Origin of the sequence: Thalassotalea sp. G20_0, assembly GCF_017744175.1 — a bacterium.
GTDB lineage: Bacteria > Pseudomonadota > Gammaproteobacteria > Pseudomonadales > Endozoicomonadaceae > Endozoicomonas.
This window is the reverse complement of the sequence record NZ_JAGHQV010000040.1, coordinates 1-51,382: the sequence shown is the minus strand read 5'-3', so window position 1 is coordinate 51,382 and position 51,382 is coordinate 1. Positions and strand designations below refer to the sequence as shown.

At 48.1% G+C, this 51,382-nt stretch carries 44 protein-coding genes, 3 pseudogenes and 1 CRISPR repeat array; of the genes and pseudogenes, 34 read left to right on the top strand and 13 right to left on the bottom strand.

The features are described from left to right. Window positions 1–499: hypothetical protein (locus J7438_RS19530; protein ID WP_209277874.1), on the bottom strand; the 499-nt coding region annotated here is incomplete at its 3' end. Between the two features lie 269 nt (window positions 500–768). On the opposite strand from J7438_RS19530, the gene J7438_RS19525 reads away from it, so the two are divergent. From J7438_RS19525 to J7438_RS19500, 7 genes and pseudogenes are all read left to right on the top strand, one after another. Then, window positions 769–948: a hypothetical protein gene (locus tag J7438_RS19525; protein ID WP_209277873.1), complete on the top strand. Its 180-nt coding sequence runs from the start codon at window positions 769–771 to the stop codon at window positions 946–948. Between the two features lie 66 nt (window positions 949–1,014). Continuing rightward, window positions 1,015–1,191, top strand: coding sequence for a hypothetical protein (locus J7438_RS19520; RefSeq protein ID WP_163370786.1), 177 nt, complete (start codon window positions 1,015–1,017; stop codon window positions 1,189–1,191). 2,290 nt (window positions 1,192–3,481) lie between these two features. Beyond that, window positions 3,482–3,682: pseudogene (locus tag J7438_RS28680) on the top strand (histidine kinase dimerization/phospho-acceptor domain-containing protein); the annotation flags it as partial. After that, a complete protein-coding gene (locus J7438_RS28675) occupies window positions 3,668–4,300 on the top strand; it encodes a sensor histidine kinase (protein ID WP_503003919.1) in 633 nt (210 codons plus the stop codon). The pseudogene J7438_RS28680 and the gene J7438_RS28675, both read left to right, overlap by 15 nt. Then, a complete protein-coding gene (locus J7438_RS19510) occupies window positions 4,297–5,670 on the top strand; it encodes a sigma-54-dependent transcriptional regulator (RefSeq protein WP_209203461.1) in 1,374 nt (457 codons plus the stop codon). The genes J7438_RS28675 and J7438_RS19510 overlap by 4 nt, the downstream gene beginning before the upstream one ends. A 597-nt stretch (window positions 5,671–6,267) precedes the next feature. Further along, window positions 6,268–6,750, top strand: a complete 483-nt coding sequence (locus tag J7438_RS19505; RefSeq protein WP_209277871.1) for a hypothetical protein — start codon at window positions 6,268–6,270, stop codon at window positions 6,748–6,750. A 222-nt stretch (window positions 6,751–6,972) separates the two neighbouring features. Then, a complete protein-coding gene (locus J7438_RS19500) occupies window positions 6,973–7,314 on the top strand; it encodes a hypothetical protein (protein WP_209277870.1) in 342 nt (113 codons plus the stop codon). A gap of 92 nt (window positions 7,315–7,406) precedes the next feature. Here J7438_RS19500 and J7438_RS19495 read toward each other — a convergent pair whose 3' ends face one another. Then, entirely contained in the window at window positions 7,407–8,762 is a 1,356-nt protein-coding gene (locus tag J7438_RS19495) for an MFS transporter (RefSeq protein WP_209277869.1), read from the bottom strand. 309 nt (window positions 8,763–9,071) lie between these two features. On the opposite strand from J7438_RS19495, the gene J7438_RS19490 reads away from it, so the two are divergent. Continuing rightward, window positions 9,072–9,260 carry a hypothetical protein gene (locus J7438_RS19490; protein ID WP_209277868.1) on the top strand — a complete coding sequence of 63 codons (189 nt, stop codon included), beginning with the start codon at window positions 9,072–9,074 and terminating at the stop codon, window positions 9,258–9,260. Between the two features lie 427 nt (window positions 9,261–9,687). On the opposite strand, the gene J7438_RS19485 is transcribed toward J7438_RS19490, so the two are convergent. From J7438_RS19485 to J7438_RS19475, 4 genes are all read right to left on the bottom strand, one after another. After that, window positions 9,688–10,341, bottom strand: coding sequence for a hypothetical protein (locus tag J7438_RS19485; RefSeq protein WP_209203456.1), 654 nt, complete (start codon window positions 10,339–10,341; stop codon window positions 9,688–9,690). A gap of 152 nt (window positions 10,342–10,493) precedes the next feature. Next, complete coding sequence (locus J7438_RS19480) at window positions 10,494–10,799, bottom strand: ADP-ribosylglycohydrolase family protein (RefSeq protein ID WP_209277867.1); 306 nt, start codon at window positions 10,797–10,799, stop codon at window positions 10,494–10,496. 75 nt (window positions 10,800–10,874) lie between these two features. Beyond that, on the bottom strand, window positions 10,875–11,003 hold the full coding sequence (locus tag J7438_RS27890; protein ID WP_286196729.1) for a hypothetical protein: 129 nt from the start codon (window positions 11,001–11,003) through the stop codon (window positions 10,875–10,877). A gap of 36 nt (window positions 11,004–11,039) precedes the next feature. Continuing rightward, window positions 11,040–11,249, bottom strand: coding sequence for an ADP-ribosylglycohydrolase family protein (locus tag J7438_RS19475; protein WP_209203454.1), 210 nt, complete (start codon window positions 11,247–11,249; stop codon window positions 11,040–11,042). 403 nt (window positions 11,250–11,652) lie between these two features. Here J7438_RS19475 and J7438_RS19470 point away from each other — a divergent pair, with 403 nt between their 5' ends. The 9 genes from J7438_RS19470 (at window position 11,653) to J7438_RS19430 (ending at window position 21,088) form a co-directional block, all read left to right on the top strand. Beyond that, complete coding sequence (locus J7438_RS19470; protein ID WP_209277866.1) at window positions 11,653–12,444, top strand: hypothetical protein; 792 nt, start codon at window positions 11,653–11,655, stop codon at window positions 12,442–12,444. Window positions 12,445–12,550: 106 nt separating this feature from the next. Further along, window positions 12,551–13,501 carry a tRNA (adenosine(37)-N6)-dimethylallyltransferase MiaA gene (miaA, locus tag J7438_RS19465; protein ID WP_209277865.1) on the top strand — a complete coding sequence of 317 codons (951 nt, stop codon included), beginning with the start codon at window positions 12,551–12,553 and terminating at the stop codon, window positions 13,499–13,501. A 330-nt stretch (window positions 13,502–13,831) separates the two neighbouring features. Further along, complete coding sequence (hfq, locus tag J7438_RS19460) at window positions 13,832–14,077, top strand: RNA chaperone Hfq (protein WP_101745449.1); 246 nt, start codon at window positions 13,832–13,834, stop codon at window positions 14,075–14,077. A 146-nt stretch (window positions 14,078–14,223) separates the two neighbouring features. Next, entirely contained in the window at window positions 14,224–15,516 is a 1,293-nt protein-coding gene (gene hflX / locus J7438_RS19455) for a ribosome rescue GTPase HflX (RefSeq protein WP_209203451.1), read from the top strand. A 598-nt stretch (window positions 15,517–16,114) separates the two neighbouring features. After that, on the top strand, window positions 16,115–17,287 hold the full coding sequence (hflK, locus tag J7438_RS19450; RefSeq protein ID WP_209277864.1) for an FtsH protease activity modulator HflK: 1,173 nt from the start codon (window positions 16,115–16,117) through the stop codon (window positions 17,285–17,287). Beyond that, window positions 17,284–18,159 carry a protease modulator HflC gene (gene hflC, locus J7438_RS19445; protein ID WP_209277863.1) on the top strand — a complete coding sequence of 292 codons (876 nt, stop codon included), beginning with the start codon at window positions 17,284–17,286 and terminating at the stop codon, window positions 18,157–18,159. The genes hflK and hflC overlap by 4 nt, the downstream gene beginning before the upstream one ends. Before the next feature lie 127 nt (window positions 18,160–18,286). Next, a complete protein-coding gene (locus J7438_RS19440) occupies window positions 18,287–18,481 on the top strand; it encodes a DUF2065 domain-containing protein (RefSeq protein ID WP_209203448.1) in 195 nt (64 codons plus the stop codon). Window positions 18,482–18,567: 86 nt separating this feature from the next. Then, the gene (locus J7438_RS19435; RefSeq protein WP_209277862.1) at window positions 18,568–19,767 is read left to right on the top strand and encodes an ATP phosphoribosyltransferase regulatory subunit; all 1,200 of its coding nucleotides are present in this window, start codon (window positions 18,568–18,570) and stop codon (window positions 19,765–19,767) included. Window positions 19,768–19,795: 28 nt separating this feature from the next. Then, entirely contained in the window at window positions 19,796–21,088 is a 1,293-nt protein-coding gene (locus tag J7438_RS19430; RefSeq protein WP_209277861.1) for an adenylosuccinate synthase, read from the top strand. Window positions 21,089–21,585: 497 nt separating this feature from the next. Here J7438_RS19430 and J7438_RS19425 read toward each other — a convergent pair whose 3' ends face one another. Beyond that, window positions 21,586–22,377 carry a hypothetical protein gene (locus J7438_RS19425; RefSeq protein ID WP_209277860.1) on the bottom strand — a complete coding sequence of 264 codons (792 nt, stop codon included), beginning with the start codon at window positions 22,375–22,377 and terminating at the stop codon, window positions 21,586–21,588. An 800-nt stretch (window positions 22,378–23,177) separates the two neighbouring features. On the opposite strand from J7438_RS19425, the gene rnr reads away from it, so the two are divergent. The 12 genes and pseudogenes from rnr to rlmB all read left to right on the top strand — a co-directional run bounded on the left by rnr (window position 23,178) and on the right by rlmB (window position 35,290). Beyond that, entirely contained in the window at window positions 23,178–25,859 is a 2,682-nt protein-coding gene (gene rnr / locus J7438_RS19420; RefSeq protein WP_209277859.1) for a ribonuclease R, read from the top strand. Window positions 25,860–26,017: 158 nt separating this feature from the next. Continuing rightward, entirely contained in the window at window positions 26,018–26,155 is a 138-nt protein-coding gene (tnpA, locus tag J7438_RS19415; protein WP_209277876.1) for an IS66 family insertion sequence element accessory protein TnpA, read from the top strand. Then, window positions 26,110–26,717: pseudogene (locus tag J7438_RS28425) on the top strand (IS66 family transposase); the annotation flags it as partial. The gene tnpA and the pseudogene J7438_RS28425, both read left to right, overlap by 46 nt. A gap of 12 nt (window positions 26,718–26,729) precedes the next feature. Further along, complete coding sequence (locus J7438_RS27885) at window positions 26,730–26,963, top strand: transposase domain-containing protein (RefSeq protein ID WP_353620165.1); 234 nt, start codon at window positions 26,730–26,732, stop codon at window positions 26,961–26,963. Window positions 26,964–27,152: 189 nt separating this feature from the next. Next, window positions 27,153–28,943, top strand: a complete 1,791-nt coding sequence (locus tag J7438_RS19405) for a hypothetical protein (protein ID WP_209203441.1) — start codon at window positions 27,153–27,155, stop codon at window positions 28,941–28,943. Between the two features lie 159 nt (window positions 28,944–29,102). Then, window positions 29,103–30,881: a hypothetical protein gene (locus J7438_RS19400; RefSeq protein WP_209277857.1), complete on the top strand. Its 1,779-nt coding sequence runs from the start codon at window positions 29,103–29,105 to the stop codon at window positions 30,879–30,881. A gap of 66 nt (window positions 30,882–30,947) precedes the next feature. After that, window positions 30,948–31,316, top strand: coding sequence for a group II intron maturase-specific domain-containing protein (locus tag J7438_RS19395; protein ID WP_286196727.1), 369 nt, complete (start codon window positions 30,948–30,950; stop codon window positions 31,314–31,316). Between the two features lie 272 nt (window positions 31,317–31,588). Next, window positions 31,589–31,798, top strand: a complete 210-nt coding sequence (locus tag J7438_RS19385) for a hypothetical protein (RefSeq protein ID WP_209277856.1) — start codon at window positions 31,589–31,591, stop codon at window positions 31,796–31,798. Between the two features lie 279 nt (window positions 31,799–32,077). Next, window positions 32,078–32,650 (top strand): RING finger domain-containing protein, encoded by a 573-nt coding sequence (locus tag J7438_RS19380; RefSeq protein ID WP_209277855.1) that lies wholly within the window; start codon window positions 32,078–32,080, stop codon window positions 32,648–32,650. 140 nt (window positions 32,651–32,790) lie between these two features. Next, window positions 32,791–33,144 carry a hypothetical protein gene (locus J7438_RS19375; RefSeq protein ID WP_209277854.1) on the top strand — a complete coding sequence of 118 codons (354 nt, stop codon included), beginning with the start codon at window positions 32,791–32,793 and terminating at the stop codon, window positions 33,142–33,144. A 644-nt stretch (window positions 33,145–33,788) separates the two neighbouring features. After that, entirely contained in the window at window positions 33,789–34,169 is a 381-nt protein-coding gene (locus J7438_RS19370; protein ID WP_209277853.1) for a hypothetical protein, read from the top strand. A gap of 386 nt (window positions 34,170–34,555) precedes the next feature. Then, window positions 34,556–35,290, top strand: a complete 735-nt coding sequence (gene rlmB / locus J7438_RS19365) for a 23S rRNA (guanosine(2251)-2'-O)-methyltransferase RlmB (RefSeq protein ID WP_209203434.1) — start codon at window positions 34,556–34,558, stop codon at window positions 35,288–35,290. Between the two features lie 63 nt (window positions 35,291–35,353). Here the strand turns inward: rlmB and J7438_RS19360 are convergent, their stop codons facing one another. The 4 genes from J7438_RS19360 to tamA all read right to left on the bottom strand — a co-directional run bounded on the left by J7438_RS19360 (window position 35,354) and on the right by tamA (window position 44,298). Further along, the gene (locus J7438_RS19360; RefSeq protein WP_209277852.1) at window positions 35,354–37,300 is read right to left on the bottom strand and encodes an AarF/UbiB family protein; all 1,947 of its coding nucleotides are present in this window, start codon (window positions 37,298–37,300) and stop codon (window positions 35,354–35,356) included. Window positions 37,301–37,559: 259 nt separating this feature from the next. Continuing rightward, window positions 37,560–38,465 carry a hypothetical protein gene (locus J7438_RS19355; RefSeq protein WP_209277851.1) on the bottom strand — a complete coding sequence of 302 codons (906 nt, stop codon included), beginning with the start codon at window positions 38,463–38,465 and terminating at the stop codon, window positions 37,560–37,562. A gap of 221 nt (window positions 38,466–38,686) precedes the next feature. After that, the gene (gene tamB / locus J7438_RS19350) at window positions 38,687–42,529 is read right to left on the bottom strand and encodes an autotransporter assembly complex protein TamB (RefSeq protein ID WP_209277850.1); all 3,843 of its coding nucleotides are present in this window, start codon (window positions 42,527–42,529) and stop codon (window positions 38,687–38,689) included. Beyond that, window positions 42,526–44,298, bottom strand: a complete 1,773-nt coding sequence (tamA, locus tag J7438_RS19345) for an autotransporter assembly complex protein TamA (RefSeq protein ID WP_209277849.1) — start codon at window positions 44,296–44,298, stop codon at window positions 42,526–42,528. The genes tamB and tamA overlap by 4 nt, the downstream gene beginning before the upstream one ends. 606 nt (window positions 44,299–44,904) lie before the next feature. Between tamA and rpsF the strand changes: the two genes are divergently transcribed. The 4 genes from rpsF (at window position 44,905) to rplI (ending at window position 46,999) form a co-directional block, all read left to right on the top strand. Further along, the gene (rpsF, locus tag J7438_RS19340) at window positions 44,905–45,321 is read left to right on the top strand and encodes a 30S ribosomal protein S6 (RefSeq protein ID WP_101745436.1); all 417 of its coding nucleotides are present in this window, start codon (window positions 44,905–44,907) and stop codon (window positions 45,319–45,321) included. An 87-nt stretch (window positions 45,322–45,408) separates the two neighbouring features. Then, complete coding sequence (rpsR, locus tag J7438_RS19335; protein WP_020584246.1) at window positions 45,409–45,633, top strand: 30S ribosomal protein S18; 225 nt, start codon at window positions 45,409–45,411, stop codon at window positions 45,631–45,633. 21 nt (window positions 45,634–45,654) lie between these two features. Next, window positions 45,655–46,527: a hypothetical protein gene (locus J7438_RS19330; RefSeq protein WP_209203429.1), complete on the top strand. Its 873-nt coding sequence runs from the start codon at window positions 45,655–45,657 to the stop codon at window positions 46,525–46,527. A gap of 25 nt (window positions 46,528–46,552) precedes the next feature. Continuing rightward, entirely contained in the window at window positions 46,553–46,999 is a 447-nt protein-coding gene (rplI, locus tag J7438_RS19325) for a 50S ribosomal protein L9 (protein ID WP_209203428.1), read from the top strand. Between the two features lie 67 nt (window positions 47,000–47,066). Here rplI and J7438_RS19320 read toward each other — a convergent pair whose 3' ends face one another. Further along, window positions 47,067–49,598, bottom strand: coding sequence for a hypothetical protein (locus J7438_RS19320; protein WP_209277848.1), 2,532 nt, complete (start codon window positions 49,596–49,598; stop codon window positions 47,067–47,069). Between the two features lie 228 nt (window positions 49,599–49,826). Here J7438_RS19320 and J7438_RS19315 point away from each other — a divergent pair, with 228 nt between their 5' ends. Beyond that, window positions 49,827–49,979 (top strand): DnaB-like helicase N-terminal domain-containing protein, encoded by a 153-nt coding sequence (locus J7438_RS19315; protein ID WP_209277875.1) that lies wholly within the window; start codon window positions 49,827–49,829, stop codon window positions 49,977–49,979. A 20-nt stretch (window positions 49,980–49,999) separates the two neighbouring features. Then, window positions 50,000–50,821: a CRISPR direct-repeat array (repeat unit 29 nt; unit sequence CGGTTCATCCCTGCAGGCGCAGGGAACAC). A gap of 153 nt (window positions 50,822–50,974) precedes the next feature. Here the strand turns inward: J7438_RS19315 and J7438_RS19310 are convergent. After that, window positions 50,975–51,382: pseudogene (locus J7438_RS19310) on the bottom strand (hypothetical protein); the annotation flags it as partial.

Sequence of the window (51,382 nt, the reverse complement as noted above, 5' to 3'; positions counted from 1 at the left end):
CATTTTGCTGGCTTACAGAAAATTCTGAAATTGATGTTTCACTGTTAATTTCTGTAGTGAGCGGTACATCCTCCATTGGTACTGGCATATCCTGCACCATCTCTGAGGTATGCTCATTGCCAGTTAATGGCCTGTTGTCGCTGTCTGTTGGTAGATTTATTGCTATGCCCGGAAGCGTGGAAGCTGCGTCAGCAGGCATGGCCGAGTCAGTCTCCATTGGCTCCGGATTACCCTGAACCGAAGTCGAAGAAGAGCGCTCAATACACGAGTTATTGCCAGTAACACGTCTGAGCTTTATGGGGGGAATGGTCCCGGATTCAGGTTGCTGTTGATGCGGTGGAAATGCTCCTGTGCCCGTTGTGGTCTGTTCAATCTGGCGACCTGCCATGCTCCGCTTTCTTTTGCGTTTGCGGCTGGTTGACGGCTCGTCTCTTCCAGCTTCAGTGGATGTTAACTGGGATAGAGTATCTGCGGTTGCTGAGGAGGAAGGTGACTGCATGGTTTGTTTGGAGGTCCTCCCTGTTTCCAATTGGAAAATTGTTTGGGAATGACAACAATAGAGTACGACCTTGTCAGCCCAGTAAAGTTCCGGGCAACCGGTATCAGGGAAAGCTGAATTCCAGTGCAATTGCTGTCGTTGCCAAACCTCGCTTACCAGCAACACCATCTTTGACTCAACAAAGCTCCCTTTGCCGTGAAAAATATTTTGCGTAACCATTTTTCATCCCTGAGGGTGGCGCAAAATATTTTCACGCGCCATGGGCATTTGTGGCCGCAGTTCAGACAGATGCTGATAACCCCCCTATCTACATGAAGTTCAATGCCGTTGATAACTTCCAGCGAAAAACCATTCGGGAGTGGGCAGAACATGCCCTGAAAAAGGGAGTCCGGGCCGTCAGCGGTGGTTTGTCCTGTTTCCGGGGCATCGAAGATGCAGGATGCCAGTAATCTTTTGCGGTTTATCCATATAACCATTACCATGTCCGTCCAACGGCAAAACTGTACAGACGTAATATGTATATCTACCGCCTGGTTCTGCTTCTGGTGATCGGTATTTACCTTTTTTCTCCAGCCATCATGGGCTGGTGGATTACGTTTGGTGAACAGTGGTATCAACCCTGGATACTCTGGTTCATCCTGATTGTCGCGGGCTTTACCCTTCAGATCAGGGGTAACAGCGATGAGCTTTGAACTGGAGTATATCGTTCTGGCCAGTGTTGCCTATCTGGCGGTTCTTTTTCTCTGCGCCTGGGCGACGGATCGAGGCATCATCCCACGCAAAGTGGTTCATCACCCGGCAACCTATGTTCTGTCCCTGGGCATCTATGCCAGTAGCTGGGCCTACTATGGCAGTATCGGGGTTGCCCACGACGATGGTTATGTTTTTCTCGGTTTTTACTTTGGCCTGAGCGGCGCATTTTTATTAGCGCCTGTTCTGCTGGTACCAATCTTAAGAATTACCTCCACCTATCAACTCAGTTCTCTGGCCGATGTGCTGGCCTTCCGTTTCCGGAGCCCCGTGGCGGGTACGCTAAGTACCCTGCTGCTGCTGTTTATCACCTTTCCCCTGCTGGCCCTGCAGATACAGGCCGTGGCAGACGGCGTTTATCTGCTCAGTGATGACACCTCCCCTGACAAGCTGGCCTTCGGTTTTTGTATTATGGTCACGTTACTGACCATGATGTTTGGCACCCGGCACCTGGCCAGCCGCCGCCAGCATGATGGTCTGGTGGTTGCGATTGCCTTTGAGTCGCTGCTGAAACTGCTGATCATGGCGCTGCTTGGCGGCGTCGTCATCGTCGAAGTGTTTGGTGGCTTTTCCGGATTAAACCACTGGCTTGAAGCAAACTCCGAAGTCATTATCGGGATGAACTCTCATCTGGAAGATGGTCCCTGGCGAACAACACTGTTGATGTTTTTTGCCTCTGCTGTGGTTATGCCCCATATGTTTCATATGACCTTTGCCGAAAACCGCGACATAAAAATGTTATTCACAGCCAGCTGGGGCCTGCCTTTCTTTTTATTACTGTTGAGTATTTCCACCCCTCTGATTCTCTGGGCGGGTCTCAAAATCGGGAGTCCTTATCCGCCCGAGTACTTTCCACTGGCTATTGGTTATGCCGTGGATAGTCAATGGTTGACCATCATCGCCTATATAGGCGGACTTTCTGCGGCCAGTGGCCTGTTTATGGTGACCTCACTGTCCCTGTCCTCCATGCTGCTCAACCACGTCATACTGCCGCTTTATCAGACCTTCTATCAGACCGGCGAGTCAGCCCAGGTCCAGACGAACATCTACCGCTGGCTGACCAACGTAAAACGCCTGATTATCGCTACCCTGATCCTCGCCTGTTATGGATTTTACCGGCTGTTGCATAACGAGGTGGACATGTACAGCCTGAGCATCGTCGCCTATGTGGGAGCCCTGCAACTACTGCCCGGCACCCTGTCTACGCTCTATTGGGGCAGGGCAAACCATAAGGGGCTGATTCTCGGGATTCTGTCCGGAACCACAGTCTGGTTCTTCACCCTGATGCTGCCTTTAACCATGGGACTTGAGATGTTCCCAATCCGTAGCGTCAACTTCGGCACCATCACTAACGATGGCTGGTATATTGCTGCCGTCTCATCACTGGTGGTAAATGTGCTGGTGTTCTACCTGGTCTCCAGCTTTACCAGGATGCCTGATGAAGAGCGCAGCGCGGCGGCCGCCTGCCTGGTTCGTGAGGTGCGTCAGCAGCCCTACAAAATCCCCAAGGCACGCTCTTCCTACGAATTCCAGGAGATGCTCAGCGCCCCTCTGGGGCCGGTAGCGGCGCAGACGGAAATCAATAAAGCCCTGACCGATCTCAATATGAGACCGGACGACAACCGTCCGCACTCCCTGAGACGCCTCAGGGAGCGTATTGAGAATAATCTATCCGGGCTTATGGGACCCACCATTGCCCATGAAATCGTTAACTCCTTTTTACCGCTGGATGTAGACAATGATTACGTCCCCAAAGATATCCATTTTATGGAATCCCGTCTGGAAGCGTATCACTCAAAACTGACCGGTCTGGCAGGTGAGCTTGATAGCCTGAGACGTTATCACCGGGACACATTGAACAGCCTGCCCATGGCCGTCTGCTCCATTGACGCTGCCATGGAGAGCACGTCGGTTGATCACCCGGAATCGCAGCCATCGAACAACACCGGCGAAGTGATGCTCTGGAATCAGGCAATGGCAGAATTGACCGGCATTCCTGCCGATGCTGTTCTGGGGATGCCCCTGAAGACCATTCCTGCTCCCTGGAACCAGATCCTCAATGATTTTATGCAACTCCCCGACAATCACCTGAACAAGCACTGTGTTGAAATGGAGGGCCGCACCCGCTATTTCAGCCTGCACAAAGCCGCTGTTCAGGCACCGGTTTCCGGTACCGGCGGTAATCAGGTCATGTTGCTGGAGGACCAGACAGAAACCCAAATGCTGGAAGAACAGCTTTTTCACAGTGAACGACTGGCGTCGATCGGGCAGCTGGCCGCCGGTGTTGCCCATGAGATTGGCAACCCGATTACCGGTATAGACTGCCTTGCCCAGGAAATGAGCGCACTATCATCGGACCCGGATATACAACAGAGTTCCCGGCAAATACTGGAACAAACCCAAAGGGTCAGTCGCATTGTGCAAACACTGGTGTCTTATGCTCACTCCGGTCAGAAAGGGGGAGAGCAAAACGGGCATAACGGTGATTCTCCATCGGTAGCCGAACCCGTAGAAGTGTTCAGCACCATTCAGGAAGCCATTAGCCTGTTGCAATTAAGCCATAAGAACAGCAATATCGTATTCCGAAATTTATGCATCGATGGCCTCTGCGTTAGCGGTAACAGCCAAAAATTACAACAGGTGTTTATCAATCTGCTGAAAAATGCCGCCGATGCCTCAGAGGAAGGCTCTGACATTGTGGATACTGTGGACACGGAGAGAGTTGTTTCCGTCAGCACCACAGCCAACCAGCACACGGTCACCCTTCGTTTTGAAGACCAGGGGCATGGCATTCCCAAAGCCGTTCAGGAAAGGCTGTTTGAGCCATTTTTCACCACCAAAGAAGCGGGTAAAGGGACTGGCCTGGGCCTTGCTCTAACCTGGAATATTATCGAAGAACATTTTGGCAGTATTCAGGTGGTGAGTCCGCTGGACCCGCTCACAGGGCGGGGATCCTGCTTCATCATTTCGCTTCCACGCTACGAGACTGAGTCAGTGATGACTTCAGACACAGGGGAGCAGCCGTTGGAATTTCATGGGGACATGGCATGAGTCAGGACCAGATACTGATTGTTGAAGATGAAGAAATTATCCGATCGTCACTGCGTCGTCTTCTTGAACGACAAGGATATGGTATTACTGAGGCTGGCTCGGTTCATGAAGCGGAAGACTTTCTGAAACAACAGTCGTTCTCACTGATCATCAGCGATCTGAGGCTTCCCGGTAAGCCCGGTACTGAAATGATTAACCTGGCCAATGGCATTCCGGTACTGATCATGACCAGCTATGCCAGCCTGAACTCGGCAGTCTCAACCATGAAGCAGGGTGCCGTCGATTATATTGCCAAGCCCTTTGATCATGCAGAGATGATTCAGCGCGTGGCTGAAGCTATTGAAAAGCAGGCAGCTCAGAGTACTGACTCCACACCTGACCAGGGTGTTAATGAAGCGACATTCTCCGGCGATGGCTTTAATGGCATTCTGGGACAGTGTGATGCCATGCAGCTATTGTTCCGGCAAATACAGAAGGTGGCTCCAACCGATGCCACGGTATTAATTCAGGGTGAATCAGGCACCGGTAAAGAGCTGGTTGCCCGGGCCATCCATGAAAACAGTAAACGCATTAATGGCCCGATGATTTCTGTTAACTGTGCCGCCATTCCGGAAACACTGATTGAATCAGAGCTTTTTGGTCATGAAAAAGGGTCATTTACCGGGGCTACAGCCGCCAGAACCGGTCTGATCGAAGCGGCCAATGGTGGCACACTGTTTCTTGATGAAATCGGTGAGCTGCCACTGGAAGCCCAGGCCAGGCTACTTCGCGTTCTTCAGGAAGGTGAAATTCGTCGTGTCGGTTCAGTACAGTCACAGTCTGTTGATGTTCGACTGATTGCCGCTACTCACCGGAATCTCCGCCAGCTCTCTGCACAGAATGAGTTTCGTGAAGACCTTTACTATCGATTGAAAGTGGTGGAACTGCGCATTCCGCCACTCAGGGAGAGAGGCAATGATATCCTGATGCTGGCGGAAAAACTGCTGGCCAAAACCTGTGAAAAAATGGGTCTGGAAGTCTTCTCAATGGCTCCCGAAACCATGGCCGCCATTTCTCAATATCAGTGGCCCGGGAATGTTCGCGAAATGGAGCATGCCATCGAACGGGGTGTCATTCTTTCCGAAGACAATATCATCACTCCGGAAAATCTGGACATTGACGTTCGTGTGAAACAGACCCTGTTCCGTCAGGATGCCGAAGAGCTGCAGGATGGCCTGACACTGGAAGACTACTTCCAGCGTTTTGTGCTTGAGCACCAGGACCAGATGACCGAAACCGATCTTGCGCAGAAGCTGGGTATCAGTAGAAAAACACTCTGGGAGCGGCGCCAGCGCCTGGGTATTCCAAGAAAGAAAACAGTGGCAACATAGGAGGCTGTCCGAGAATAGCGCCCGTCTAGGCCCGTAGCGAGGACGGCAGAAAATTGAGGATAAAAATTCGGTTTTGTGAGGTGAATAGCGGGGCTATTTGCCGAACAAAAGCGGATTTTTAGACCAATTTGCTGTCGCCGCATGGATGCAGGAGTTAGAGCAACGCAGGAGCAGTTGCCGTGTAGGGCAGCCTATTCTCGGACAGCCTCCTGGTACATGGTTTCAATGTAATTGATGGGTTCCTTCTATCAATGACTCCCGGGCTCCGTTCGTCCTGAGCGGAGTCGAAGGGCGTAAATACCATACCCTGAATAAAGACTGTGCCAATCACCCTTCGTCCGTGCATCCTGAGCCGAAGGGCGCTCAGGGTGAACGGAGATTGTACACATCAAACTCATCGAAATGATGTACTGGATAAGCATGTGTGACAAACAGATTACTTGTACTTTAGTACCGTTAACAAGGTGCTATTTTTTATCCCTTTTACCCGAAAAAGATAAATGAATACATTTTATTGAATCTTTTCAGAAATAAGAGGTCATATATAAGTACGAATAATAATATCAATCCCTGTTTGACGGGATTCAGGAGGTTTATATGCGCGTTGAGAGTACCGAAACAGGTTTCTTCTCGGGTGTTTGGAAAGCAGCAAGTGATGATATCCAACCTGATCAGTGTGAACTCTGTTTCAGTTTTAGTTATAGATTGGTGAAAGCATGTGTAGTGGCCGCTTGCTGCCTAAAACCATCGGAAGATTACCCGGCAGGCTTGAGAAAGCGACTTCTGCCTGGCACTGGTCAAGGCGCTGTGGCCAAACAACCAGATCTGAACTACATGTCAGAATCGGGTTCAAATTCGAATACATATGATTTTGTGGGGAGGCATGAAGCTGAGGTAGTAGGGGCTGTCCCTTTCCAGTCTTTTCAGGAAGGCGTACCTTTAGCCGATCCACAAGTCCTTAAAAAGTTTTTTCAGGAAGGCGTACCTTTACCCGATTCACAAGTCCCTGAAAAGTTTTTGGCGGACTTGTCCAAACCCGATGTAATAGTCTCTAACGAGCAGTTAAGGGTAGAAAAATAAAAACGGTTTTCATATGGTCATTGTCTGGAGCCATTGATTCAGTGTCAGGGCAACAAAAAGCTGATTCTAAATTGAATAAGATGACCGAAGTTTCTTAACTATAGCCAAGACAGCAATAGGAGGTCTTTGGCTTATTAACTTGAAAAGGTACACACACACTCAAGCCAATATCTGTGGCGGACAATTGAGACTGACTGCCATTCTCAGCCAGAAAACTCTGGTTTGTTACCAGACTATATTTTTGCGACAAGCCTGTATTTGTCGAAAAACCCGATAAAGCAACAGGTTGTGTTTCAGGTGAAACCCCAAGTCACTAAGGTAATCAATAAAGGGAATAACTGCGGCTCTAAAGACTTCATCTTTATTGGAGCTGTCTCTAAGCCTGTTTTTCAATGCCGCTTTGGAAAGCAAACTCAGAAGGCTAAAAATAAACTTATCTTCGGATATCATTTGTTCAGCCTTCCCCGAAAATTCATAGTTGGATTGCAACATTCGGTAGATATCACGGCAAACTTCCCTGATAGTCAGCCTATCGGTATATCTGTGAACACTAAACTCAGATGACTGTTGCTGGATATCAAAAATATCACGCTAATTATGAATAAACTCTCTGGAGCTTTGATGGATTTCTCCTGCCAGTTGAACTGTTCCAGAAATCAAGCGGGTTGTCCGCTCAAGTCAGCGTCACTTTCACTGGCTGATTTGATCTTGGATTCATCCCACATCACAAAGTAGATAAGCGCACATATAAACAGCGCCACAGCAGGCAAGAGGAACATTAGTGCATCGATGCCGAGCAATACTGAGGCTGGCTGTGTTTCCAGTTCTGCCTGGTAGCCGATAAAAGATAACCCCGTACCCGCGATGAAACCTGCCAGTGCCTGCCCCATCTTACGGGCAAATGAATAGCTGGAATAGATGACACCTTCCTGACGCTGACCAGATAAGTAAGAGTTGTAGTCAATACTGTCAGATACATTTGCCCAGATCAGCAAATTAGGAAGTAGCATCAGTGGAATGCCCACAAAGAGCCACAGGAACATGACATAAATAGAGTCAGGCAGTAAAAAGCAAACGGTCGCTGTAATACCGGCCAACAAAAATCCGGTAATCATAATTTTCCTGGTACCGAACTTTAAGGCGAGCTTTCCGATAAACGATGAAATGATAAGGATAGCAAGAACACTGACCGCTGAGCTTAAGGATATGAACCACAGTTGGCCATCCAGGTTCTCAGTCAGGTAATAGTAGGTAATGGCACTCTGGGCCATAAATGCTGCCAGCATAAATGCGGAAGATATACTCACACAGAGAAATAAAGAGTTTTTCCGCAGAGAGGTGATGCCCTGAAAAATGTTAATGTTTTCGGTTGAAGGCTCGTGTCGTATATGTTCAGCAGTATGCCGATAGGATATAAGATAGGCGATCATGGCAAAAGTGCTGACGAATACAGCAGAGTACAAATAACCTTTGGCAAAGTCATCAGCGAAAATCGACAGGAAAAGTGGTACGACAATGTTGCCTACGACATTGCCAGCCATGCTACCGACACCTCTGGCGGCGGAAAGAGAGGCTCGCTCACCTTTATCGTTGGTCATTACCGTCGCCAGTGAACCATAGGGAATATTGATAAAGGTATATGCCATGCCCCAGACAATGTAGGTGGCGTAAGCCCAAATCAGTTTTTGTGAGTCACTCAGGCCCTGTGGTGCCCAAAACACAAAAATGGCTGCCACGGCAACAGGCCAGCTGCCTTTCACCAGAAAGCTGCGAAACTTGTCCCCGGTATGCTTGCGGGTGAAGAGTTTGTCGCAGATAGCACCCATGATCGGGTCATTCACCGCATCCCAGATTCTGGCAACGAGAAACAGCGTCCCCGCTGCAGCGGCAGTAATACCCAGTACATCCGTATAATAAGCCAGCAAGAAAGTGGACATCATACCGAAGGTCAGTGTGTTGCCCAGGTCCCCCATGGCATAGCCAACTCGATTGAGTTTGGTAATAGTCTTCATTGTGTCGCCTTTTTTAATTGTTTTTGTTCTATAAATTTTTTTGGCTTGCCTCAAGAGCTCGAGTTCAGAGTTCGTAATGTACGACAGTACATTACAATGAGCAAATAAGGGGCTCTTACTGGAACTGCTCTGGGATACCGGTGTATCCATCTCAGTAGCCTGTTAATCAAAGGCTATTGCCTTCCATGCTGAAAAAGATGAATTGCTGGCCATAGGATCCCGTTATCTGCAGACAGACGACACCGGAGCAAGACTCTGGCTCAATATCTTGATGTTCACTTTCTGAGCCGGGAGTCGAGGGAAGAGTTTATGAAAGATATTGGCCTTGATGGTCCGAGGTTACAGCAAAAAGCCACCGAAAGCGTATTGTACGGCAGCCTGATTCATCATGGATTCAATCGTCAGACCGTCGCATTCAGCAAGGGTGCTCAGCAATTTGATGTATACGACCATGCCCAGTGCTGGCTGCATGCAGGAAGACCACTTGGGATTATCTGACAGACAGGCTAACTGGTACTCTTAGGGTAGACATTAAACGCCTGCTCCCCCGCTTGGGTAAGTTAAAGATCGAACCACGAAGAGCACAAATGCCCATGGTGAGTGAAAATATGTTCATAGTTTTTTCGGGCGGTCGTCATGTTATTTTACTGGTTACTGGTTACTGGGTATATGTGCTTAATGCCCTTAAAAGGCTCCTGAGGAAAAATGGATGGTGTGGCCGATTAGTTAATTTTTTGGGTGTCCTTTATTTTGTTTTAAACTCACGCAGGTTTGTCGAGGTCAGCCTTTTTGCCCGTAAGTTGAACGATAAAATCTGGGGTCTTTCTTTTTGAAAAACAAATTAGTCAAATTTTTAGGTGTCCTTTATTTTCTCATAAACAAAAATTTGTCAGGGCTGCGTAGTGTCCGGAAAATACTTGCCATATCAAGCTTTGCTGGACTGTATTTCTCTAAGCTTGGCTTTTGCATTGTCAATATTGATAAGTAGTCCATCAAGTTTTTCTAAACGCCTTTTATCCAACAATGTCTTCAACGTATCTTTTTGCATAAGCACGACAGCTTCCTTCATTACTTTGAAAACATCTTCTACTTTACTTTTGACATCAACTGGAGAAATAACGGCACCATTGTCCAGATCTTCAACGATTCTGTGTAGATTTTTCAGGTCATTAACTTTGTTAACTAACTGTCTGACATTAAAACGTTGTTCAGCGGTTTGATTATCCCGCTCTTGCAAAAATACTGATAATCCGTCGATTTTTTGCTCTGCTGCCATCAGATCAGTTGAGAGAGCCTTAATTTTCGCAATTTTTAATTCGTTCTGCTCTGACGTAGGTGCGGAAGTAGATGTGCTTACAGTTGGTTCTGACACACTGTCAACTGAACGTTCGCTGACACATGTTTCATTAGGCACCTCGCTTTGGTTCTCAGGTTTAGATGACCCAAAAAGATACGTTTTAACGGAAGAAAGTACTGAAACTGTTCGATTAAATGCCCATCGAAAGGGGTAAGTGACACAATCAAACACTGTTTTAAAGGCGCTGCCTATGGATGAAGCGATATCTGATATAGAACTCATTGTTATCTTCCTCTACTTAAATAATTTCAATTTCTACGTTTAGATGCATAATTGATACAAAAGTTCAATTTTGGGTTATCGCCCTATTTATTAAGTACTTACCTCGACCTTGTCCTGAAGCATCTGCCGGAACAGTTGATTCACGTTCCACTTCAGCCCCGGGTCATTGGCAAACAAGGCCAGATAACTCTGGGGCTGCTGCATGTAGAATCAGAGTCACCACTACGGTTCACGGCAATAATGAGTGCATCTTCCAGGCTCGAACTCACGAGCACCGAGTAAACCCCAATAGCCAGAGCCTCTTCCGCAAGCCAGCCTTCACCGAGTTGTGAGATTGCCACGGGAATGGTGACTTCAGAATGAGCCAACTGCTCCGGTTGTTCCAACGCCGGCAGTGTTTCCTCATGAAATGAGTAAAGGCCGAGTTCCGCTTTAACTAATTGCAGTGTAGTCTCCAAGAGACTGCATATTTTTCAATCTACTAATGCAGGTATTTCCGGGAGCTCGTCTTGAGAACAAGGCAGGGAAAGTCATTAGCCAGCCATCGCCAACCAGCCGTCGCCAAATTGTGGTTCCATTCGTTCCATTGCAGGGCTGGTTTCTCCCTGAGTTTTTAACCAGCGTTGGTAAGCATGACAAACAACCGCTTCTACAGAACACATTCCTTTACTTTCAGCTCTAACGACAGCTCTAAGCGATCACTCACCAGTAAAAAGCATCATTTGGGTGTCGTCTGTAATCGCCCCAACACGTCCATAAGCAGTTGCATACCGTTGAATGCCATCAACACCAAACTGGGCAATGATGTCTTCACGACGCATAAACTCTATCGGTGCACCTAAAGCATCTCTCACGGAACCTGCCAACAGGCACCCGGAAAATCGGTCAATTTGTTCGATAGTTTGCACACTTTTTTTAATCGTTTTTGTTCTATAAATTTTTCGGCTTGCCTAAAGGGGGCGAGTTCAGAGTTCGTAATGTATGACGGTGCATAACAATGAGCAAATAAGGGGCCCCTACTGTAGAGCCGATAAATGTCAATAAATGAACAAAGCGGCAGCATTTCCAGAAAAATTTCTGGCAAATTTTGAATTTCCTACCATCATAGAGTGTCAATTATCTGCCTTTGATTCATGAATTAAAATATAAGACTGCTCTGTACCGTTTTCTCCCTGGTTCAGATACGGATCAGATATTACGTTGGTGTTTTAGCCAACCGTCAATCGCTGGATTAACGATGCTCTGCTGGACACTTTTTTATGGCAATTTCAGACGGAAAAAGGTTGTCGGGTCAAGAAGAGGGGTAATATTATGGATCTTGCATCATTGTCTAATACATTAAACTCGTTATCCATTACGAATACCACCAATCAAAGTAAAGTGGATACAGAGGAGCCATCGGACACAGGTAATCTAAAAATAATGGATGCCAAGGTAGTTAAGAATGAATTACCACTGAAAGAAGATGTTTATTCTCAGGTATTAAATAATCAAGACATCAGTGAACGATTAATTCAATACCTTGGACTTGATGACCTTCGCCGATTGGGTGCTTCATTAGTAAGCAGTTCAGAATGCAGGCCTTTATTTTTCAGCACTAAAGAGGAGGTGAGAAATATTGTGTTTACTCCGGTGGAAATTGACGGCTCGTTCTGGGAGGGTGATTATGCATGGTCTTCTTATTTATCTGATTTGGGTTCCTGGGAAACCCGGGGGACACCACAGCCCGGTATGGTCGAATACACAACTGAGTGCAGGGAGATTGACAAAGTCTTCTCATATCATGAGGGTGAAAATGAAGGAGAAAACTGGATCATGTTTGGCGAATTAAAGGATGGTAGTGTTTATAAGTTCGAGGGGGGGTGTGATAATACAGGATTTGATTGTATAGGTGGCGGGGAGTTGATATTGGCACCTGGCTGGAGAAATTTATTTGATCATCTTACTGCTTATGAAATTGGTAGTTTTATCGATAATTTGAACCAGGGGGCAGTAGAATTAAAACAAGCCTTGAATGATATTTCTGATTCTAAAGACCTGAATGAAGTATTAGCGCAGTTGTTTTCCGATAAAATTATCCCGGACTGTTTGCAACTAAGGTAGATCAGTCTGGCTTTTGAAAAAATAAAATATCTGGTCTCCCTGCATTGCAAAAAAAGACCTTCCCTATAGAATCACATTTTTATTATTTTCAGGTACACATTCTCCTATGTCCGCGCATGAGGAAAAGCGGCTTCCTCCCGCTGTATTTTTGATGGGTCCTACCGCTTCAGGCAAAACTGACCTTGCGGTAGCGCTCAGCAAAGAGCTGCCTTTTGAGATCATCAGTGTTGACTCGGCACTTATTTATAAAGGGATGGATATTGGCACTGCCAAGCCGGAACCTGAGGTTCTGGTGGAAGCGCCTCATCACCTGATCGACATTCTTGATCCGGCGGAATCTTATTCAGCCGCCGATTTTCGACGGGATGCCCTGGCGTTGATGGCCGATATCACCGCCCGTGGGAGAATACCTCTGCTGGTTGGTGGTACGATGATGTACTTTAAGGTGCTCAGGGACGGTATGGCGACCATGCCCGCTGCCGATGCCGGAGTTCGTCAACGGCTGCTGGATAGCGCACGGGCGCAGGGTTGGGCATTTTTACACCAGCAGCTCTCAGGCGTTGATCCGGAAGCGGCACTGAGAATCAAACCATCGGATACCCAGCGCTTGCAGCGCGCCCTGGAGGTTTATGAGCTGACAGGTAAACCGCTTTCTCAATGGCACAGGGAGCAGAAAGAGCAACGTTTACCCTATGGTATTGTCAGCCTGGCGATGGCTCCAGAAGATCGTTCTGTGCTCCATGAACGCATTGCAATGCGTTTCAGAATGATGCTGGAGAAAGGTTTTCTGGAGGAAGCAGCCCGGCTTTATCAGCGTGGGGACCTGAATGTTGCCATGCCTTCTGTCCGTTCCGTTGGTTATCGTCAGGCCTGGTCGTACCTGGCTGGGGAACTAAGCTACGATGAGATGGTCGAAAGAGGTATTATTGCGACCCGACAACTGGCTAAAAGACAGTTAACCTGGCTCAGAAGCTGGCCTGATATTCACTGGCTTGATACGTTTTCCAACAACCTGCCGGGTGATGCCTTGAAAGTTTTGGAGGGTGCCCTTAAATAGCATCAATGTATTTTATAGTCATGAGGTAAAGTGCATAGCCCTGAGGAATGCCCGGGGTGTAAATGTAACTTTCTTCCATAAACCATTGGCTGTTAAGACTTATTGCTTAATAAAGTAGTACCTTAGAACCTCTAATTGTTCCGGCAGGACTGGTGGGAGTAGCTAGTATTACTTATTGAGTGCGGTGTTGGGTTAGCTTAATGTGAGTCGGCATTTCATAGGCTGTACATATATTGAACAATGAGTACTGGCACAGCCGGTCCAGCGAATAGTCCTCCCCAAAGTGATAAAAGGCTATTCAAAAACCCGAGAATTAAAAGGAGTACAGAAATGTCAAAAGGGCATTCTCTACAAGACCCTTACCTGAATGTGCTGCGTAAAGAACGCGTGCCGGTTTCTATCTACCTGGTTAATGGTATTAAGCTTCAGGGGCAGATTGAGTCTTTCGATCAGTTCGTTATTCTTCTCAAGAATACAGTGAGCCAGATGGTTTACAAGCACGCTGTATCAACTGTCGTTCCCAGCCGTCCGGTTCGTTTGCCGATGCAGGGTACTGATCAGCCTGAGAATGAGTAATTCTGTTGATGCATCTTGAAGGCACCTGAGGTGCCTTTGGGTGTTTATATTTATTTTAAAAATGAGCCATGTGGCGCAGTCTTGTTTTCAGGTTTCTGTTAGCTGGTTCCCAGCTCCTGCGGTTCGTGGCTGTTTAGGAGATCTATTTGTTTTTTGACCGCCATGAGGGTGGTGAAACCGCAGTTCTTGTTCATCTGGAATTGAACGATGAGCGTGAGCGGGAAGACCCCCAGGAATTTATGGAGCTGGTACGCTCCGCTGGCGTTGAGTCTGCCGCATTTATTACCGCAGGCTGCAAACATCCCAATCCCCGTTTCTTTGTCGGTCCCGGCAAGGTTGAAGAAATCCGTCAGCTGGTTGTCCTGCACGATGTCGATGTTGTGCTGTTTAATCATGCCCTCTCTCCAAGCCAGGAACGTAATCTGGAAAAAGAGCTGAAATGCCGGGTTATTGATCGTACGGGACTGATTCTGGATATTTTTGCCCAGCGTGCCAGAACCTTTGAAGGTAAACTTCAGGTTGAGCTGGCTCAGTTGCAACACATGAGTACACGACTGGTTCGCGGCTGGACTCACCTTGAACGACAAAAGGGTGGTATCGGCCTGAGAGGACCGGGTGAAACCCAGCTGGAAACCGACCGTCGTCTTCTCAGGGCGCGTATCAAAAGCATTAGCCGCCGTTTGGAAAAGGTACGCAGGCAGCGGGAGCAGGGGCGACGTTCCAGACAGCGGGCAGAGGTTCCCCAAGTATCACTGGTTGGCTATACGAATGCTGGCAAGTCGACACTGTTTAACCGCGTGACCGAGTCTGTGGTTTATGCGGCTGATCAATTGTTTGCCACCCTTGACCCAACGCTGCGGCGAATTGATTTGCCGGATATCGGGCCTGTCGTACTTGCTGATACGGTGGGTTTCATACGTCACCTGCCTCATAAGCTGGTGGAGGCATTTCGGGCAACGCTTGAGGAAACCCGTCAGGCTGATCTTCTGCTGCATGTTATTGACAGCCATGATCCGGAGCGTCTGGAAAACATGGATCAGGTTCATTCAGTACTGAAAGAGATCAATGCGGATGAAGTGCCACAGTTGGAGGTCTATAATAAAATTGACCTGTTACAGGGGGTAGAGCCGAAAATCCAGCGCAATGATGAAGGGCGTCCTGTGCGAGTCTGGGTTTCCGCAGTGACCGGTGCGGGTGCAGACCTGCTGCAGGACGCCATCAAAGAGTTGCTTTCCGATGATATGCTGCAGGGACAGTTAACCCTGAAACCTGCCCAGGGACGCATTCGTGCCCGTCTCTATAAACTCGGCGCTATCCAATCTGAAGCCTACTCCGATAGTGGTGATGTGGTACTGGATATTCGCCTGCCAAAGTCTGACTTTGAGCGCCTTTCCAAGCAGGAAGGTCTGAGCGAGAGTTGCTTTAATTCCATGCTTTAAGCTCCTGTGGTTTGTACGTGTTGATTCAGGTCGGTACGTACGACGTCTTTTATCTTCATTATTACTCTCTTGCTGCCTCTGCTGGCTGTGTGCCAGTAACAGTATTTTATGTGGTCAAACGTTGTAGCCGCCAATTTATAAAAAGCGTTCCTGGCTGGACAAAATATTTCATCAGGACAGATGGATGAAATTTGGGCGAAACAGCTCTGATTTTGTCTTTGTAAAGAAAATCCGTTGCGGTCTTTACCAATTCGGCTTGCGCTATTCGCTATCCAAACTCTACAATCTGGCTCAGGAACTATCTTTACCGGGTACGTCTTATTGAGTGCCTGTAAAGGCTGGTCAGGATTCCGGACGGTACGGATACATTGCATTTTTTACGCTCCTGTGTTGCAGTGAAGGGCGAAGTGGAAGTTGATGACTGCTCTGGAAATTTATCCTGCGACGTCATGTCATACCTGGGACTCTCAAGGTCTGTAGGTAACTATGGTATGCACATCCTCTGATGGACCGGCAATGGATTTAATCGCCTGTTGTCCCCAGTAACAGGGATGCTCAAACCAAAATTCAATCTGATGCTGACTCTACGGAGACATATATGGCCTGGAACGAGCCGGGTGGAAACAACCAGGATCCATGGGGCGGTGGTAACAAAGGCGATAAGCAAGGACCACCGGACCTGGATGATGCTTTTCGCAAATTTCAGGAAAAACTGAATTCCATGTTTGGGGGAGGCCGCAAAGGCGGTAGTGGCTCCGGTGGTGGTGCTCAGGCAGGCTCCTCTTCCGGTATTTTTATTGGCATCCTGATACTCGCTGTTGCTGCCTACATCTGGAATGCGGTCTATACCGTTGATGAAAAAGAGCAGGCTGTCATCCTGCGCTTTGGTGAGTATGCAGAGACGGTCGGCCCTGGCCTGCATATGTACTTCCCTCCCATTGAAACCAAGTTTCAGGAACGGGTGACTGAACTTCGGACCTATAACCTTCTGCAGCAAATGTTGACCGAAGACGAGAACATCGTCGAGGTGGCCATGTCGGTTCAGTACAACATTGATGATATCAAGCACTATGTTCTTAACGTTGCCAAGCCGCTGGTCAGTCTGGAAGAAGCGACACAGAGTGCATTGCGTCATGTTGTCGGTGGCTCCGAGATGTACCAGGTGTTGACCGAAGGTCGTGAGGTGATGGGTATCGAAGTGCGTGATCGCCTTCAGGCTTATCTGGATAGCTACGGTACCGGTCTTAATGTTGCCAAGGTAAACATTGAGAGCGCCCATCCTCCTAAAGAAGTGCAGGCAGCGTTTGACGACGTTATCCGCGCCCGTGAGGATGAAGAAAGGGCCAAGAACAAGGCCCAGGTGTATGCCAACAAGATCATTCCGGAAGCCCGTGGTCAGGCTCAGCGTATTATTGAGAGTGCCAACGGTTACCGTGATGAGGTAGTCGCCAGGTCAGAGGGTGAAGCGGATCGTTTCGTGAAACTGTTGGGTGAGTACCAGCAGGCACCTGAAGTAACCCGCGAGCGTCTGTATATTGAGGCGATTGAAGACGTGTTCAGTAAATCCAGCAAGGTACTGGTGGATGTTGAAGGTGGCAACAACATGATGTATCTGCCGCTGGATAAACTGACACAGTCCCATGGTAGCAGCAAAGTGCCATCCAGACAGTTATCTGCCCAGGAATTAAACGAGATTACCACCCGGGTGACAGAAGAATTGAATAAACGCGTCAATAGCTCGCGAGTCAGTGGGGGGAGGGTAAGTCGATGAGTCAGAAAGCCTTCACTGGACTGATTATTTCTCTGGTTGTTGTAATACTGGCGTGGGGAAGTTTATTCGTTATCTCCGAGCGGGAGAGGGCGGTGCAACTTCGTTTTGGTCAGGTAGTACGTGACAGTATTCCTCCGGGCCTGCATGTGAAAATCCCGCTGGTTGACAAGGTTAAGGTGTTCGATGGTCGTCTGCAGACTCTGGATGTGCCATCCGAGCGCTTCCTGACCCTTGAGCAGAAGGCCGTGATTGTGGATTCCTACATCAAGTGGCGCATTCACAACGTCTACGACTTCTACCGTGCAACGGCAGGCGATGTATTCCGTGCCAGCAACCTGCTTGCCCAGCGTGCTGAGTCCAGCATGCGGAACCAGTTTGGTAGCCTCACTCTGAACGAAGTGGTGTCCGGCCAGCGTGATGAGATGATGGAAGAGCTGACCACTACGCTGAATGAAGTTGCCCAGGATGAGCTGGGGGTTAGTGTTATGGATGTACGTATCAAGCGGATTGACCTGCCTCCCCAGGTCAGTGACTCGGTATTTGAGCGGATGTCATCCGAGCGTGAGAAAGAGGCTCAGGACTATCGTTCCCGCGGTCAGGAGATGGCAGAAGGTATCATGGCCAATGCCGACCGTGAAAAGCAGGTGGTTCTGGCCGATGCCTACCGTCAGTCTGAAATGATCCGCGGTGACGGGGATGCCAGGTCAGCTGAGATTTATGCCAAAGCGTATCAGCAGGATCGGGAATTCTATGCCTTCTATCGTAGCCTTCAGGCCTACAAAGATAGTTTCGGAGAGACGGGTAATGTCATGCTGATAGAACCAAAAGGTGATTTCTTCCGCTATTTTAATCACGATAAGCAAGGCAAATAATGAACTCTTGCTGTCAGCGTTAAAAAACCGTGGTAATATTATCAAAACCGGGCTTCGCCCGGTTTTTTCGTGTGTGGGTTCATTGAACGTGTGGCCACGTCGGGATCTAAACAGCGGAGAATGGACAATGGACTTTGCGCAGCAGTTGTTGATTGCTTTCAGCCTGATGCTGGTGCTTGAGGGCGTTGTGCCATTTCTTTACCCACAGCGTTGGCGACAGTTAGTGCGTCGGCTGGCTGACATTGCTGACCGGCAACTTAGAATGGCCGGTCTGATCAGCATGCTGGTGGGTGTGGCTTTACTGTATCTGATCAATAGTTAGCCACTTCGCTCTGGACACTTGCCAAGCACCGGGTGTGGGCAGGTAGCGAAGAAAAAACTTCCACAGTAACAATAAGAGAGGCTGTTATGACCGTCGCTGATCGCTGGCTGCTGCCCGATGGAATTGAGGAAATTCTGCCCGGCAGGGCCCGTTGTGCTGAAAAGTTAAGGCGCGACATACTCGACCTGTTTGACCTCTGGGGTTACCAACTGGTGATTCCTCCCCATCTGGAATTTATTGAGTCACTGACGGCAGGTGTCGGTCATGACCTGGATCTGCAAACCTTCAAGGTAACCGATCAGCTGACTGGTAGAACCATGGGATTAAGGGCAGATACAACACCGGCGGTAGCCAGAATTGATGCCCATACCCTGAAAGTGGATGGGCCGGTAAGACTTTGTTATTCAGGCAGTGTCTTTCATACCCGCCCCGCTTCCCTCGGGGCTTCAAGGTCACCCATCCAGATCGGTGCAGAGCTGTATGGTCACTCTGGCGTTGCAAGTGACCTGGAAGTGATTTCCCTGATGCTGGAAACCCTGGCTCAGGTGGAGGCCGACTCAGTCAGTCTGGATCTTGGGCATGTGCAGATTTACCGTTTGCTGGCATCTCAGGCCGGACTATCCGGTGATCAGGAGCTGGCGCTTTTTGATGCCTTGCAGCGCAAGGCGATCTCTGAGGTTGAACAGCTGGTCAATCAGTGGGATATCAGTGTAGGGTCTGCCCGAATGCTGAAAAGCCTGCCCAATCTGGCCGGTGGTCCGGAAATACTGGAACGGGCCAGGGGTGAGCTGGCTGATGGTCCTGAGGGCGTCGCCACTGCTCTGGATGAACTCGGGTTGATTGCCAGAGAGATTACCAGTCTCTATCCGGGTGCTGACTTCTATTTCGACCTGGGCGAACTCAGGGGCTACAACTATCATACAGGTGTCGTTTTTGCGGCTTATCTGCCCGGTCAGGGGCAGGCAATCGCCAAAGGCGGGCGCTATGATGGGATCGGTGAAGTCTTCGGCCGATCACGCCCTGCGACCGGTTTCAGCACTGACCTCAAGACGCTTATGGAGCTTAAGGCGTTGCTGGAACTGAAAACAGAAAGTACAGATGACTGTACCGAAGGCAAGACCATTTTTGCGCCTGTTGGTGCAGATGCTGCCTTGGTGCAGTCCCTGCGTCGGCAGGGGGAACGGGTAGTTCGCCAGCTGCCCGGGCAAGCGACAGAAGCAGCGGGCATGGGGTGCAACCATCAGCTGATCTGCCGTGACGGCGAATGGTTGGTTGAACCGTTATAAATTGCATTGAAACTAAGAGACCGATTCCATGGGTAAGACTGTTGTCGTACTTGGCACCCAGTGGGGTGATGAAGGTAAAGGCAAGATTGTCGACCTGCTGACCGAGCAGGCGGAAGCTGTAGTTCGCTTCCAGGGCGGCCATAATGCCGGACACACCCTTGTTATTAATGGTGAGAAAACCGTTCTGCACCTGATTCCATCCGGAATCCTGCGGGAAGATGTGGTTTGTTACATCGGTAACGGTGTTGTGCTCTCTCCTGAAGCGTTGCTGAAAGAGATGAAGCAGTTGGAAGAAACCGGTGTTCCTGTGCGTGAGCGCCTGAAACTCAGTCCCGCCTGTCCTCTGATTCTGCCTTACCATGTGGCGCTGGATCAGGCCCGTGAGCTGGCCCGTGGCGAAGCCAAAATCGGTACGACGGGTCGTGGTATCGGTCCTGCCTACGAAGACAAGGTAGCTCGCCGAGGTTTACGTGTTGCTGATCTGCTGCACCCTGAACGTTTTGCCAGAAAGCTGAAAGAAGTGATGGATTATCACAACTTTGCCCTGCAGCACTACTACAAGACAGAAGTCGTAGATTACCAGACTGTTCTGGATGACACACTGGCCATGGCCAGGGAACTGATTCCGATGATTGATCGTGTATCAGACCGCCTGCATGAGCATCATGGGCGTGGTGACCACATTCTGTTTGAAGGTGCCCAGGGTTCTCTGCTGGATATCGACCACGGCACATACCCGTTTGTCACGTCATCCAACACCACCGCAGGTGGTACCTCTACGGGAACTGGTTTTGGTCCGCTGTACCTGGATTATGTACTGGGTATTACCAAGGCTTACACCACCCGTGTGGGTTCAGGTCCCTTCCCGACAGAGTTGGATGACGAAAATGGCCGCCATCTGGCCAAAGTCGGTAATGAGTTCGGTGCTACGACCGGTCGTCCACGCCGTTGTGGCTGGTTTGATGCCGTAGCCCTGAGACAGGCTATTCAGATCAACTCGGTCAGTGGCCTCTGCCTGACCAAACTGGATGTGCTTGACGGTCTGGAAGCAATCCGCATTTGCGTGGATTACAAGAACGCTGATGGTGAGTCCATTACCACGCCTGTTGATGTTGAAGAGTACGAGTCGGTTCAGCCAGTCTATGAAGAGATGCCGGGCTGGAGTGAGTCAACGTTTGGTGTGAAGAGCCTTGATGAGCTGCCTGCCAATGCGCTGGCTTATATCAAGCGTCTTGAAGAAGTAACTGGTGCACCGATTGATATTATTTCCACCGGACCGGACCGTGTAGAAACTATCGTTCTGCGTCAGCCGTTTGCCTGATCATCAGGATTGGCCTCTGTGAAAAAATCGCCGGTTTATCATTGGATAAATCGGCTCTTAGGTAAAATATTGGCAGTAGTTGTGGTTTTGACTTGAACTTCTGCACTGCTGGAAGCCCGCTCCAAAACGGTATTTCAGTGAACCTTTCCGGGTTAACCTTGTCTAATTGATCAATGAACTTTGCTTTGGCTGTTAATTCAGCAAAACACAGTAATCATTATCTCAAAGTGGCTTGATTTAATTGGTGAAGCTGAAACACATAAAGTTCTGATCGTTAACTGCAAAAAAAATCCTGGTTTTGGGGCTGGCACCGGGTCTCATTAGAGATGACTCGAAGCGACTGGCAGATCGTCAAAATAGTGCAGCTGTTCAAAAATGAGTGGAGTGTAACTGCTCAAAAAGACTCTCAAACCTTACAAAAATCTACCGGATGGAAGTTCTGTTGGGTGTCATATTTCAGCCATTGCTGAATAAATCAAGCATCAGGCTTAACGTTTTTAAGAGTCATAACCCGGTGGTGGATTTGGATAAAGACGGTGATAATCGGGCGGAGCTTCGTAAGATATGTTCAAAAATAAGTCCAGGATTTTATCGTTTAGTTGATCGCAGTTAAGATGTTGAAAATCAGCAGGTGATAGGTCATACCTGTCTTGGTGCCTGATAGCAAACAGTGTGAGAAATTGTTGTTTGAACAGCTTGTTTTCACTTGCCAAAACTTGGTTGCGAAAGGCATTAGAGTTGGCAATTTTGTCCCTCAGAGCGTTGAGTAAAATATCAAAACGCTGGTTTAATTTGTGAAAACATCCTTTAGAGTATTTGTCCATAAAAATAATCAGCAGGTTTTCAGCGGCTCCAGTGCCAATAGGTAAGCCGGGGTCCAGAGTCTGGTCTGTAAGCAGATGCTCAGCCAGGCCGAAGTTATCAAACATCAGGGTCTGGCCAAGAAAATTTACGTGTATGAAAGTGCTTCGTGGATGTTGATAAAAACTCTGATTATCTACTTTGCTGGATAGAGCGAACGCACCCGTTTGGTAAAAAGATATCTCCGTGTTCACATCGACCTGATCGTGACTGACAAGCATTTTACAGATTTCTTCCCTGTTCTTATTGCCAGGGTTGCTGTTTATTAATTCCTTTGGAGTAAAATGAAGATAATGGCCCTCGGTATCCCCAAGCCTGATGGTGACTTCAGGGAAAATATGAACATTATTAAGCAATATTCTAACTATTTCTGGTGTCAGTTTTTCTGTAACATGATGCTGGCGATGGCCTCCCCGCTCATCAAACATTCTTTTTGGGGGGATCAGCAAATTTTCACCCGCTAAGGCATTATTCGGAAAGGCCCCAAACTCAAGCAATAATTCCAGTGCTTCTGCCTTGCCGTGTGCCGCCGCTTTGGCTGCCGCATCTTCCAGCTCTACCCCAACAGTATTACTGGAAACTATATGGTGGTGGCGAACAAGGCGTCTGATCAGTGGCACATCACCGGTTGCCGCAGCCCTTAACAATATCGTTTCTCGACTCTTGAATTTCAGAGAAATCAAGTTAATGGCTTGATGGCAACGGAGGGTGAGCCTCTGACGAAAAGTCCGCCGGGTTGCTTGATACGGTGGTGCATCAGTGGCATTTGACGATTGATTGCCAGTCCGGATGGGGGAGGGGGCAGGGCTGCTACTGTGTATCATGCTTCTGACTTCGTTGAATTTATGATGTTTCGGGATTGGTCTTTGCAAACCCCGGAGTTCCAGCAATCAAAGACTTTGACTTGCCTGCCAGTCAATAAGTTCCCGGTCTCAAGCCGTTTTTCTGTCCGGGGGAAATATGATTTGCCTTCAGGGATCCGGCTTGCATTCACTGTTGCCGCCGGTTGTTTTGGGATAACACTGAGATCAGCTATTCTTCTGTTATGCTCTCTTTTCACTTTCTCCCTTTGCATTAATAGTCTGATGCATGTACTAATACAGAATGGATTCAATGTTGACTTCTCCCCCCTCCATGGCCTTTGAAGAAAGATATCATGATAGTAGATTTTCATTTTCACCAGGCAGCCCCGGGCTGCCATACGCCATAAAAGAGGTGCAATAAGCCCATGTCAAAAGGGTGGAAAAGCCAGGATAGTCAGGCATCTCTCGAAGCAGAGCGCTATGAAAACCCGATCCCCAGTCGTCTGTACATTATGGAATACCTTGAGCAGCGAGGGGCTCCGGTCAGCCATCGGGCGTTATGTCGTGCACTGGGTATAAACGACGAAGAACAGCAGGAAGCGCTGATGTTCCGCCTTAAGGCGATGATCCGCGATGGTCAGCTGCTGCAAAATCGCAAGAATGCCTTTGCCCTGATCAGTAAGCTGAATCTTATTAAAGGGGTTGTTCAGGGCAATAAAGAGGGATTTGGCTTTTTAATGCCGGATGGTGGTGGTGAAGATCTCTACCTTTCCCCCCGTGAGATGCGCCAGCTGTTTGATGGTGACCGTGCGGTTGTGCGTGAATCTGGTGTCGATCATCGTGGCCGCAGGGAAGGTCAGCTGGTTGAGGTGATTGAGAGAAATACGACACAGGTTGTCGGTCGCTACTATACCGAGTCTGGTGCGGCCTTTATGGTGCCTGAAAACCCCCGTATCAGCCGGGAGATTATTGTTCAGCCGGGCCCGCTGATGCCCACGGAGGGACAATACATTCTGCTGGAAATTACCCGGCAGCCCGGCCGTCGCAACATGCCTATGGGCATTGTTAAGGAAATTCTCGGTGGCAGAGCCGATGCCGGTATGGAGGTCGAGGTTGCTGTTCGCACCCATAATATTCCCCATGACTGGCCGGAAGCGGTGGAAAAACAGTGCAAGGGTTTTACCACTGAGGTCGCAGAGTCGGACAAAGATTGCCGGGTCGATTTACGGGCAACGCCGTTTGTCACTATTGACGGTGAAGATGCCCGTGATTTTGATGATGCGGTTTATTGTGAGTCAAAAAAAGGCGGCGGCTGGCGACTGTTTGTTGCGATTGCCGATGTTTCCCACTATGTGAAACCAGGCTCGGCCCTGGATAAGGAAGCGGTTAACCGGGGGACCTCAGTTTACTTCCCGGGGCATGTGATTCCCATGTTGCCAGAGGTGCTGTCCAATGGTTTGTGCTCCCTGAACCCCGAAGTAGATCGACTGGCAATGGTCTGTGAAATGACCATCAGTGGCAAAGGCAAGATTTCCGGCTACAAATTCTATGAGGGTGTTATCCGCTCCCATGCCCGGCTGACGTATACCAAAGTCTGGGATATGTTGTCCCTCAGTGATGAGGGACGGGAGCTACGGCAACAGTACCAGCCATTAGTGCCTCACCTTGAGCATCTGTACTCGCTCTACAAGACATTGGTATCCTTACGGGCAGAGCGGGGTACGATTGATTTTGATACGGTGGAGACCCAGATTATTTTTGGTCGCCACCGCAAGATTGAGCAGATTGTGCCCAGGGAGCGTAATGACGCCCATAAGTTGATTGAAGAGTGTATGCTGTGTGCCAATGTGTGTGCGGCAAAGTTCCTGGAAAAGCACAACCTCCCGGGGCTTTACCGTGTACACGAAGGGCCGACGCTGGAGAAGAAGCTTAACCTGAACAGTTTTCTTGGCAGTCTGGGTCTGGCACTCCCCTCAGGAAAAATCACCCCCCGTGATATTCAGGCATTGTTGCTTACGGTAAAAGATCGTCCTGATTACCATGTGATTCAGACCGTGGTACTGCGCTCAATGAGTCAGGCGGTCTACAGTGGTGATAATCAGGGGCATTTTGGCCTGGCCTTCAAGGCTTATGCACACTTTACCTCGCCCATCCGGCGTTACCCTGACCTGCTGGTGCACAGGGCGATTCGTCATATTATCCGCTCAGAGAGTCCCTCCCGGCATGTGGTTCGTGTGGGGGCCAGCCCCATACCTGAAAAGCGCATCTACCCCTATAACGCCGGCGATATTCAGGCACTGGGAGAGCACTGTTCCACCACAGAGCGGCGGGCTGATCTGGCAACCCGCGATGCCATGGACTGGCTGAAGTGCGACTATATGCAGCAGCATATTGGTCAGACCTTCAGCGGTATTGTCTCTTCAGTGACCGGATTCGGGTTGTTTGTTGAGTTGAAAGATGTCTATGTCGAGGGATTGGTTCATGTGACCAGCCTGCCGGATGACTATTACATTTACGACAACGTCCATCACTGCATGCGCGGTGAGCGGACAGGCCGCCGGTTTGGCCTGGGCGATGAACTGGAGGTGATGGTCAGTAAGGTGGATCTGGATGATAAGAAGATCGACTTTGAACTGCTGTCAACACTTAGCAAGCCGGGAAGAAGAAAATCCTCCGGTAAATCCGGTTCTGCTAAAAAATCCCGCTCATCCGGAAGCGCCGCGCTTGGCAGTCGATTTAAATCGGCAGCAGCCAAGGCAAAACTGCTCAGAGAAGCCAGGGCTGCGGAAGAGGCGGCAAAAAAAGGAAAAGGCTCTTCATCCGCTAAGGGCTCTTCATCCGCTAAAGGCTCTTCATCCGCTAAGGGCTCTTCATCCGCTAAAGGCTCTTCATCCGCTAAAGGCTCTTCCGAAGACGGCAAGCCATCCGGTCGTAAGTCGAAAGGCAGGAAATCGACCAAAACAACGGCTAAAAAGGGTAAGCCAACCGCTTCCGGTAAAAAAAAGGTTGCTGGTAAGAAGAAAACCAGCAGCGCCCGGAAGTCTGATTCTGCCAAAGCCTCAAAGCCAACGGGTAGACAGCCTCGTAAACGGAAGATCAGTCAATAAGCTTCGCACCACAGGGATTATCAATCATTGCTTCCTGGCTCCATGGGTTACTCCGAGAGCCTTTCACTTTATTCAACGTAAGCGCTTATTTAAGGACGTCTTCAAAACCCATCACCTGCCTGCCACGCTAACCCCTGTTTCAAAAACAGGAGCGAGCCGTGAATCAAAAACAACCTAACCGCCGCACTGCTCAACAGTGGCAAGCCCTCATCGATCAACAGCGGGAAAGCGGCGTCAGCCAGAAAGCTTTTTGCCTTTCCCGCAATATCTGCCTGTCCACCTTCACATTGCGCTGACCAATCTGGAGCAGCGTGCTGGACAGTTGTTACAACCTGTCGCCCATGAAGTACTGAATAGCTGCCTTGAAAGTCACACCCTGGCACTGGATGAAACACCGTCAAAAGCCGGGCTGAAATGCAAGGGTAAAATGGAAAAAGGCTACTTCTGGTGCTTTTATGGCGACCACGAAGAAATAGCCTTTGCTCGAAATACCCAAAGATCACTCATGCCGAGTGCTGGACACACAGCCGACGTTATTTTGTCAAGTCAGAAAAAGCGGAACCCGAAGCGACCAAAGAAGCCCTGAAACAGATCGGCGCACTGTACAAGGTTGAAGATGACATCCGTCGTCAGGGGCTGGAAGGCGATACACTGCGTGATTATCGCCAACAAAAAGCCAAACCCCTGGTTGACCAGTTCTTTGAGTGGAACGGGGAACAGCTGAGACGGCTTGACCTGGTTCCCGACAACCCTCTGAGCAAGGCACTGGGCTATGTTCACAAGCGGGAAAAAGAGCTTCAGGTTTACCTGAACGATCCAACGGTAGCGATAGACACCAATCATCTTGAACGTGGCCTTCGTTGCATCCCGATGGGAAGAAAGAACTGGATGTTCTGCTGGACAGAAGAAGGCGCAGACAATGTTGCCGTGTTCCAGGCGCTGATCACCAGCTGCCTCCTGGCGGGCATTGATCCCTACAAATACCTGGTTGATGTGCTTCAACGCATCAGCCTCCACCCGGCCCGTGATATCAGGGAATTGATACCGCGACTCTGGAAAGAGAAATTCGGGGCCAATCCATTAAAAGCCGATCTCGACAAGTAGGGGGAGTCTGCCCCCTGCTTGGACGCTTACACTGTAACTCTGGAAACTATTGAAAAATAATCGGTTGACCCGGGAGCGCCAGAAACAGCGAAGAGTAACTTCTGTGGCTTATGGCCCGGAACTTTTTATTCTTTACCGGGTCTAACTTATAATGCTTGACGAAAAAAAATTAACAGGGAGGTTAGTATTATGACCCCTTCTTATATTGCCGGGGCAAGCGGATACCCGGCGTCTTCAAGGTCCGAAAATACTGCGCCAAGTCGCGTTAGTGCTATCTGGCGCACCATTACCGGCTCATTCAGATGTCTTAGCAGTTCGAGTGCTGATGCTGTGTTGACTGACAGCCAGAGATACTCAGCAACTCCCTCAACGGATTTGAAGGTCAGAGACGTCAAAAGAACATCTTCAAGCCCCCTGGATTTGCCAGGCACTGATGAACATGCAAAGACCTTTAAAGAAGTTGTTCGTAGAATTGAGACAGACCAGCAATCGTTGATCATGGAAAAGGTTAATACCATTACCGAAGAGCATCTCAAACAAATTGCCCAATGTTGTAGCAAACCAGAACAAATCACTAAAGAACACCTCAGCTTTTTTCAAACTGATACCTTTGCCTATGCAGTGCTCCGTGCATTTCGGGAAAAGAAAATCAGCAGCAATGAATTTGCAACACTGGTTACCCTGCAGGGCGTTTACCTGGAAGGTATCCAGAATATAGATTCATTTGAAATTGTGCATCACAATCTGTTTGACGGAAAAGGACAAGCTAATAAAGTCAACTGGGAGATCATAGCGCTTTCACTAGAAAGCTCAGAATGGTTTTTTTCCGGTTCTTTTTTTGATGTAAGTTCCATCATCGAGAAAATGAAGCGTTTGTTTGAAAATGCACCTCCGGTTGAAGCAAGTTTCTGGAGCTGTAAGCGCCCGGATTTCTCAGATGAAGACAAAAGGCAGCGTACGATGTATAAAGTCCTGTCAAGCAGAAGCTTCAAAGTTTTATTTGATGACGACTGGTGGTCTGGGTGGCTGATATGCCCATCCATCACGTTGCGACAGGCTTTCATTGACAGTTTTTGTCAGGAAGAAGCCCATAAAGTCAATCCAGTGATCGGGACCAGTTCGCTTGAAGATATTAGAACCGGCGGCCTGAAAGGATGCAGAGACATGGCTATTCCGTTTCCTGGTCACCCTTTGCCAAAAACTGCTGATCACATAGCTGCTCGATGGATTCTCGAGTTTATGCAGCATGATTTTTATCATGCAGTGCGAGCCAGCATGTTAAAAAATGCGGATATCCATTTAATCATTGCCATGGCCGATGTTGTGAGAAAGATTAAAGCGTCCTTCCATGATGAGTACATCAGGGTGAAACAGCTGTCTGACCAGCAGCAAGAAAACTTTGAACGTTCTATTTCCAGTTACTCATGGGCAAAACGAAGCCAAATGAGAACAAAATGGCAGAAGGACGAAGAGGTGCTCAGTATAAAAAATACACTCGAATATCTGGAACGTACCACAAAAGCCCTGGGCCAACTTGCATTTAACCTTGATGATCTTGATACCCATAAACCAACGTGGGTTATAAGTTCGTATAATCATGATGAAGATCGATGCAGACATCACTTGTCAAATATTCTGCTTCAATTGAACAGCTCTGCGGGAAAATCGTGGCGTGAGTTACTGAGTGAAACCGATGCTGGCATTGTCGGCCAGTGCGTTATTCCGATGATTTCCGGTAATTTGTCTAATCCCCTGGAGTTGTATAATCATTTCTGCCGCACGATTGATTCGGAAATAAATTCTGGTGCCAGAGATCATCTCTCAAAAGAAGAGAAACAGAAATACGTAGGCAGAAGTAAAAAGTTGATTGAGCCGCTGAATCCATCGATTAAGCTGGATCAATCACAATGGCCGACTTTCCTTCGGGAAACAATGAAAAGTGTAGTGCCCATTTCAGGCAAAGGGGTATTTAATGAATAAATGAAGTTATGCCATTTACTGCTCTTTTTTGATGGATCGCACAATCAATTAAAGCCTCTTTTAAATAGTTATTAACTTGGGGCGTATCCACTGATTTATGGCCCGGAACTTTTTGTTGTCTATCGGGTCAAATATTCTAATAGCAAATAAAAAAATAACATGGAATTTAGAATTATGACCCCTTCCTGTATTGCCAGGGCAAACGGATACCCGGCGTCTTTAAGGTCCGAAAATACTGCGCCAAGTTGCGTTGGTGCTATCTGGCGCACCATTACCGGCTTATTCAGATCTGTCAGCAGCACGAGTGATGATGTTGCGTTACCTGACAATCAGAGATATTCAGCAACTCCCTCAACCGATTTGAAGGACAGAGACGTTAAAGGAACATCATTAAGCCCCTTGGTTTTGCCAGGCACTGATGACCATGCAAAGACGTTTAAAGAAACTGTTCGTAGAATTAAGAAAGACCAACACTCATTGATCATGGAGAAGGTAAACGCAATTACCACACCGCAGCTTGAACAGATTGCCCAGTGCTGCCGCAAACCAGAACAAATCACCACAGAGCAGCTCAGTTTTTTAAAATCTGAGACCTTTGCCTATGCAGCGCTCCGTGCATTTCGGGAAAAGAAAATCAGCAGCAATGAATTTGCAACTCTGGTTACCCTGCAGGGCGTTTACCTGGAGGGTATACAGGATATTGATTCATTTAAGATCGAGCATAACAAGTTGTTTGATGATAATGGAGAAGTTAATGAATACGCATGGAAAGTCATAGAGTATTCACTGAAAAGGTCGCAGATGTTTTTTCCCGTTTCTTCTTATAATGTAAATTCCATCATCCGGAAAATGCAGCTTTTGCTTAAAAACGCACCTGCGGTTGAGGCAGGCTTCTGGAGCTGCGAATTCCCTATTTCTAAAGACGAAGACCAAGGGCAGCGTACGATGAAAAAAGCCTTGTCAGCCGTAGACTTCCACGTTTTATTTCTTAGCTACGGCTACGGTGCGGGTTGGATGTTATGTCCGTCCATCACGTTGCGACAAGCTTTCATTGATAGTTATTGCCAGGAAGAAGCCCATAAAATCAATCCAGTGATCGGGGTCAGTTCACCTGAAGATATTAGAATCGGCAGCCTGAAAGGATACAGAGATATGGCTATTCCGTTTCCTGGCCATCCCTTGCCGAAAACGGCTGACCACTTTTCTGCTCGATGGATTCTCGTGTTTATGCAGCATGATCTTTATCATGCAGTACTAGCCAGCATGTTAAAAAATGCGGATATCCATTTAATTATTGCCATTGCTGATGTTGTGAGAAAGATTAAAGTATCCTTCAATAATGAATACCTTAGGGTAACACAGCTTTTAAAGGATCAGGAAGAAAGTTTTGAACACTCTATTTCCAATTGTTCACTGAAACATCAAAAGCGAATGAGAAAAGATTATCAGAAGAATGAAGCGGTGGTCAGTATAAAAAATACACTCGAATATCTGAAACGTGCCAGAAAAGCCCTGGGCCAACTTGCATTTAACCTTGTTGATCTTGATACTCATAATCGAGATTGGAGGATACATCCGAATGAATATGATAGACGGCGATTCGATTATCACTTGTTAAACATTCTGTATCAATTGAACAGGTCTCCGCATGCCCCGTGGCGTGAGTTTCTGAGTGAAACCGAAGCAGGCATTGTTGGCCAGTATATTATTCCAATGATTGTCGGTAATTTGTCTAATCCCCAGGAATTTTATAGTTATTACTGCCGGGAGATTGAGAAGGAAGTAAATTCTTATTCCGATGAAGTTCTCCCAAAAAAACAGAAAAATGAATACATCGCCAGGAGTCTGAAGTTGATTGAACCGCTGAAGCCATCGGTTAAGCTGGACCAATCACAATGGCCGACTTTTCTCCGGGAAACCATGATAGATGATAAATGAAGTGCGCATTCCACACTTCGAAATTGATTAATGAATAAATGAAATCATGCAATTTGCTGATCTTTAATGGTTAACTCCGCAGGGAAGAAAGTTCGCTGGGCCCGGAAGTGCCCGGACCGATTCAAATACCGGATACTCAAGTTGATCAGTCGTCGCTGGGGGGGCTCAATGCAATATCGCTTAGACAAACTGGCGCAATATATCCGGGGTTGGATGGGTTATTTCCGATTATCGGAATATTACCGACCAATTCCCCTGCTGGATCAATGGATATGTCGGCGAATCCGTTGCTGTTTTCTCAAGCAATGGCGCAAGCCGAAAGCCCGTTTCAAGAATCTGGTCAGGTTAGGCGTTGATAAAATTAACGCCGCCAAGATCGCAGCCAGCAGCAAAGGGTATTACCGCCTGAGTAAAACCTATGCGAACAGGCACTGAGTAACAGTTACTTCGCGAAAATTGGGCTTGTTTCATTGAAAGACTTATGGATCAGGTTTCACCATCTTCGCTGAACCGCCCGGTGCGAACCCGCATGCCGGGTGCTGGTTTGCCACGCGAGCAGAGTCAGTCTGCTCGCAACTGCAATTGACATGGAGGTGGGCCCTCCGGTGACGGCTTCTGGAAGCAGCTATCAAACCACTGTGAGCTGCACTGATTAAGAGTCAGGGTGGTGGGCGTTACAGAAAAGGCGCAACAAGATTGCGTCAGGTGTGAAATCCAGAGATGAGCGAGAGCAAACCAATCAAGCCTGGCAGAAAGTGAAGGCCAATAAGGGAGTCGCTGGAGTTGATGATCAGTCTATTGCTGATTTTGAGGTCAATTTAGGCGGCAACTATTCAACTATATTCAACTATCACCTTCCAGGAGAGGAAAAACATCCTGGGAACCTGCCGGACTCAAGCGTCCGTCTAGGAGGCTGACTGAGAATAGCGCCCGTAGCGAGGACGACAGAAAATTGAGGATAAAAATTCGGTTTTGTGAGGTGAATAGCGGGGCTATTTGCCGAACAAAAGCGGATTTTTAGACCAATTTGCTGTCGCCGCAGTAGGGCAGTCTATTCTCGGACAGCCTCCTAGGAGGCTGACCGAGAATAGACTGCCCTGCTGCGGTGGCAGAATTAGTTAAGAATCTAAGTATTCATAGGGAACTAAAACCAAAAATAAATATCTTACATAAGAATATTAATGAAGTGTTTTGATATGAACAAAGTTGACGGTTTTAAATGCCCAATATGTTTTGACTCAGCAGAATGCGATAACATCAATCTAAAATGCGGTCATGCCTTTGGTAGATCATGCATTAGGGAATGGTTGGAAAGTTCTAACCAAATTAACTGTCCTGTTTGTCAAAAGCAATTTACTGATGATGATATAAAACAGATAACAAAAATCTCATTGCAGGAACGTATGTCTATCATTTCGAAAAAAACTATTAAAATGTTTAACCCAGCTATTTTGACGCACAATTCCCCAGTTGCTCCCTCGTTTGCTGCCGGGGGTGCCGTCGGGGTTTTTGGGGCTGCTGCTGCCGGGGTTGCTGGTGCCGGGCTTGCTGGGCCTGCCACGACTGCCTTGGCTGGTCTTACTGTCGGGACTTTCTGGGCGTCTGCCGGGACCGAGTTTGGAAGGGCTACCGGTGTTGCTAACGGTATTGCTACCGGTGTTGCTACCGGTGTTATTTTCGGGACTGTCGGTTCTTTCAATTTAGCTGTATGGTCTGCTGTGGGGGCTGCTGTTGGGGCTGCTAATGAGTACTTCGAAAAAAACTATTAGCAAATGAATTCAGTAGCGCATAGATTATGCTTATTCCGGCAGCTGTCGTTTAAATATCAGCAATAATCCCTGCCCTCCCAGTTTTGCTATAATCCCCGTTTTGCCGCCTGTTAAACATTTACGACAATGTACATCATTGCATGTGCGGTGAGCGGACAAGTCGCCGTTTTGGTCTGGGAGATGAGTTGGAGGCTATGGCCAGTAAGGTGGATCTGCTGGATGATAAGAAGATCGACTTTGAACTGCTGTCAGCGCTTAGCAAGCAGGGAAGAAGAAAATCATCCGCTAAGGGCTCTGCCGAAGTCGGTAAGCCATCCGGTCGTAAGCCGAAAGGCAGAACATCGGCCAAAACAACGGGTAAAAAGGGCAAGCCAACCGCTTCCGGCAAAAAGAAGGTTGCCGGTAAGAAGAAAAGCAGCGCCCGGAAGTCTGATTCAGCCAAAGCCTCAAAGCCAACGGGTAGACAGCCCCGTAAACGGAAGATCAGTCAATAAGCTTCGCACCACAGGGATTATCGGTCATTGCTTCTTGCCTCCATGGGTTACTCCGGGAGCCTGACTACTTTATCGATATGTCTTTTGAAATCAGGCCAGTTCGCAGCGGCTTTTTTGTTCCGGGTTGATAAGTAGCTAACCATATGAAATCGTATATTTCTGACTCCTTGTGCTGGCACTCTGCTTCGTTACAACTCCGGTCACATAGCTACGGCTATGCTCCCTCCGTTGTGCCTCGCATAGTACCAGCCCAAGTAGCCAGAAATATTCGATTCCATATGGCCAGCTACTTAAGAGTTTTTATTCAACTATCACCTTCTGGGAAAGGAAAACATCATAGTGGCAGAATTAGTTAAAAATCTAAGTATTCATAGGGAACTAAAACCAAATATAAATATCTACTAGCTGTAATAAACATAAATTAAATTAAAACGGAGGGTTTTGATATGGGCAGTGTTGACACTGTTAATCTCAAAATAGACTATCGTCCAACAAAATTTAGAAACACAGATCCAAAATGTGGACGTTTTTTTGGTAGTTCATGCATGCGGGAATGCGTGAAAAGTCCTAACCAAAATAACTGCCTCTCCTGTGAAAAACAATTAACTGACAATGAGACAAAAAGCATCACATTTCAGGACCGTATGGTAACTATTTCGAAAAAAACTACTAAATTTCTTTACCAGGCTACTTTGACACTTGCTCCCCCGGTTGCTCTCCCGGCTGTTGCCGGGTTTGTTATCGGAGCTACCGGGGCTACTGCTGTCGGGGCTGCTGGTGCCGGGCTTGTTGCCGGGCCTGCCTTTACTGCCTTTGCTGGAATGGGTATCGGGATGTTCTGGGCTTCTGTCGGGGTTGAAAGGGCTACCAGCGGTGTTGATACCGGTGTTGCTAAAGGTGTTGCAGCAGGTGCTGCTACCAGTGTTTGTATGGGGGCTGCCGGGGCTGTCGGTCTTGCTACCATGTCTGCTATCGGGTCTACTGTCGAGGCTGTTGGTAATTATTTTATAAAAAACGACGATTAAAATGTTTGGCCGAGCTATTTCGATTTTGACTCATGCTCGCTCGGCTGCTCAGGCTGACCGAGAATAGGCTGCCCTACTGCGGTGGCAGCAAATTGGTCTAAAAATTCCGTTTTGTTCGGCAAATAGCCCCGCTATTCACCTCACAAAACGGAATTTTTATCCTCAATTTTCTGCCATCCTCGTTACGGGCGCTATTCTCGGTCAGCCTCCTAGGCGACCCCGTAGCGAGGACGACAGGAAATGAGTCCAGTAGCCCATAGGCCATGCTTATTCTGGCCGTTTTCGTTAACATATCAGTGTTAAAACATCAGCAATAACTCCTGCCCTTCCAGTTTTGCTAAAATCCCCCTTTTTATGGCCTGTTAAGGCTTTCAAATGAGAAATCAATGAGCAATGACGTAGTATTTGGCCTGCATGCGGTGCAGAGCCTGTTTGAACGGTCGCCCGAAAGAATACTGGAGCTTCAGATCCAGAAAGGTCGTACGGATAAGCGAATCAATGCCTTGGTTGACCAGGCCAGAGATCAGGGCGTTTCCGTCCGATTTGTTGAGCGCAACCGTCTTGATGCCAAAGCGGAGGGTGTGCATCAGGGTATTATGGCCAGAGTCTCTGCCGCCCGGGTTTACCGGGAAGAAGACCTGGAGGATATTCTTGATGGGCTGAATGAACCACCATTTCTCCTGATTCTGGATGGGGTTACTGACCCTCACAATCTGGGTGCCTGCCTGCGGACTGCCGATGCAGCGGGAGTACATGCGGTTATTGTGCCCAAGGATAAGTCTGCCAGTCTCAATGCCACAGCAACCAAAGTGGCCTGTGGTGCAGCAGACAATATACCTCTGATTCAGGTGACCAACCTGGCACGGAGTATGGAGTGGCTCAAGGAGCGAGGTATCTGGATGATTGGTACCGCAGGCGAGAGTTCCGGCAATATTTATCAGTCAGATTTAACCGGTGCTCTGGCTCTGGTCATGGGCGCAGAAGGTAAAGGGATGCGCCGCCTCACCAGAGATCTGTGTGACTCGCTGATTTTTATTCCAATGGCCGGTTCTGTCAGTAGCCTCAATGTGTCGGTTGCTACCGGGGTGTGTTTATTTGAGGCGGTTCGACAGCGACGATAATTGTCACCACTCTGATTTCACTGAAACTCCCCTTTGGATAAATCACCGATTCAACAAGCCAGTTCAAAAAGACTGGCTTTGGCTCAGTGAATTATTCAATTGCCTCTCTTGATGTTCCAGTTGATGTGCCAGGTACTGACGATACGCAGCTAATTGCGCCTTAACCCGAATTAACAAAGGATCGCACTGATTCACCCGAAAACCCATCCCTTGACAGAAGTTATCAAAAGCAGCGGCAACTTTAAACAACTTGAATTCAGTATTTGTTGTCATATCCTGCTCCTTATATTCCTCGGCAAGTCGGATGAAGAATCGTGGCAATATGTTGACAAACACGGCTTCTGATGGAACTGAAGCCTCTGGATCAGAATGTTGCCCTTTGTCTTTTAACCAATGATAAAGCTGCCTGCAAATTTCCCCAATGGTCGCTTGTCCCTGAGAGGGTTGTAAATCCTCAATGGGGGGGATGATCTCTTGTCCAAAATTTATACGGTAAGATGTAATTACTTCTGTTAAGCGTTCCTGTTGTTGCAAAGATAATGGCGTGTAAACCAGATCATGAACATCAACATCAATGGCTGTATCCGTTGAGCAAGGGATATTTTGCTCTTCTACCTGACCATTCCCGGTAGCACGGTTATGAAAGAACAGGAACATTCCAGCAACAAGTTCACAATGAATATGTTGATTTATTAAGCTCAGAAAATCTACATTGGCGATACTGTTAGCGTGATCGATGCTATAAATACTGATGCAATCACTCTCCAGTTTCATCATAAAATTACCTACTTGGAAGTCGGTATTTAAAAAACGGGATTTCCAGGCTGATTCCAAATAAACGGATAGCACAAGTTTATAAATACCGATGATAATGTTACTTAACTCTGCTTCGTTTAACCTCTCACCATTCTTCCATTCCGGCTGCCATGCAGTGAGTCGGTCTCTTAACGCTTTTTGACGATCAATAGAGCAGCCATCAATATATTCCATTACAAGGGCATCAGGGCTGGATAGTTCTTCAGCTACCTCAGGCACCCTGAATTGAACAGGCACCTGATGACCTGAGCCGGTATCTACATGAAACTGTTTGACTTCTGTCAGATTATTTAATGCCTCTGACGCCTTTTTGGTGTATTCAAGTTCTTTTGATAAGTCGCACTCCAAACTAAAACTCTTTGCTGCTCTGAAAAGAACGTTAAATTCCGACTGTGAAATAATGCCTATGTTATGAATAGTGGAAAGCAGGCCAGTAATTATCGAAACATCCCTGTTAATGCTTTTTAACGATTTTCCTGAGAACGATTTAACAGCATAATCCCGTTCATCAATAGTAAAACGATCTATCTGGCAAATAGTCCCGCGCCCAAGCGTTTCAATATGCCGAACAGGTACTGCTGAAACTGCTTTGTTGGTAATGAACTCACTGCCGCTGTCGATATCGGCTGTGCCTGATCGATCCAACATGGCACCTTCAGAGTGCATCCGGGCAGTAGCCACATTGCGTTCGACAATCTTCTTTATTTCCTCCGGATCAACCTTACCTGCCGAATACTCGCTGGCGGTTTTTACCATGGCAGCTACGTAGTTGAAATAATCGCTACTGAATTTACTCTCAAGTGACTCAAGTGGTGGGTGGAATAAAGCCAGGTATTGACCTATTTTTCCGCACACTCCACCATTGTCATGAAAAAATTGAGCGAGAGGCTCAGGAGAGCGTGAACTAACGACCTTCAGAACAGAAGTGGTGCCACTGAAAACCAACCCAAGCACTCGTGCTGTCATGTTTAAAGTGTTGGTGAATGAGTCAACTGTCACTGATATCGCCCTGGAAACTAAGGACTCACCCGCGTTACAGGAATCTGATGCAGGGCGTTCATGCGCTGATTGCAATTGCTTAACAGGGCTACTGATAACGGTGCATCCTGATGGTGAAGTGACAGGAGCAGCCTTAAAATCCATACTGCCAGCACCGGAAATGGCCGCCGCCCTTATGTTAAAAGTAGAATCCATGATCATTCACTTTGATTTATTTTAATGTGCACGAGTTTTAGACTTGAATAACTTAAAGAAGTTCACCAGTACCAATTATTTTGGTCTGTTTCAATTTCCAATTGATGAAATTTGCCTACAGCCTTATCGAAAATACTGATCGCCTGACTGTAGAAGCTAATATCCCTTCTTAGGGTGGAGATTAAGCTTACCCCTCCATTTTCAATGGCTTTCGGCGGATGGAACCACGAAGGCCAGGAAGAACACAAATAAGAAATAGTTATTCCCATTTGGCATTATTGAGTAATGCTTCATCAAGATAATTCAACTTCCAACTATCATAGCTTCCCCAAGACATCCGATCTTTATAACTACGAAGAATCTCCGGAAGATCGTTGATTGTCGCTTTTGAGTTCAGTTCATTCTCATTATGAGTAGAGAGTTGTTCCTTCATCTGTTCAATAGATGCATCGAAAGTTTTTTCCAAAATAAATCTTGCTTCCTCAGGGGAGATGTCTTTCAGGAAATCTTTATGAGTAACAATATGTGGAATTGAATTAAACTCTAAATTATATTTTGGTTTTAATTTATTAAAGACTGATCGTTCAATCAAGCTCATTGTTTCATGATTGTTACCGTTCTTTTTTTCAAGATTTATGTAGAATTTATCAACAATCCTACAAATTGGATTAAGGGAGATACCAATCAAATCAGAACTGTAAGGTGTTTCTTTTAATGATGGTATAGATTGAAAAACGCAAGTATGGAATTTTCCCTTCAGGTCGTTTAATTTGAATTTTGGTTTTCCGATGGCCAATATGTTGATAGCTCCATGACCATGACGTCCATCCGTTACTACTGCATAGACATCCATATGTTTGGATAGTATATCCCTGAAGTCTCCGTGTGTCATAAGGTGTTTTTCCGGAAAAATAAGAGGTTCTTTATCCTTGGGATGGTAAAATGTTTTAGTCAAGTGGACTGTAGGCGCATCGGATAAGGGGCTGGCAGCCTGTGCAGAACTCGATGCAGCTACACCCTCTGCCGAAATACATGTTCTGTGAGCAATGGGATTAGTGGTTCCACTTTCCCCTTGCGACACTTTAGTATCCATTTTTTGACTTTTGTTTTCCTGCTGGGGATTATAAGTGTTTCTTGAAACATCACCGCTATTTACACCGTGCATGACTGGTAACCTCAATTTTGGAAAAAAACAAAGACCATCGTCATATAGTTCTTGATATTTACCCCATATCTGACCATTTTTCTAAAATTAAGTTTCTTCCCTTCAAGTAGCCAATGCATTTTTTTACCAATTAAAAATGAATGCTTACTAAAGCTGTTAATAACGATGCAAAATTTTCGAAAGTCAGTACCTTACATTGAATTCATTAAATCTGAATAGATCTATTTTTTTTCAGTCGCAATTGTAAACTGGTAGAAAAGATCGATAGCCTGGGCAATGCCGCTAACGGCCTGAAGGTAAAGTCGCGGCATTAGTTCGTAGCGCACCTTAACTTCAGCGATAGAGTCAAAAACACCTGCGCCATATTGCACCCGCAGGCCCGGCGCAATCGTCCCGCCAATGGTGACCCGGGTGTCATCACCACTGCCCTGGGTGTCGAGCGTGACATCCGAGAGGCCGATTTTTTCGCCAATGGAAGTCACTACGCCGCCAAACTGGCTGACACCGAAACCGATCAGCATGGATTGCACGGCCGAACTGTCACCATCTTCGAGTCCCCGCCCTCTGAGCAGATAAGACCATTGTTCCTGCTGTGGCATGGATGGGTCCGAATAGATAGAAAACTCTGGTCGGGAGGGTGCGCCGCTCACCTGAATGCCTACTGATACATCGTCTTCTATGCTGTCAGGGTTGCGAATAGCGTTCACCGCCAGGTATGGGCTGGATAGCGGGCCGGAGAAAATAATATGGCCCTCTTTAATCAGCAGGTCCTGACCGAATTGATGATAGCGGCCATTGGTCAGTTGAATAGAGCCATCGGCAGTCATCGGTTTTCCGGGCTGCAGATCCAGCAGCAGTTGGCCGCCAAGGTCTGATTTCAGCCCATAGGCGTCGATCTTGATGTCTTTGCCTAAAATCACATTCACATCCATGGAGAAGGGCGGACCGGCATGCAGTAGTGCTTTTCTGGTTCCCGGAGTGATAATCACCACATCATCAGAGGGGGTGACGGCCTGTTTGGGCAGTTGTTTGATGTTCGCTCTTGCCCAGGGAATGGTGATGTTCCCGGTCAGGGTTTGCGCTGCTCCAATGGTCAGCCTTAAATCGGGGGAGGCTTTCAGCTGGAGGATGCCCGGCACTCTGGCTCCCAGGTTTTGCCCTTTTATATCGATAACACCGGAAGGGGGCATTTGTTGCCAGTCAAGATGACCTGACAGCTTCATTTCACCGTCGTCTATCTTCATGCTGCCACTGACTTCACCTTTATTGCCAGCCACATTCAGCTCAGTGATCAGATGGCTGACTTTGACCATTTCCTGTTTAGCGGCCAGCTGTCCTGCACGGAGTTTCAGGTTGCCAAACAGCAAGGGATCTTTCAGAGTTCCGCCCATGCGTGTGTCAGCGGATAAAATACCATCAATATGACTGATATCCGGAATCAGTGGTTGTAGAAAGTACAGGCGCATATCCTGCAGTCTGGCTTGTCCACTCAGGATCTGGTCACTGTGCATGTTGTCGATGGCCAGATTGATGTGGGCATCCCCCAGCTGTTTTGAGTCAAAGTCAAACTCTGCCTGCAGATCATCCTCGTTCAGATTAATCACGGTGGAGAGTGTTTGATAGTTCACTGATAAAGGATTATCTGAGTTGCTGGTGATTTCACCCGGCGTCGTCTGGATTTGGATATGGGCTATTGGCTGGCCACTATCCCACTGGATATCACCACTGCCCGAGAGTATGGCCTGCCAGTTAAGGTTGCCTGGCAGCAATGGCTTCAGGGTTGACAGGTTAAAGTCTGATAGCCGAAAGCGTGTTGTTCCACGGTTAGCTGACAATTGTGATGCATCAATACAGAGCCTTGCCGGTTTGGCAAACCAGCATTGATCCGTCAGTTTCACTTCTTTGTTGGTGGCATTCAGTCCGATGGTGACAGGCTGCTCCAGAGACCAGGTATCCACCGGCGTGATTACCCTGGCACTGGCTAACTGCCCATGCCAATTGCCACGGCTGTTACCATGGATACCCTGCCAAACTCCATTAACCTGTAACTCACCGGATACCGGCTCGCCCTGAGTTTTGAGGGATATTTGATGATTCCGTTCACTGCCACTGGCATTTAGCAGCACGTTTTTCAGCTGAATATTGCCACTGTTGAGGGAGTCCGCCTTAACCGTGGTTTTACCTTCCAGTAAGGTTGCTCTGGTCAATTCGCCGTTCACTTGTAACCGGTTGATACTGGTCTGTTGAACCTCTATGGATGGGCTATCAAAGCTGAATAAAAGCTTTGGATGTTTATCGCTTCCCGTTAGCTTAACGCTGCCTTGTAACGAGCCTTTCAGGTCCGGGGTAATCCTATCCAGAGAGCTGGCATCAAGTTTCGCGCTCAGGGATAACTGTTCTGCGATTTGTCCACTGATGTTCAGGCGGTTCTCGCCAAGCGCCGCATAAAAGCTGTGAATATTCACGTTGAAGGGTAAAGCGGCCATGGGCCTGACCTGGTTGTCGGATGCCAGTTTTCCGGTCAACTCAAGAGGGTTATTCAGTAATGAGCCATTGATCGTCAGTTCCGGAATGTTTAGCTGCCATGAACCATCTGTCATCATAAATTGAGTGGTTACTTTGCCGCTCAGCGTGCCGGGAAGTTCCCTTAGCCATAATTCTGGCTTTAGTTTTGACAGCAGAGTGTGTCCTTGCCAATGAATTCCATCTTGCCAGTTAACTGTCCCGGTCAGTTCCAGGGGTTTTTCGGAAAGATTGCTTTCATCAACAGGGCTAAGCGACAGTGTTTCAATAGTTAGCTGCTGCAAACTGCCAGAGGCATCCAACTGCAGTTGGGTGGCTGGCTGCTCAGCCACTTTAATGGATGTGTTCAGTGAGAGCTGGTACTGATTCAGATTTCCCGTGATCCTGGCTAAGCCATTGTTGGATGAAACCACGGGTGCATTTTCTTGCAGCGGCCATTGGAATTCATGCCATTTCAGGGCAACGTTTAGCGGGAAGTTGGGGGCAAGAGGGCCAATATTTCCTTCCAGTGATGTATTGATGGAACCCTGTGATGCAAGCCGCAATTGCAGTTGACCAAGATCGCCCGAGGCTTCCAGTGATAGCTTATCCCCTTTTATGGCTGCCAGCTCAGGCATATTGAAATTATCCAGAATGGTGGCATCTAGGTTCAGGCTTAATGGATAGTTTTCAGCTAGCTGTATCTCACCGTTTAAAAGAATATTGGCCCTGCTTTGTTCTGCCTTAAGTGTCAGGTCGGTGATATAAGTCGCTTGCCAGTTGAAACTCAGCTCCAGCGCTTTAAGGGTTTCATCAATATCACCCTGCTGGTAGCGGGCATTGGTCAGTGTGAAATTTTCCAGGCTGACAGGGATTGGGAGTTTTACTTCCGGCAGTGTGATGGTTGAGAGATCATTGCCTGCCGACGTTGGTTTGTTGGGCGTTAAAGCCTTTAACACAATCTGAAGGTTATCAGCCCGAACGTCAGGGATAAACAGCTGGCTATTCTGTATACGGGCATTTGCTGTAAAGGTTTCCAGGGAAACCGTGGTTCCTGAAAAGGTGACATCAAAATCCTGGATATGGATCTGACTGATCAGAATATCCAGAGGAATATTGATTGCTGTATCGGTAGAGGGCGGTGCTGACGGTCTGGTTTCTTCCACCGTTGGCTGAATCTCAAGGTTGCCGCCTTTGACGGCTACCAGTTGTACCGGCAGCTGCCTTGTTAACACTTTTCCAGGCTGCCACTTCAGGGTTATATCATCAGCCTGAAACTTGATCCGGCTATCTTGCCAGCGGAGATTCTTAATATGCCAGCCCGTCATCAGTTGGCCTTCAGTCAGCTCCCCATCAAGCGCCGGAAGCGCATTGTTCAGTTGTTGCCAGAGCAGGTTGTTGCCGGTGTGAGTAAACAGCAGCAGTGAGATCAGGGTAAGCAGGAAGACGGCTGTGACTGATAGACACCGCTTTATCAGAGAAACTTTTTTCACTGGGAGTTGATCTGGCGCTCCCGGGGCAGACCCGGCCTGTTCAGAGTTATGGTTTGGGGCACTGCTCATAAATCCGGCCCCATGGAAAAGTGGATTCGCCAGGGAGAGCCGGGCTCACTGATCGCAAAGGCAAAATCCAGTTTTAACGGACCTAAGGGGGTCACCCAACGGATGCCCGGCCCAGCCCCTGTTTGCCATTCAACCTGACCTTTTTTGTAGGAGTTGGTTGCGGTTCCGCTGTCAACAAATAAGGCAACCCGCCAGTTTTCAACAATTTCATAGTCATATTCAATGCTGGCTACAGAAAGGTACTGGCCGCCAACCAGCTGGCCGTTGCTGTCCTCTGGAGATAAGCTGTCATAGCTGTAGCCACGGACCGTCTGGTCACCACCGGTAAAGAAACGAATGGACGGTGGGATATTCTGAATGTCATCCACCCAGATGGCACCCTGCTCAATTCGGCTGATCACCCGGTGATGCTTGAAGAACGTGGTCAACCATTTGGCCCGGCCCCACACTTTGATAAAGTCAGCATCAGATTGCCAGGCTTTGGCAGAGGTTTCGATTTTCAGGTTGTAGAGGTGTCCGGAGCGGGGATCCGTTGGATTGCCAACCAATTTCCGGCGGTCAAATGACATACCGGGTATTAGCAACAGATTACTGCTGTTCTGCTGCCCCTGGGTGTAGTTCTCATAATCTACCCGGATAAAAAAGTCCTGGTCCCAGTTACCCGGCCGCTTTTTCCACTTATTAACAGAAGCGGAAATAAGCTGACTGTCGGTATCCTGGACCGACGTTCTCTGGTAACCGCTGTCCAGGCTGTAGTATTCCAACAGAGGGTTGCCATAGGGGATTTTATAGCGCCCACTCAGCTCCTGTCCTGTTTTGGACACTCTGATATCGCTGGTAAAACTGTGTCCTTTTTCATCCAGCCATGGGTTATCAACACTCAGGGATACCCTCGGACCTTCATCCGTAGAGAAACCGATACCGGTCTCCAGCTCCCAGGCTGTTTTGGGTATCACACTGATGAAAATCGGAACTTCACCATCAACGGCTTTATCCTTGAGAGGGCGGACCTCAATGGATTTAAAGTATCCGGTGGCAGAAAAGTCCATGTTCAACTGACTGAGCTGTTCAGAGCGATAGGGTTGCCCCGGCTCAAAATTGATCATGGTGTTCAGCAACGCACGGGTAGCTTCGCTCACCGGGGCGTCATAAATAACCGGTCCGAACCGGTATCGTCTGCCGGATTCCATGGTCAGGGTAATGTCAGCCCGATGTTTGGCCGGGTAGACTTTGATCTGGTGTTCACTCAGGTCTGCATCAAAATAACCACGGGTCAGGGCCAGTTTACTGAGCCCTGTTTTCAGCGACTCATATTCACCATCATTCAGGATCTCGCCTGTTTTTAACCGGCTCTGACTGATTAACCGGGTAAATGCCCGGTCTTGTCTGGCATCACCTTCCAGGTTGATGTGCAGGGACTGGACAATCACTGGCTGACCCGGACTGATAGTAATGATGAGCTGACTGGCCGCCTTTTTGCTGCTGTGAAAGTCAATGGTGGGCTGGTAATAGCCCAGGGCCATCAGTGATTTTTGCAGGGCCTCCCGGATTTCATGCCGGTATTCATCCAGTTGTTCGGGTTTGATGGCAGGCAGGTTATCAAGGTAGAGCGTCGCATTTTGCAGTAATGCTTTGTCGAGCCCATTGATTTTATAGGTCAGAGGTTTTGTCGCCCAGGCAGATGCAGAAAAAAACAGGATGATCAGCAACCACAGGCCGATTCGCCGTTTCGGTGTATAGATAAGTGCTGTGCTTTCGTGATCGGCCATAATTCAATGATAGTGGGTACGCATTCCCGGCAATAAAAACGGTAAATTGGAGCGGTCTCTGGCTATATCGACCTTTAGAACATGACGCTCATCGTTGAATGGATTTGCCACACGGTCATTTGAGCAGCCATCCTTTGCATAACTTATTGTTTCATATTGCACGTTTAATGCGTTAAAGCATTGTTAGCCAAATGGGGGGGGTATGTTACCAGCTTTTGCTGATCACAGAGGACTTCCTGTTTATTTTCACCACATCTGCCCAATACCTGGCGGATTGATGGTTTGATGACAGACCTGAAGTGGTAAATCACCATATCGACACCGGATATTACCAGTGCGGCAGACCTTGTCTCCCCTTGCAACCAACGCAACAAATCTCTAAAATTCCCGCTCTTTGTATGCTCGGGCTAATTTGTCCGGCGTATATTTCATTCTCAGTGGGGCTATTTTGGTCAAAAGTCGATCAAGAGGGTTGTCCATTGTGAATGTAGTAACCGGTGAGCGCCTGCGCTCACACCCTCCTTGCCTTACTGCTTTATAGAATCTTTTCGACGGATGTCGGAGGTAAAAATTGCAGGAGGCTATTTAACCCGTAAGGAGCAAATAATGCGTCATTACGAAATCGTTTTCCTGGTCCACCCTGACCAGAGCGAGCAAGTACCTGCCATGGTTGAGCGCTACACTCGCGCTATCACCGAAAATGGTGGCAAGGTACACCGTCTTGAAGACTGGGGCCGTCGCCAGCTGGCTTACCCAATCAACAAGATCCACAAGGCTCACTACGTTCTGATGAACATTGAGTGTGGTAACGAAACTCTGGATGAGCTGACGGAAAACTTCCGCTACAACGACGCGGTTATCCGTAACATGGTCATTCGTCGTGATGAAGCCATCACTGAAGCTTCTATCATGCTGCAGTCTGAAGAAAAGCGTGATCGTCGTGACGATCGTCGTGAAGACCGCCGTGAAGAACGTGCCTCTGAAGAAGCCGTTGAAGACGAAGTAGAAGAGTCTGAAGAGTAAGACCTGATGTTCAGTCATTACGACTGCTAAGGTTCCTGCTTTAACCTGCTCTTTACCATACAAGCATAAATCCAAGGAGGCGTTGCCATGGCACGTTTTTTCCGTCGCAGAAAGTTCTGCCGTTTTACCGCTGAAGGCGTGAAAGAGATCGATTACAAAGATCTGAACACTCTGAAAGCTTATGTTTCTGAAACCGGCAAGATCGTTCCTAGCCGTATCACCGGTACCAAGGCTCGTTACCAGCGTCAGCTGGCAACAGCGATCAAGCGCGCTCGTTACGTGGCCCTGCTGCCATACACCGATCGTCACTGATTTATTTATAGGGTATAGCTGATGCGTGGACTGGCGGAACTGGTAATGCGTGGCCCGAAACAGGCAATGATTCTGGCCACTGTGTTTGCCTGTATTCCCATGCTGTTCTGGGTGAGTGCAGCCATTATTTCACTGGTGGTACTGCGTCGTGGTACCAGTGAAGGGCTGAAAATACTCACCTGGGCTGTGCTGCCGGGTATTGCCTGGGCAGCCATGGGACAGTTCTCCACGATCATCGGTTTGACAACTACCGTGGCTCTGGCCCTGGTATTACGCCAAACGGTTTCCTGGCAGAAAACACTACTGGCGCTGCTGCCAGCCGGAGCTTTCATCGCTCTGGTTATGGCGCAGCTGGCTCCACAGCAAATCGCCCTGATCAGCGAACTGGTCATGACACTGGTTCGTGACTACGTTCAGCAGGCAGGGCAGAGTACGGACGACTTAGTAGCGGGCATCGGGCCGTTGGTAGAATACGGGGTTATTGGTGTGATCACCTGGTTTAACCTGGTGATCTGCATCCTTGGGTTGGTGCTGGCCAGATCCTGGCAGGCGCAGCTTTATAACCCGGGTGGATTCCGTGAAGAGTTTCACCAGATCCGCCTGCCGTTATCGGTAGCCATGGGGCTTCTGGCATTTACCCTGGTGGGAGCAACCTTTGTTCCTTTCCTGCTGGTGCTGGTTCCTGCAGCGACGCTGCCATTGCTGGTGGCGGGGCTTGCCATGATCCACGGGCTGGTGGGGATGCGACAACTGGGAAGCTTCTGGTTGGTAGGGTTTTACATCCTGTTGATTTTTGTCACGCAACTGGCGTACCCGGTCATTGTTTTAACTGCATGTCTGGACAGTCTTTTTGATTTTCGCGCCCGCGCGAATAACCGACTGCATCAGGGATGACAGGTACTAGATAGAGGCTAGCGAAATGGAAGTAATCCTGCTCGAAAAAATTGCCAAGCTTGGTAAGCTGGGCGACAAGGTCACCGTTAAGAACGGTTATGGCCGTAACTTTCTGATTCCTTTTGGTAAGGCTCTGCCTGCCACTGAAGCGAATCTGGCGACTTTCGAAGCTCGTCGTACCGAGCTTGAGAGCGCCGCTAACGAACAACTGAGCAACGCTCAGAAGCGCGCTGCAGAAATGGCTGAAATCGAACTGACCCTGACCGCCAAAGCAGGCGACGAAGGCAAACTGTTCGGTTCTATCGGTCCTCGTGACCTGGCGGAAGCCATCACTTCTGCCGGTGTTGCTGTTGCCAAGAGTGAAATCCGTCTGCCAGAAGGCCCGATCCGTGCCGTTGGTGAGTACGACGTTGGCATCCAGCTGCATTCTGACGTTGCTGCAACTATCAAGGTGTTTATCGAAGCTGAATAATCAGTTCGGTTAACGGATAGACTAAAAACCGGAACTCTAACGGGTCTCCGGTTTTTTTAACCCGGTTTTATGGCAATTCATCAGTTGTTTTCCCTTCTAATGGGGAGAAAGACTGATCGTCGAGCGTTGCAATAAGTTGCTCAAAAAACTCTGGACAGCGAGTCCTTATCTCTTTCACGTCAATCGCTGCTGATGTTACCGGATGGATGGGGTGTTTATGAACCCATTCAAACAGCAGATCATGCTCAAAATACACGGTCTGTGGCCCACCCTGGTTTTGCTTTTTGTCTATTGCTGCCGGCCATGAAATTAAATTTCCGCCAATGGGGCAACGATAGGCTGATGACTCGTTATCTCCCGACTCACTCAGAAGGTCTTTTGCCCGCTTCAATTGCCCGGACCACTCAACAAGCTCTTTAACCCTTTGTGGTGATGGGGATTCTCCGGCTGCCAGAAGGTAACGGATGAGGTTCCAGCCAGGATCACAGGAGATAGGAATATGATCAAATTTCCTCCTGGGCAAGCCGATTTTGCAGGCAATCGGCAAGATCCATTCAGTTCCATCGGCTGTGGCGGGGATCTGGCGGAATGCTGAAATATAAGCCATTCCCTGTTGGATGTTATTAATGGTCTGCTCAGGCAGACAACTCAGGAACTCATCGGTTTGTTGTTGCGGGAAATAGGCCAGCGCATCCTTGTCATCCAGCCATTGCAACGCCTGATAAAGATGACCCGTTTCAAGGCCCCGTTCGGTTTCAGTCAGTTTCTTTGACAGGCGATAAGCCAGGAGCTGCGGTTCGTCTTCGGTACAAGTTTGTAACGCATCTAACTCATCAAATCCAAGTCCCGTACACATACCAATTCTATGCACGTTATGGCTCAGCAGTAGATTACCCAGGAAATCCATGGTTAAGGGTATGGAGCCTGGTTTTCGGGGGATTTCATCTTGCTGGCCAAGGATTACCGGCGGTAATGGTGTGCCGGTGATGGATTGTAATTGTGGAAACTGACTCATATTGCACACGCTGTTCACAAATGATGCCGGACAAGTCTGACTCAAAGCGTACACGACATTTTCGGGCGTGAGCCTTCCCAACTTATTGGCAGCAGAGAGAATGTTATAAGTAATTTGGCGTAAATTTTTTGCATACTCCCCGGAAATAATCAACTTTCTTTTATGATCGGGTAGACCCAGCATTTTTGCCAGAGGTTCTGCCTCAAAATCCGGAATCTGAATCAACATGTCGGTCAGCTTGAACCATAGTGAAGGCTCAAATACCGGGCTTGCCTGTTCAGAACCACCGGCGGTCATGTTACTCAATAACCGGTTGGCTACTCTGAGCTCCATCACCTCCGGTTTATTAAGGATGCGGACAACGTCAGTAATGGATAAACCGCCTTTGCTATTTCCACGGTTTTGCTGGTAAATCAGTTCCAGCAAAATCATTCTTTTAACAATATCAGGAAAAAACTTGAATGTTTTCTGCATCGTCATTAACAGGGGGTGTTTAAGAAGCTCGGAATAACCACAGACCTGTGCCAGATATTCTGGGAGGATGTGCATTTGATTACTAAAAACGGAAACCAAATCCCGTATACTTAACAACCGGTCGGGCTCGCTGTTATTTTCTGATAACATCCTTTTGGATTGGTATTCTGGGAGCTGATGATAATCCAGGCCCAATCTGGGACAAACTTTCGTCTCGACTGCCCAGCGATTGCCACTTTCACAAATAACAGCACACAAATTGGCGAAGGTTAGCAGTTGCTGTTCGTCTGCCCGCCATAACAGCTCTGCGAAATAGACATTCCATTCTCCGTCCAATAGTGGCAATAAGGCTTCCCGGTCAGCGTCAGGCAGATCTAATCTGGCGGCAAGAGAATAACGTTCTGCTTCAACCACGTGCTGATTAACGATCAGGTAAGCATCTCTGGGTGAAATCCTGTCGTACCACGACCGATTGTCATTGTTATAGCAGTCAGGCTCCGCCGGGGAGAGATATCCGCAGTCAAAAAAGCTTTTTGCGCTGGTAACAATTTCCTGTTTTTTATTCAAAACGTATTTATCCAGGAAGATGTATTTAAGAATGTTGCGTAAGTCATTTCTGAATTCCTTACGCAGCGCCATATCCATGAGTTCGCTGACCCCTTGAACCAACCTTTCTGGTATCAAAAGGTTTGATGTTTCGGCGCAAGTGAGTAATTCGCACAACTTGCTCTCGGGGTTGCTCAATGCAAGGTTTGTATCGATGCTTTTTATCATGTCATAGGGAACCTCCAGTACTAACCCGAGCCCCTGCCACTGTTGTGCGTCTATACCAGCATCTTTCAGACATTTCAGGGCATTTTTGACAGCGTCTGTCATCGGTACCCGGCTACCGTCTGTGGGTGTTTGTGAAATATTTCTTGATGTAACTGACGATGTAGTGGTGTGTGGATGCAGAGCTGAAGTACCTTGCGGGATCTGTGGTACTGTTATCTCAGAGAGCGGCCTGACAGAGCATTCTTGATTGGATGGTATGGTGCTGTCAGATTCAGGCGAACGGGCTTCTTGGGGTGTCAGGATTGGAGCATGTGAATGAGTTGGAAAATTATTCATGGGAACATTGCTTTTCGTTGGCCTGATTTTTTGTTGGACTCGTTAATTGAATAAAAATTCCAGATAATCCCTTTGTTAAATAGATAGCCATTGATTTTTATGCTGTTACCAGTTCGAGGCTGAACGCTGTGCCGTTTTATTGTACTGGTGAATGAAAATCGTTATTCCTTCTGAAGGTCGGAATCAGGTATCCTGACATGCCACTACTCTTTTCCGCAGAACGTTAATATGCCGGATGTCAGTCCTCGCGAACTGGCGCTTCCCCTTGATGAAGCGACGGTTGCCATTAAAACACCTCCCCACTCCATCGAAGCGGAGCAGTCCGTTCTGGGTGGTCTGATGCTGGGTAACCAGGCCTGGACCGGGTGGCTGATAAGCTGACGTCGGATGGTTTAGGATCGCGGTTCATCCCTGCGGGCGCAGGGAATACATCAAAATAGGCAGCGTGCCGACGCCAGCTTGCGGTTCATCCCTGCAGGCGCAGGGAACACGGACACACCATGAACACCTACAAAATCACTACCGGTTCATCCCTGCAGGCGCAGGGAACACATTTACCGCCGCCTCCTGCTCTGCCTCGTGTGCGGTTCATCCCTGCAGGCGCAGGGAACACAAAAGTAACAGGCGAGCCACTATCTGAAGGTGCGGTTCATCCCTGCAGGCGCAGGGAACACGTACAGGTTGGAAAAGGCGAAATTTGTTGTTGCGGTTCATCCCTGCAGGCGCAGGGAACACAAGTCAACGCTGCCTATTCCCGTTTAATCGACCGGTTCATCCCTGCAGGCGCAGGGAACACCCACCACAGCGGCATTGCACACAAATTCATTACGGTTCATCCCTGCAGGCGCAGGGAACACTAGTGATCTCCGATCATAAGGGGTTGCTACCCCGGTTCATCCCTGCAGGCGCAGGGAACACCCAACAGCGTTGACCGCTATGTTCGCCAGATGCGGTTCATCCCTGCAGGCGCAGGGAACACTGAGCAGAATGCATCGCCCGCTTGTATTTGCCCGGTTCATCCCTGCAGGCGCAGGGAACACCACTTCCAGAGACCGGAACCAGCCTATAACGGCGGTTCATCCCTGCAGGCGCAGGGAACACTAAGGTTCGTTAGGAACAAAAAGCCACGCTACTGGTTCATCCCTGCAGGCGCAGGGAACACGGTTTCATCAGCGGGCCCTCGGGCGTTTGACTCGGTTCATCCCTGCAGGCGCAGGGAACACATGACCAGCAGCAATTCCCGACGAATAAACGACAATAATATTGTAAATTTAAATAATTAGCTTAAAAAAACGAGAACAAAAAAACCACAAACACTATATCGTGCTGATAATAAAGACCAATAAAAGCCCTGAAAACCCGACTACCTTCCAATATTATGAGCTATTGAATTCAATTCTTTTTGGCTTCAATCCATGTATGATTGCACTGAATAACTCATCCCAGCTATCAATCATAAAGCTAGTAAATAAGCCAGTAATCCTTCGCCAAAGATACTTTCGGGTGGGCTTTGCAGGCTTATTTAAAGCTTTTTGGAATTGTGGACAAGCCATTTCCTGAATTTGATCTACAAGAAATGCCAAAAATGTCAGGTAGGCGAGATTGGTAGCCAAGTGTTTTTCGCCATGACCATAACTGTGCTCAAGATGGTAGCCTTGATTTTTCAGGGTGTTAAACGTTTGATTTTCAATATGCCAACGGCAACGACCTCCTCTCATGACAGCTTCAACTGTCTCATCGGTTAATTCAATGTCGGTTACCCAGCACCATGCATGTTGAATTCC

Excerpts from the sequence above, each read along its gene's own strand:
- J7438_RS19380 (WP_209277855.1), top strand. The coding sequence starts at position 32,078 with ATGAACAAAGTTGACGGTTTTAAATGCCCAATATGTTTTGACTCAGCA.
- J7438_RS19490 (WP_209277868.1), top strand. The coding sequence starts at position 9,072 with ATGAAAGATATTGGCCTTGATGGTCCGAGGTTACAGCAAAAAGCCACC.
- J7438_RS27890 (WP_286196729.1), bottom strand. The coding sequence starts at position 11,003 with ATGTGTTCTGTAGAAGCGGTTGTTTGTCATGCTTACCAACGCTGGTTA.
- hflK (WP_209277864.1), top strand. The coding sequence starts at position 16,115 with ATGGCCTGGAACGAGCCGGGTGGAAACAACCAGGATCCATGGGGCGGT.
- J7438_RS19485 (WP_209203456.1), bottom strand. The coding sequence starts at position 10,341 with ATGAGTTCTATATCAGATATCGCTTCATCCATAGGCAGCGCCTTTAAA.
- J7438_RS19315 (WP_209277875.1), top strand. The coding sequence starts at position 49,827 with ATGCCGGATGTCAGTCCTCGCGAACTGGCGCTTCCCCTTGATGAAGCG.
- J7438_RS19375 (WP_209277854.1), top strand. The coding sequence starts at position 32,791 with ATGTGCGGTGAGCGGACAAGTCGCCGTTTTGGTCTGGGAGATGAGTTG.
- J7438_RS19400 (WP_209277857.1), top strand. The coding sequence starts at position 29,103 with ATGGAATTTAGAATTATGACCCCTTCCTGTATTGCCAGGGCAAACGGA.
- J7438_RS19355 (WP_209277851.1), bottom strand. The coding sequence starts at position 38,465 with ATGCACGGTGTAAATAGCGGTGATGTTTCAAGAAACACTTATAATCCC.
- J7438_RS19520 (WP_163370786.1), top strand. The coding sequence starts at position 1,015 with ATGTATATCTACCGCCTGGTTCTGCTTCTGGTGATCGGTATTTACCTT.
- J7438_RS19440 (WP_209203448.1), top strand. The coding sequence starts at position 18,287 with ATGGACTTTGCGCAGCAGTTGTTGATTGCTTTCAGCCTGATGCTGGTG.
- J7438_RS19320 (WP_209277848.1), bottom strand. The coding sequence starts at position 49,598 with ATGAATAATTTTCCAACTCATTCACATGCTCCAATCCTGACACCCCAA.
- J7438_RS19430 (WP_209277861.1), top strand. The coding sequence starts at position 19,796 with ATGGGTAAGACTGTTGTCGTACTTGGCACCCAGTGGGGTGATGAAGGT.
- hfq (WP_101745449.1), top strand. The coding sequence starts at position 13,832 with ATGTCAAAAGGGCATTCTCTACAAGACCCTTACCTGAATGTGCTGCGT.
- J7438_RS19470 (WP_209277866.1), top strand. The coding sequence starts at position 11,653 with ATGGATCTTGCATCATTGTCTAATACATTAAACTCGTTATCCATTACG.
- rplI (WP_209203428.1), top strand. The coding sequence starts at position 46,553 with ATGGAAGTAATCCTGCTCGAAAAAATTGCCAAGCTTGGTAAGCTGGGC.
- tamB (WP_209277850.1), bottom strand. The coding sequence starts at position 42,529 with ATGAGCAGTGCCCCAAACCATAACTCTGAACAGGCCGGGTCTGCCCCG.
- J7438_RS19505 (WP_209277871.1), top strand. The coding sequence starts at position 6,268 with ATGCGCGTTGAGAGTACCGAAACAGGTTTCTTCTCGGGTGTTTGGAAA.
- J7438_RS19370 (WP_209277853.1), top strand. The coding sequence starts at position 33,789 with ATGGTAACTATTTCGAAAAAAACTACTAAATTTCTTTACCAGGCTACT.
- J7438_RS19425 (WP_209277860.1), bottom strand. The coding sequence starts at position 22,377 with ATGTTTGATGAGCGGGGAGGCCATCGCCAGCATCATGTTACAGAAAAA.
- rlmB (WP_209203434.1), top strand. The coding sequence starts at position 34,556 with ATGAGCAATGACGTAGTATTTGGCCTGCATGCGGTGCAGAGCCTGTTT.
- J7438_RS27885 (WP_353620165.1), top strand. The coding sequence starts at position 26,730 with ATGGGAAGAAAGAACTGGATGTTCTGCTGGACAGAAGAAGGCGCAGAC.
- J7438_RS19435 (WP_209277862.1), top strand. The coding sequence starts at position 18,568 with ATGACCGTCGCTGATCGCTGGCTGCTGCCCGATGGAATTGAGGAAATT.
- J7438_RS19330 (WP_209203429.1), top strand. The coding sequence starts at position 45,655 with ATGCGTGGACTGGCGGAACTGGTAATGCGTGGCCCGAAACAGGCAATG.
- rpsF (WP_101745436.1), top strand. The coding sequence starts at position 44,905 with ATGCGTCATTACGAAATCGTTTTCCTGGTCCACCCTGACCAGAGCGAG.
- tamA (WP_209277849.1), bottom strand. The coding sequence starts at position 44,298 with ATGGCCGATCACGAAAGCACAGCACTTATCTATACACCGAAACGGCGA.
- J7438_RS19510 (WP_209203461.1), top strand. The coding sequence starts at position 4,297 with ATGAGTCAGGACCAGATACTGATTGTTGAAGATGAAGAAATTATCCGA.
- J7438_RS19360 (WP_209277852.1), bottom strand. The coding sequence starts at position 37,300 with ATGGATTCTACTTTTAACATAAGGGCGGCGGCCATTTCCGGTGCTGGC.
- J7438_RS19495 (WP_209277869.1), bottom strand. The coding sequence starts at position 8,762 with ATGAAGACTATTACCAAACTCAATCGAGTTGGCTATGCCATGGGGGAC.
- hflC (WP_209277863.1), top strand. The coding sequence starts at position 17,284 with ATGAGTCAGAAAGCCTTCACTGGACTGATTATTTCTCTGGTTGTTGTA.
- rpsR (WP_020584246.1), top strand. The coding sequence starts at position 45,409 with ATGGCACGTTTTTTCCGTCGCAGAAAGTTCTGCCGTTTTACCGCTGAA.
- rnr (WP_209277859.1), top strand. The coding sequence starts at position 23,178 with ATGTCAAAAGGGTGGAAAAGCCAGGATAGTCAGGCATCTCTCGAAGCA.
- J7438_RS19395 (WP_286196727.1), top strand. The coding sequence starts at position 30,948 with ATGGTTAACTCCGCAGGGAAGAAAGTTCGCTGGGCCCGGAAGTGCCCG.
- J7438_RS19405 (WP_209203441.1), top strand. The coding sequence starts at position 27,153 with ATGACCCCTTCTTATATTGCCGGGGCAAGCGGATACCCGGCGTCTTCA.
- miaA (WP_209277865.1), top strand. The coding sequence starts at position 12,551 with ATGTCCGCGCATGAGGAAAAGCGGCTTCCTCCCGCTGTATTTTTGATG.